The 57671-nt window shown below is 62.7% G+C and carries 47 protein-coding genes and 6 tRNA genes; 31 read left to right on the top strand and 22 right to left on the bottom strand.

Annotated features, from left to right (window positions below; all coding sequences use genetic code 11):
• Window positions 1-33: 33 nt before the first annotated feature.
• Both IEX85_RS18955 and ansA read left to right on the top strand, forming a co-directional pair.
• Window positions 34-657, top strand: a complete 624-nt coding sequence (locus tag IEX85_RS18955; RefSeq protein ID WP_188862196.1) for a hypothetical protein — start codon at window positions 34-36, stop codon at window positions 655-657.
• Window positions 658-692: 35 nt separating this feature from the next.
• Window positions 693-1706 (top strand): asparaginase, encoded by a 1014-nt coding sequence (gene ansA, locus IEX85_RS18950; protein ID WP_188862195.1) that lies wholly within the window; start codon window positions 693-695, stop codon window positions 1704-1706.
• A 170-nt stretch (window positions 1707-1876) separates the two neighbouring features.
• Here ansA and IEX85_RS18945 read toward each other — a convergent pair whose 3' ends face one another.
• On the bottom strand, window positions 1877-2395 hold the full coding sequence (locus tag IEX85_RS18945) for an MOSC domain-containing protein (RefSeq protein WP_188862194.1): 519 nt from the start codon (window positions 2393-2395) through the stop codon (window positions 1877-1879).
• A 151-nt stretch (window positions 2396-2546) separates the two neighbouring features.
• Here IEX85_RS18945 and IEX85_RS18940 point away from each other — a divergent pair, with 151 nt between their 5' ends.
• Window positions 2547-4256, top strand: coding sequence for a potassium/proton antiporter (locus IEX85_RS18940; protein ID WP_188862193.1), 1710 nt, complete (start codon window positions 2547-2549; stop codon window positions 4254-4256).
• A gap of 152 nt (window positions 4257-4408) precedes the next feature.
• Here IEX85_RS18940 and IEX85_RS18935 read toward each other — a convergent pair whose 3' ends face one another.
• The 7 genes from IEX85_RS18935 to hemA form a co-directional block, all read right to left on the bottom strand.
• A complete protein-coding gene (locus tag IEX85_RS18935) occupies window positions 4409-4762 on the bottom strand; it encodes a RidA family protein (RefSeq protein ID WP_188862192.1) in 354 nt (117 codons plus the stop codon).
• Window positions 4763-4972: 210 nt separating this feature from the next.
• Complete coding sequence (locus IEX85_RS18930; RefSeq protein ID WP_188862191.1) at window positions 4973-5383, bottom strand: CoA-binding protein; 411 nt, start codon at window positions 5381-5383, stop codon at window positions 4973-4975.
• Between the two features lie 72 nt (window positions 5384-5455).
• Window positions 5456-6208 carry a molybdopterin-synthase adenylyltransferase MoeB gene (locus tag IEX85_RS18925; RefSeq protein ID WP_188862190.1) on the bottom strand — a complete coding sequence of 251 codons (753 nt, stop codon included), beginning with the start codon at window positions 6206-6208 and terminating at the stop codon, window positions 5456-5458.
• Window positions 6195-6317 (bottom strand): hypothetical protein, encoded by a 123-nt coding sequence (locus IEX85_RS24150; RefSeq protein ID WP_268238100.1) that lies wholly within the window; start codon window positions 6315-6317, stop codon window positions 6195-6197. The genes IEX85_RS18925 and IEX85_RS24150 overlap by 14 nt, the downstream gene beginning before the upstream one ends.
• Entirely contained in the window at window positions 6304-7164 is an 861-nt protein-coding gene (prmC, locus tag IEX85_RS18920; RefSeq protein WP_188862189.1) for a peptide chain release factor N(5)-glutamine methyltransferase, read from the bottom strand. The genes IEX85_RS24150 and prmC overlap by 14 nt, the downstream gene beginning before the upstream one ends.
• 5 nt (window positions 7165-7169) lie before the next feature.
• Entirely contained in the window at window positions 7170-8258 is a 1089-nt protein-coding gene (gene prfA, locus IEX85_RS18915) for a peptide chain release factor 1 (RefSeq protein ID WP_188862188.1), read from the bottom strand.
• 64 nt (window positions 8259-8322) lie between these two features.
• Window positions 8323-9594, bottom strand: coding sequence for a glutamyl-tRNA reductase (hemA, locus tag IEX85_RS18910; RefSeq protein ID WP_188862187.1), 1272 nt, complete (start codon window positions 9592-9594; stop codon window positions 8323-8325).
• Window positions 9595-9749: 155 nt separating this feature from the next.
• On the opposite strand from hemA, the gene IEX85_RS18905 reads away from it, so the two are divergent.
• The 12 genes from IEX85_RS18905 (at window position 9750) to IEX85_RS18850 (ending at window position 18610) form a co-directional block, all read left to right on the top strand.
• Complete coding sequence (locus tag IEX85_RS18905) at window positions 9750-11453, top strand: tetratricopeptide repeat protein (protein ID WP_188862186.1); 1704 nt, start codon at window positions 9750-9752, stop codon at window positions 11451-11453.
• A complete protein-coding gene (lolB, locus tag IEX85_RS18900; protein ID WP_188862185.1) occupies window positions 11453-12067 on the top strand; it encodes a lipoprotein insertase outer membrane protein LolB in 615 nt (204 codons plus the stop codon). The genes IEX85_RS18905 and lolB overlap by 1 nt, the downstream gene beginning before the upstream one ends.
• An 84-nt stretch (window positions 12068-12151) precedes the next feature.
• Window positions 12152-12226, top strand: a tRNA-Gln gene (locus IEX85_RS18895).
• Window positions 12227-12293: 67 nt separating this feature from the next.
• Window positions 12294-13235 carry a ribose-phosphate pyrophosphokinase gene (locus tag IEX85_RS18890; RefSeq protein ID WP_188862184.1) on the top strand — a complete coding sequence of 314 codons (942 nt, stop codon included), beginning with the start codon at window positions 12294-12296 and terminating at the stop codon, window positions 13233-13235.
• Between the two features lie 128 nt (window positions 13236-13363).
• A complete protein-coding gene (locus tag IEX85_RS18885) occupies window positions 13364-13963 on the top strand; it encodes a 50S ribosomal protein L25/general stress protein Ctc (RefSeq protein ID WP_188862183.1) in 600 nt (199 codons plus the stop codon).
• Between the two features lie 22 nt (window positions 13964-13985).
• A complete protein-coding gene (gene pth, locus IEX85_RS18880) occupies window positions 13986-14573 on the top strand; it encodes an aminoacyl-tRNA hydrolase (protein ID WP_188862182.1) in 588 nt (195 codons plus the stop codon).
• Window positions 14574-14590: 17 nt separating this feature from the next.
• A complete protein-coding gene (ychF, locus tag IEX85_RS18875; protein WP_188862181.1) occupies window positions 14591-15682 on the top strand; it encodes a redox-regulated ATPase YchF in 1092 nt (363 codons plus the stop codon).
• Window positions 15683-15880: 198 nt separating this feature from the next.
• Window positions 15881-15957: transfer RNA gene (locus IEX85_RS18870), tRNA-Met, on the top strand.
• A 35-nt stretch (window positions 15958-15992) separates the two neighbouring features.
• Window positions 15993-16067, top strand: a tRNA-Gln gene (locus IEX85_RS18865).
• Window positions 16068-16086: 19 nt separating this feature from the next.
• Window positions 16087-16163, top strand: a tRNA-Met gene (locus IEX85_RS18860).
• An 18-nt stretch (window positions 16164-16181) separates the two neighbouring features.
• Window positions 16182-16256: transfer RNA gene (locus IEX85_RS18855), tRNA-Gln, on the top strand.
• 221 nt (window positions 16257-16477) lie between these two features.
• Window positions 16478-18610: an EAL domain-containing response regulator gene (locus IEX85_RS18850; protein WP_188862180.1), complete on the top strand. Its 2133-nt coding sequence runs from the start codon at window positions 16478-16480 to the stop codon at window positions 18608-18610.
• A gap of 489 nt (window positions 18611-19099) precedes the next feature.
• On the opposite strand, the gene serB is transcribed toward IEX85_RS18850, so the two are convergent.
• Window positions 19100-20320: a phosphoserine phosphatase SerB gene (gene serB / locus IEX85_RS18845; protein WP_308425664.1), complete on the bottom strand. Its 1221-nt coding sequence runs from the start codon at window positions 20318-20320 to the stop codon at window positions 19100-19102.
• A 118-nt stretch (window positions 20321-20438) separates the two neighbouring features.
• Here serB and IEX85_RS18840 point away from each other — a divergent pair, with 118 nt between their 5' ends.
• A complete protein-coding gene (locus IEX85_RS18840) occupies window positions 20439-21776 on the top strand; it encodes a bifunctional DedA family/phosphatase PAP2 family protein (RefSeq protein ID WP_188862179.1) in 1338 nt (445 codons plus the stop codon).
• Between the two features lie 97 nt (window positions 21777-21873).
• Here the strand turns inward: IEX85_RS18840 and rnr are convergent, their stop codons facing one another.
• The 6 genes from rnr to queA all read right to left on the bottom strand — a co-directional run bounded on the left by rnr (window position 21874) and on the right by queA (window position 29954).
• Complete coding sequence (gene rnr / locus IEX85_RS18835) at window positions 21874-24255, bottom strand: ribonuclease R (protein WP_188862178.1); 2382 nt, start codon at window positions 24253-24255, stop codon at window positions 21874-21876.
• A gap of 189 nt (window positions 24256-24444) precedes the next feature.
• Complete coding sequence (secF, locus tag IEX85_RS18830; RefSeq protein ID WP_188862177.1) at window positions 24445-25368, bottom strand: protein translocase subunit SecF; 924 nt, start codon at window positions 25366-25368, stop codon at window positions 24445-24447.
• An 11-nt stretch (window positions 25369-25379) separates the two neighbouring features.
• Complete coding sequence (gene secD / locus IEX85_RS18825; protein WP_188862176.1) at window positions 25380-27236, bottom strand: protein translocase subunit SecD; 1857 nt, start codon at window positions 27234-27236, stop codon at window positions 25380-25382.
• A 165-nt stretch (window positions 27237-27401) separates the two neighbouring features.
• Entirely contained in the window at window positions 27402-27734 is a 333-nt protein-coding gene (gene yajC, locus IEX85_RS18820; RefSeq protein ID WP_188862175.1) for a preprotein translocase subunit YajC, read from the bottom strand.
• Between the two features lie 49 nt (window positions 27735-27783).
• On the bottom strand, window positions 27784-28905 hold the full coding sequence (gene tgt / locus IEX85_RS18815) for a tRNA guanosine(34) transglycosylase Tgt (RefSeq protein ID WP_188862309.1): 1122 nt from the start codon (window positions 28903-28905) through the stop codon (window positions 27784-27786).
• A 14-nt stretch (window positions 28906-28919) separates the two neighbouring features.
• Window positions 28920-29954: a tRNA preQ1(34) S-adenosylmethionine ribosyltransferase-isomerase QueA gene (queA, locus tag IEX85_RS18810; protein WP_188862174.1), complete on the bottom strand. Its 1035-nt coding sequence runs from the start codon at window positions 29952-29954 to the stop codon at window positions 28920-28922.
• A 126-nt stretch (window positions 29955-30080) separates the two neighbouring features.
• Between queA and IEX85_RS18805 the strand changes: the two genes are divergently transcribed.
• Window positions 30081-30167, top strand: a tRNA-Leu gene (locus tag IEX85_RS18805).
• Between the two features lie 104 nt (window positions 30168-30271).
• Here the strand turns inward: IEX85_RS18805 and IEX85_RS18800 are convergent.
• Window positions 30272-31183: a LysR family transcriptional regulator gene (locus tag IEX85_RS18800; RefSeq protein WP_188862173.1), complete on the bottom strand. Its 912-nt coding sequence runs from the start codon at window positions 31181-31183 to the stop codon at window positions 30272-30274.
• Window positions 31184-31298: 115 nt separating this feature from the next.
• Here IEX85_RS18800 and IEX85_RS18795 point away from each other — a divergent pair, with 115 nt between their 5' ends.
• The 3 genes from IEX85_RS18795 (at window position 31299) to IEX85_RS18785 (ending at window position 35873) form a co-directional block, all read left to right on the top strand.
• Window positions 31299-32300 carry a TAXI family TRAP transporter solute-binding subunit gene (locus tag IEX85_RS18795; RefSeq protein ID WP_188862172.1) on the top strand — a complete coding sequence of 334 codons (1002 nt, stop codon included), beginning with the start codon at window positions 31299-31301 and terminating at the stop codon, window positions 32298-32300.
• A gap of 95 nt (window positions 32301-32395) precedes the next feature.
• On the top strand, window positions 32396-34303 hold the full coding sequence (locus tag IEX85_RS18790; RefSeq protein ID WP_188862171.1) for a TRAP transporter permease: 1908 nt from the start codon (window positions 32396-32398) through the stop codon (window positions 34301-34303).
• A gap of 1 nt (window position 34304) precedes the next feature.
• Window positions 34305-35873, top strand: a complete 1569-nt coding sequence (locus tag IEX85_RS18785; RefSeq protein WP_188862170.1) for a sulfatase family protein — start codon at window positions 34305-34307, stop codon at window positions 35871-35873.
• 213 nt (window positions 35874-36086) lie between these two features.
• Here IEX85_RS18785 and IEX85_RS18780 read toward each other — a convergent pair whose 3' ends face one another.
• Window positions 36087-36779 (bottom strand): GntR family transcriptional regulator, encoded by a 693-nt coding sequence (locus tag IEX85_RS18780; protein ID WP_308425669.1) that lies wholly within the window; start codon window positions 36777-36779, stop codon window positions 36087-36089.
• A gap of 345 nt (window positions 36780-37124) precedes the next feature.
• On the opposite strand from IEX85_RS18780, the gene IEX85_RS18775 reads away from it, so the two are divergent.
• From IEX85_RS18775 to IEX85_RS18735, 9 genes are all read left to right on the top strand, one after another.
• Complete coding sequence (locus IEX85_RS18775) at window positions 37125-38177, top strand: Rieske 2Fe-2S domain-containing protein (RefSeq protein ID WP_188862168.1); 1053 nt, start codon at window positions 37125-37127, stop codon at window positions 38175-38177.
• A gap of 20 nt (window positions 38178-38197) precedes the next feature.
• The gene (locus tag IEX85_RS18770) at window positions 38198-39151 is read left to right on the top strand and encodes a PDR/VanB family oxidoreductase (RefSeq protein WP_188862167.1); all 954 of its coding nucleotides are present in this window, start codon (window positions 38198-38200) and stop codon (window positions 39149-39151) included.
• A gap of 61 nt (window positions 39152-39212) precedes the next feature.
• On the top strand, window positions 39213-40226 hold the full coding sequence (locus tag IEX85_RS18765; RefSeq protein ID WP_188862166.1) for a TRAP transporter substrate-binding protein: 1014 nt from the start codon (window positions 39213-39215) through the stop codon (window positions 40224-40226).
• Window positions 40227-40681: 455 nt separating this feature from the next.
• Entirely contained in the window at window positions 40682-41692 is a 1011-nt protein-coding gene (dctP, locus tag IEX85_RS18760) for a TRAP transporter substrate-binding protein DctP (protein ID WP_188862165.1), read from the top strand.
• The gene (locus IEX85_RS18755; protein ID WP_188862164.1) at window positions 41692-42216 is read left to right on the top strand and encodes a TRAP transporter small permease subunit; all 525 of its coding nucleotides are present in this window, start codon (window positions 41692-41694) and stop codon (window positions 42214-42216) included. Before dctP ends, IEX85_RS18755 begins: the two co-directional genes overlap by 1 nt.
• A 50-nt stretch (window positions 42217-42266) precedes the next feature.
• A complete protein-coding gene (locus IEX85_RS18750; protein ID WP_229722012.1) occupies window positions 42267-43592 on the top strand; it encodes a TRAP transporter large permease in 1326 nt (441 codons plus the stop codon).
• A gap of 268 nt (window positions 43593-43860) precedes the next feature.
• Window positions 43861-45948 carry a TonB-dependent receptor plug domain-containing protein gene (locus tag IEX85_RS18745; RefSeq protein WP_188862163.1) on the top strand — a complete coding sequence of 696 codons (2088 nt, stop codon included), beginning with the start codon at window positions 43861-43863 and terminating at the stop codon, window positions 45946-45948.
• Window positions 45949-45978: 30 nt separating this feature from the next.
• Complete coding sequence (locus IEX85_RS18740) at window positions 45979-46920, top strand: ABC transporter substrate-binding protein (RefSeq protein WP_188862162.1); 942 nt, start codon at window positions 45979-45981, stop codon at window positions 46918-46920.
• Window positions 46917-49571 (top strand): response regulator, encoded by a 2655-nt coding sequence (locus IEX85_RS18735; protein ID WP_188862161.1) that lies wholly within the window; start codon window positions 46917-46919, stop codon window positions 49569-49571. Before IEX85_RS18740 ends, IEX85_RS18735 begins: the two co-directional genes overlap by 4 nt.
• Here IEX85_RS18735 and IEX85_RS18730 read toward each other — a convergent pair.
• From IEX85_RS18730 to IEX85_RS18710, 5 genes are all read right to left on the bottom strand, one after another.
• On the bottom strand, window positions 49568-49942 hold the full coding sequence (locus IEX85_RS18730) for a hypothetical protein (protein WP_188862160.1): 375 nt from the start codon (window positions 49940-49942) through the stop codon (window positions 49568-49570). The genes IEX85_RS18735 and IEX85_RS18730 overlap by 4 nt on opposite strands.
• Window positions 49943-49968: 26 nt before the next feature.
• The gene (locus IEX85_RS18725) at window positions 49969-50460 is read right to left on the bottom strand and encodes a DUF2489 domain-containing protein (protein ID WP_188862159.1); all 492 of its coding nucleotides are present in this window, start codon (window positions 50458-50460) and stop codon (window positions 49969-49971) included.
• 84 nt (window positions 50461-50544) lie between these two features.
• Window positions 50545-51342: a TIGR01458 family HAD-type hydrolase gene (locus tag IEX85_RS18720; RefSeq protein WP_229722011.1), complete on the bottom strand. Its 798-nt coding sequence runs from the start codon at window positions 51340-51342 to the stop codon at window positions 50545-50547.
• 63 nt (window positions 51343-51405) lie between these two features.
• Entirely contained in the window at window positions 51406-52047 is a 642-nt protein-coding gene (locus IEX85_RS18715; RefSeq protein WP_188862158.1) for a response regulator transcription factor, read from the bottom strand.
• Complete coding sequence (locus tag IEX85_RS18710; RefSeq protein ID WP_188862157.1) at window positions 52040-53509, bottom strand: sensor histidine kinase; 1470 nt, start codon at window positions 53507-53509, stop codon at window positions 52040-52042. Before IEX85_RS18710 ends, IEX85_RS18715 begins: the two co-directional genes overlap by 8 nt.
• Window positions 53510-53663: 154 nt before the next feature.
• On the opposite strand from IEX85_RS18710, the gene IEX85_RS18705 reads away from it, so the two are divergent.
• Both IEX85_RS18705 and IEX85_RS18700 read left to right on the top strand, forming a co-directional pair.
• A complete protein-coding gene (locus IEX85_RS18705; RefSeq protein ID WP_188862156.1) occupies window positions 53664-55289 on the top strand; it encodes an acyl-CoA synthetase in 1626 nt (541 codons plus the stop codon).
• Between the two features lie 66 nt (window positions 55290-55355).
• Window positions 55356-56741, top strand: coding sequence for a solute carrier family 23 protein (locus tag IEX85_RS18700; RefSeq protein ID WP_188862155.1), 1386 nt, complete (start codon window positions 55356-55358; stop codon window positions 56739-56741).
• Window positions 56742-57671: the final 930 nt, after the last annotated feature.

The following is a 57671-nucleotide window of genomic DNA, read 5'->3' as shown; positions in this document are numbered from 1 at the left end:
CGCGGGGGCTTTCATCGACCGGGAAACCTTCTCATGCTCAATCCGTTCCGGGACAGCCGACCGGAAAAACTGCTCAAGGCGCTCGAACAGAACGATGAGGCCGCGCTCGTCAAAGTTGTTGCCAAAACCGACGCCGAATTTCTCGGCCGCCCGCTGCGCGATGGCTATACTGCCGCGGAACTGGCCATTCGTGCGGGCCGGCCGAAACTGCTGGCGCAGCTGCTGGCCGCCGGCGCCGACGCCAACGGCAGCGGACGCGATGGCCGCAGCCTGCTGTACTGTGCGCTGCAGCAGCCCGAAGCCAGCCTTGCGCTGCTCGACGCGCTGCTGCTGTCCGGAGCCGACCCGAACAGTCCGGCCCCCGAAGAACCGCCGGCCCTGCACCTCTGTTTCGACCAGTGCCCGCCCCATCGGCTTATGCTGCACCTGAGCCGCCTGCTGCAGGCCGGCGCCGATATCGACGCCAGGGCCCCGGACGGTCTCTCGCTGATCGAGCGTGCAATACTCACGCAGCGACGGGAGCTGATACACTTTGTCATTCACTCAGGGTGCGCCTTTCCCGAACGGGCGCCCGGTTCGATCGACGCAGACACCTGGGACTATGCCCTCAGGTGCCGTCAGGACTACCGGATCCGGCAGCAGTTTCTCGCCCCCTGAACGGTCCTCGCCGGCAGCGACCCTGGAGAAAGTGTATGAAATCCAACGTTCTGATCATCCATACCGGCGGCACCATCGGCATGCATCCGTCGGATCAGGGATACGTACCGGTACCCGGCTTCGAGGCGCTGCTGCGCGAGCGTCTGATCGGCCAGGCGCAACAGAACCTGCCCCGCTTCGACCTGCTCGAGTTCGAGCACCTGATCGACAGTTCCAATATCCAGCCATCGGACTGGACCCGCATCGGCCACACCCTGATCGATCACTACGGCCAGTATGACGGTTTCGTGATTCTCCATGGCACCGACACCATGGCCTACACCGCTTCCATGCTGTCATTCATGCTGCAGGGGCTCGACAAGCCGGTCATACTCACCGGTTCCCAGATCCCGCTGATCGAGCCACGCAACGATGCGCTGGACAACCTGATCACCGCACTGATCCTGGCGGGCAACTACCGGATACCGGAGGTGGGGCTGTATTTCAACGGCCGCCTGTTGCGGGGAAATCGAGCCTGCAAACTGCGCGCCTCAGGCTTCGACGCCTTCGATTCCCCCAACTGCCCCTGGCTGGGGCAGGTCGGCATTCATATCGAGCTGCAGGACCACCTGCTACTGGAACGGGACTCACCGCGCTTCAAGGTACCGGAGTTCAACCCCGAGGCGGTGTCACTGCTGCATCTGTATCCGGGAATGCCAGGCTCCATCGCCGCCGGACTGCTGCAGAATCCTGCCCTGAAGGGGCTGCTGATCCGCAGCTTCGGCGTCGGCAACCCGCCGGATCGTAATCGCGAACTGATGGACGCCCTGGCCGACGCCGAACGGCGCGGCATCGTCGTCGTCAACCTGACCCAGTGCCTTCAGGGACGGGTCAGTCAGGGCGCCTATGCCACCGGCGCCACCCTGAACCGCCTGGGCGTGGTCGCTGGCGGCGACCTGACCGTTGAAGCCGCCTTCACCAAACTGCACTTTCTGATTGCCATCGGCTTGACCGCCGAACAGATCCGGTCGCAGATGCAAGCCCCGATTTGTGGCGAGCAGAGTGCGTAGGATGGGTCAAGCGATGCGGTGGTACGCTTTTTCCGCCACCTCGTTATTCGGGCATCGCGGACCCATCATATCGATCGCAGTACAGATCGATTGGTATCGGTCGGCACAGAGTCATCCCGGACCTGGGTTCTTGGCGCGATTCGCCTCTTCGCTCAAGGCGCCCTACGCGGTCATTGAAGAGGTTGGGTATCAACGCCTTCATGATCCTCTAGCGCGATAACCCGGTCACCAACCCGGATCGCCCCGCCCTCGACCACCCGGGCGCAGAGCCCGCCAATGCCTCGCATGGCATTGAAGCCTCCGGGCCCGAGCGCCTTTTCCATCCGCGAGCAGGGGTGACACTGTCCGGCTCCCGCCAGTACCACTTCGCCGATGCGAAAGCGCCGGCCGCTCAGCGCCTGCAGGCTGATGCCGCTGACCAGCAGATTGCGCCGCAGCAGACGCGGGTCGATGAATTCGACATGCAGCAGCGAGGCCAGCACTCCGAGCATTTCGGCCTGGAACAGCGTTACCTGGCGCTTGCTGTCGAGCCTTCCGGAAAAGCGGTCGCCGACAATACCCTGCCCCGGTACCACCTCGGCCTGCGGCAGACTCAGCATTGCCTCGTCGCGGGCCGGGCGCACCAGTATCTGTTCGAGACGGCCCTGCTGCGGCAGCGTCGCCAGCAGCTTTGCCATATTGCCCCGCATCGGCTTCCCTCCCCGTTGCCGCCAGGCGGCACCACCGTATAATAAAGTTTCGCTCCCACCCGCCGCGCCTCGAGAAAAGAACAAGACACAGGGGCTGTTGACGTCTGTGGACCCGTCCAGCCGACGCAACTTCAACTCAAGGATAGAACGCATGACCTCCCTGTTCCTGCTCGTCGGAGCCCTGATGCTGATGCTCAGCATCCTGCTCAGTCCGCTGTCCAACCGTGTCGGCATGCCGGTGCTGTTGCTGTTTCTCGGCGTCGGCATGCTCGCGGGCGAAGACGGCATCGGTCATATCCAGTTCGACGATTTCGAAACCGCCTTTCTGGTCGGCAACCTGGCGCTGGCGGTCATCCTGCTGGACGGCGGCATGCGCACCCGCGGCGAAACCTTCAGGGTCGGCCTGCGCCCTGCACTGCTGCTGGCCACCATCGGTGTGCTGGTGACCGCACTGATCACGGGGCTGGCGGCGATGCTGATCTTCGACCTGCCGCTGATCGACGCGCTGCTGGCCGGCACCATCGTCTCGTCCACCGACGCCGCAGCGGTCTTCGCGCTGCTGCAGGGGCGTGGCCTAAACCTCAACGCCCGTGTCGGCGCCACGCTCGAGATCGAATCCGGCAGCAACGATCCGATGGCAATCTTCCTCACGCTGGTGCTGATCGAGCTGATCACCCTGGGCGAGGCCGCCTCGCTCTGGTCTGCCCCCTTGATGCTGATTCAGCAGTTTGGCATCGGGGTACTGTGCGGCTGGCTTGGCGGACGCCTGCTGGTCTTCCTGATCAACCGCGTCGATCTGGTGACGGCGCTGTACCCGCTGCTGGTGACCGCATCCGGGCTGGTGATCTTCGCCGGTACCAACGCCCTTGGCGGCAGCGGTTTCCTGGCGATCTATCTGGCCGGTGTCCTGCTCGGCAACCATCGCGTACGCATGATGCCCGCCATCCTGCAGGTGCACGACGGCCTCGCCTGGCTGGCCCAGCTGTGCCTGTTCCTGATACTGGGCCTGCTGGTCGATCCGTCCGAACTGCTGGTCATCGCGCCGGCCGGCCTGCTGCTGGCCGCGGTGCTGATTCTGCTGGCGCGTCCGATGGCGACCTTCGGAACCCTGTGGCCATTCAGGTTCAACCTGCGCGAGACAAGCTTTATCGCCTGGACCGGCCTGCGCGGCGCCGTGCCCATCGTGCTGGCGCTGTTCCCGGTCATGGCCGGGATCGAACAGGCACCGCTGCTGTTCAATATCGCCTTCGTCATCGTACTGGTATCGCTGGTGATACAGGGCACCAGCCTGGCACCGGTCGCCCGCCTGCTGAAGCTGGAGGTGCCGGGCCACGAAGAGGCACACCGTCGCATCCCGATCGATGTGCCGGCGGTCGGCGAGCACGAGCTGCTGCTGTTCCGGCTGCAGGGAGAGCGCTGGACGCGGCCGGCTCCGCTGGGCGGCCTGCGTCTGCCTCCGGACAGCGGCATCGCGGCAGTATTTCGCGACGGTAGCTACCTGCCACCGCTGGCGGAGACCTGCCTGCAGGATGGCGACCTGATCGCGGTCGTCGGCCGGCCGGACCAGATCGACACCCTGGGGCACCAGTTCAACGCCCCCCATGGTCCTAAACACCTGGCGGAAATGGCGTTCTTTGGCGAGTTCGTCCTCAACGGCGAGGCGCTGCTGTCCGACGTCGAGCAGGCGTATGGCATCCGCATCGGCGAGGAAGACAAGCAGCAGACGCTGTCCGCCTGCATTGCCCGTCACCAGCACGGGCACCCGGTGGTCGGCGACAGCCTGATGCTGGGCCCGGTCACCCTGGTGGTGAAGGAGATCGAAGGCGACAGCGTCACCCGGGTGGGCCTGAAGCTGCATTGATTTTACGGGTTACGGGTTACGGGTTACGGGTTACGGGTTACGGGTTACGGGCGATTGTCACGCGTAACCCGTAACACGTCACGACTCCCCGTGCTCCCCAAAAACAACGAAGGCGCCCGTTGGCGCCTTCGTTGGGAAAAACATCCCGCCCCTTACTTCTTCACTGCCGCGGTCACGGAAACCTCGACCAGCAGCTCGGGGCGCGCCATCCGCGCTTCGACGCAGGCACGGGCCGGCGCATGACCTTCGGGAACCCAGGCATCCCAGACGGCGTTCATGGCGGCGAAGTCCTTCATATCGCGGATGTAGACGGTCGCCGACAGGATGTGTTCGCGGTCGCTGCCGGCCTGCTCCAGCAGTCGGTCGACCTTGGCCAGCATGGTGCGGGTCTGCTCGGCAATGTCGGCGTTGGCGTCTTCGGCCACCTGGCCACAGAGGTAGACGGTGTCGTTGTGGATAACGATCCGGCTCATGCGCTGGCCGGTTTCCATGCGGGTAATGCTCATATCGGGAATCCTGTAAGCTGTCGTGGAGTGGTCCGCGATCAGGGCGACGACCGGCAAGGCCTGCGCCGCTGCCGTTCCACCCTCGGGTCTGAAGTCGTCAGGCTGTATATTTTAATGGCACCAACGACAACGACCAGGAAAATATTCTCAAAATACCGCCAGCCCCCAGAAAATTAACCTGAATTTTCAGGCCTGACAGCAAAGCCTCCTTCACAGCCCCAGGCGCGGGATTTCCAGTGCCGGGCAGCGATCCATCACCACACCCATGCCGGCGCCCATCGCCCGCTCGGCCGCCGGCTCGTTGATCACGCCCAGCTGCATCCATACGGCCTTGGCATGGGCCTCGATGGCGGCATCGACGGCATCGCCGGCATCGACCGAGTTGCGGAAAATATCCACCAGGTCGATCGGTTCCTCGATCTCCGAAAGCGAAGCGCGCACGGCCTGACCATGAATGGTACCGCCGGCTTCGTTGGGGTTAACCGGGATCACGCGATAGCCCTTGGCCAGCAGATATCCCATCACCTGATGGCTGGCCCGGTGCGGCCGCGGGCTCGCCCCCACCAGCGCGATGGTTTTGCTGTTCACCAGAATATCGCGAATGATCTTGTCGTCACTCAAAACTTTTCTCCCATCGGGCCGGCGCCGGTCGCCTGGCTCGCAATGACGTCGGAGCGTCTCGTTGTTTTTAACTCACCCAACCTGACTACAGACCGAACATTGGGGGTCTTTTTTCAGTTTCAAGGTCCGCCAGTCCATGCTGTGGGCATCCAGCAACTGCAACCGCCCCACCAGCGGACGGCCGATATTCGCCAGCACCTTGAGCGCTTCCATCGCCTGCACCGAGCCGATGATGCCGACCAGCGGCGACAACACCCCGGACTCGGAGCACGTCAGCCCCTCTTCCTCGCCTTCGCGGTACAGACACTGGTAGCAGGGCGAGTCGGGCTGGCGGGGATCGTACACCGCCACCTGGCCCTCCAGGCGAATAGCGGCACCGGAAACCAGCGGCCGCCCGTGGCGGAAGCAGGCCCGGTTGATGGCGAAGCGGGTAGCGAAGTTGTCGCAGCAGTCGACCACCAGATCGACGGTCTCGACCAGCTCCTCCAGCCGCTGCGGCGAGAGCCGCTCGCACAGGGTTTGGATCGCGATATCGGGATTTAGTGCCGCCAGGGTTTCCCGCGCCGATTCCACCTTGGGTCTGCCGATGCGGCCGCTGTGGTGGACGATCTGACGCTGCAGGTTGCTGAGATCGACGTCGTCGTCGTCCACCAGCACCAGCGAACCGACACCGGCGGCCGCCAGATACATGGCGACCGGACTGCCCAGCCCACCGAGACCGACGATCAGCACCCGGGCATTCAGCCAGGCCTCCTGGCCCTCGATTTCCACTTCAGGCAGCATAATCTGCCGGCTGTAGCGCAGTAACTGTTCATCGCTGAGCATTGAGACCCTCCCCGGCAACCCTGGAAAAACGGCGGCCGATTTCCACTTCCACTATCCGGCAGAGCCCGATCTGCCGGCTGTAACGCAGTAACTGTTCATCGCTGAGCATTATCGTTCTCCTCGTCCGCTACCCCCGGCCAGCGCCCGAGCGTGACCCTGTCCCTGCCCCCCAGGTCTGTGGCCGTCCCGACAGCCTCGTAACCCAGACCCGCCAGCAGTTCGCGCACCGCTGCGCCCTGGTCGTACCCGTGCTCGAACAGCAGCCAGCCGCCCGACACCAGGTAGTCGCGGGCGCCATTGGCGATCAGGTCGATATCGGCAAGCCCCCGATTCCCGGCGACCAGTGCGCTGCGGGGCTCGAAGCGCACGTCGCCCTCATCCAGATGCGGGTCGGCCGGATCGATGTAGGGTGGATTGCTGACAATCATCGAAAAGCGCCCATCGAGCGGCTCGAACCAGCTGCCGCAGACGAAGCGGACGTTGTCGATGCCAAGGCGCAGACGGTTGCGCTCGGCCAGCGTCACCGCCTCCGTCACGCGGTCGCAGCCGGTGACCTGCCAGCGGGGCCTCTCACTGGCCAGCGCCAGTGCAATGGCGCCGGTGCCGGTGCCGAGGTCCGCCACCGCGTATTCGCCGTCCGGCAGACGCGCCAGCGCCTGCTCCACCAGCGTTTCGGTATCGGGACGGGGAATCAGCGTCGCCGGGCTGACTTCGAGCTCCAGCGTCCAGAAGCCGCGCCGGCCTGTCAGATGCGCGACCGGCTCGCCGGCCCGGCGCCGCGCCAGCAACGCCTCGAAGGCTTCCGACTCGCCCGCGTCCAGCTCCCGTTCCGGGTGCATGAAGAGGTAGGTGCGGCCGCAGCCCAGCAGATGGCACAGCAGCAGTTCGACGTCGAGCCGCGGGCTGTCGCTGGCGGTCAGCAACGCTGCGCGCGCCAGCGCCTGAGCAATGGTCATGGCGGTTACTGCTCGTCGGACAGGGCGCCCAGCTGCTCGGTCTGATATTCCACCAGCAGCGGGTCTATCACAGCGCCCAGTTCGCCGCCCATCACTTCCTGCAGCTTGTAAAGCGTCAGGTTGATGCGATGGTCGGTGACCCGTCCCTGGGGAAAGTTGTAGGTGCGGATGCGCTCCGAGCGATCGCCACTGCCAACCAGGCTCTTGCGGGTGCTGGCCATCTGTGCGGCCTGGCGCTCCTGCTCCGCCGACTGCAGGCGCGCCGCCAGCAGCGACATGGCCTTGGCGCGGTTTTTGTGTTGCGAGCGTTCGTCCTGGCACTCCACCACCACACCGGTGGGGATGTGGGTAATGCGAATCGCCGAATCGGTCTTGTTGACGTGCTGCCCGCCGGCACCGGAGGCCCGGAAGGTATCGACGCGAAGGTCGGCCTTGTTGATGGCGATCTCGGCGGTCTCGTCCATCTCGGGCATCACCGCCACGGTGCACGCCGAGGTATGGATGCGTCCCTGGGACTCGGTTTCAGGCACCCGCTGCACGCGGTGTGCGCCGGACTCGAACTTCAGTCGCGAATAGACATCCTGCCCCACCACCCGGGTGATGATTTCCTTGAAGCCGCCGTGCTCACCCTCGCTGGCGCTGATCACCTCGATACGCCAGCCCTGCTGTTCGGCGTAGCGGGAGTACATGCGGAACAGGTCGCCGGCGAAGATCGCCGCCTCGTCGCCGCCAGTGCCGGCGCGCACTTCGAGAAAGACGTTGCGGGCGTCATTGGGATCCTTGGGCAGCAGCAGGATCTGCAGCTCCGCTTCCAGCTGCTCGATGCGCGCCCGGGCGCCGTCGATCTCGTCACGCGCCATTTCGCGCATCTCGGGATCGTTGTCCTCGAGCATCAGTTCGGCTTCGGCCAGGTCGTCGAGCGCGCCGCGATAGGCGTTGAAGCTCTCCACCACCGGCTCGAGCTCGGCGTACTCGCGGGACAGATCGCGGAAGCGGTTCTGATCGGCGATGATTTCGGCGTCGCTCAACAGCGCCGCCACTTCCTCGTAGCGGTCGCCAAGCCGCTCCAGTTTCTGTCGGATTGAAGCTTTCATGGATGGGTATCCAGCGAATTCGGTTTGCCGGCGGGGACGCAGTGCACCCCCGTCGCGGCCATGATCATGAGTCCTGCCCCGGATTATCCGAGAGCTGAAAGAGTTCCTGCGCCAGTTGCAGCAGGTCGGTGCGGCCGTCGGCGCTGGCCTTGCGCAGCTGGATCGTCGGCGTATGCAGTACCTTGTTGGTCAGACGGTTGGCCAGCAACTGCAGTACCTCTTCCGCCGGTTTGCCCCGGCGCAGCTGCTTCAGCGCCTGCTGCAGCGCTTCGTCGCGATGCACCTCGGTGCGCGTGCGCAGGGCGGTCAGGGTATCGACGGCCTCCAGCTCGCGCAGCTGGCGCATGAACGCGCTGGCACCGCTCTCGATGATCGCCTCGGCCTCCAGCGCCGCCATTTCGCGGGAACGCTGATTTTCCTCGATCACTTCCTGCAGGTCGTCGACGCTGTAGAGGTACACGTCGTCCAGCTCCCCGACCTGGGGCTCGATGTCCCGCGGCACCGCAATGTCGACCATGAAGATCGGCTTGTGCTTGCGTTTTTTCAGCGCCCGCTCGACCGCGCCCTTGCCGAGTATCGGCAGCTGGCTGGCGGTCGAGGCGATCACGATATCGCTCTGCGCCAGCGCGTCGGGAATCTCGCCCAGCAGAATGGCGTCGGCACCGACCGATTCGGCCAGCGACCGCCCCCGGCTCAGGGTGCGGTTGGCCACGGTCATGGACCTGACGCCGGCCTGCTTGAGGTGACGGGCCACCAGTTCGATGGTTTCGCCGGCGCCGATCAGCAGCGCCCGGCTCTTGCCCAGATCCGAGAAAATATGCTGCGCCAGACTGACCGCGGCGTATGCCACCGACACCGGATTCTGGCCGATCGAGGTATCGGTGCGCACCTGCTTGGCGACGGCGAACGTCTGCTGGAACAGGCGACCGAGCTCGGCGCCGACCAGACCGTGCTCCTGCGACAGCGCGAAGGCGGATTTGAGCTGACCGAGTATCTGCGGTTCGCCGAGCACCAGCGAGTCCAGCCCGCTGGCGACCCGCATCATGTGCTGCGCGGCGTCGTTGTCCCAATACATGTAGGAGCAGGACTGCAGCACCTTGGGGTCGAGCCGGTGGTACTGACCCAGCCACTCGAGCAGTGCCCGCGAGCCTTCCAGGTCGGTCGAGCAATAGAGCTCCGTGCGGTTGCAGGTCGACAGAATCGCCATCTCCCGCAGTTTGACCGAGACGCGCGCACGCTCCAGGGCATCGACCAGCTGCTCCGGCGTAAAAGCCACCTTTTCGCGCACATCCAGCGGCGCGGTCTTGTGGTTGATCCCAAGCGCCAGTAGAGCCATTTAAAAGTCGCACAACCTCTACGGAAATATTCAGGCGCGTAATCATACACCTTCTTGGCGCCAAACAGAAAACGCATCAGGTGCTGTGCATGACAGCCCCCCTCGGCCTGCTCTATAGTGACCGGAATGATCCAAGGGAGCTGAACCTTTCGCCCATGAACAAGACTCTGTTCGGCACATTGCTGGGAACGCTGCTTATTGCCGGCTGCAGTTCGCAACCCGCGCCAACCGAAAATATCGCCGATATCCCGCTTGAGCCCGTAACGCAGGTGCCGGGCGAGTTCAACCGCGAATCCCTCTACCAACTGCTGCGGGCCGAGTTGTCGGGCCAGCGCCGCCAGTTCGACGAGGCGCTGGAGATCTATCTCGAACAGGCCCGTATCACCCGGGATCCGGCCGTGGCCGAGCGCGCCACACGGATCGCCCAGTATCTCCAGCGCCCGGACGAAATGCTGCAGGCCGCCCGGCTGTGGACAGAAGCCGATCCGGACAACCCCGAACCCTATCAGCTCGCGGCCAGCCTGATGCTGCACCAGGGCGACTACCAGGCCGCGCTGCCGCTGATGGAGCAGGCGATGGCGGCCGACAGCCGCCAGGCCCTGGCGCTGCTCAGCAGTCAGTCCGACAGCATGAGCCCCGAAGTCCTGGATGCCTACATCGCCATGATCAGCCGCCTGCTGGCGCGCAACCCGGACGACGTCAACCTGCTGCTGACCCGTGCCCAGCTGCTCAAGCAGCTGGACCGCAGCGACGCCGCGCTGGCCGATTTCGACCGGGTGCTGGCACTGGAGCCGGACAACCTCGACGCCGTGATGCTCAAAGCCGAGCTGCTGCGTCTCAACGATCGCAGCCGCGAAGCCCTGCGCCTGATCCGGCCGTTCCAGCAACGCTTCGGAGACAACCGCCAGCTGCAGGTGCTGCACGTGCAGCTGCTGTTCGAGAGCGATGCCGGCCGGCAGGCGGTGCTCGCGGCCCAGGATCTGACCCGACGTTTTCCCGACGACCATCAGCTGCACTATTACCTCGCCCTGCTGATGCTGGAAAACGACCGGCTGGTAGACAGTCGCGAAGCGCTCGAAGCCCTGCTGGAAGTCGAGCCGGACAACACCGCGCCCTACTTCTATCTCGGCTACATCGCCCAGACCCGTGGCGAGAAGGAGAAGGCGATCGGCTACTTCGGCCAGGTCGAGGAAGGGCCCAACCTGTTCCAGTCCTTCGCCCGCACGCTGAACATGCTCGACCGCGACGAGGACTTCGCCCGCGTCGCCATCATTCTCGAAGAAGGTCGCGCCCGCTTCCCGGAACTGGCGACCCGTCTTTACACCTTGCAGGCCGAGTGGCTCAACCTGCACGGCCATCGCGAAGAAGCCGTTGCGCTGCTGGACGCCGCCATCGAAGCCGAGGGCGACGAAGTGGCGCTGCTATATACCCGCGCCATGCTGATCGAGCCCGACAACTTCGAGCAGATGGAAAGCGATCTGCGCCAGGTACTGGAGATCGAGCCCGACAATGCCAGCGCCCTGAATGCGCTTGGCTATACCCTGACGGTCCATACCCAACGCTATAACGAAGCCCTCGACCTGATCGAGCAGGCGCTGGCGCTGAAACCGGACGATCCGGCCATCCTCGATTCCATGGGCTGGGTGCTGTTCAAGCTCGGGCGTCTCGACGAAGCCATCGACTATCTGCAGCGCGCCTACGAAAACTTCCCCGAACCCGAGGTTGCCAGCCACCTGATCCGTGCCTACTGGGCCGACAACCAGCGCAACCGCGCCCGCGAGTTGCTGGAACTGCACCTGAGCGAGGATCCGCAGAACGAGCACCTGCGCGAAGCGGTCGAGTATATCGGAGGCAAATGATGCGCCGCCTGCTTTTACTGTGCCTGACCCTGACACTGGCCGGCTGCGGCGCCTTCAAGGCGCAGCCGCCGCTGCCCGCGACGGGCAGCTGGGAGGATTACCAGCAACGCGTGGCGGCGCTGCAGCAGTGGTCTCTGGACGGCAAGGTCGGCATTCGCACCGCCGACGACAGCCACTCGGCGCGTCTGCAGTGGCAGCAACAGCCGGGCGACTACCGGATTCTGATCAGCGGTCCGCTGGGCCAGGGCGGCGCCCGCATCGACGGTAACGACCAGGGGGTGATCATCGACGTGGCCGGCGAGGGACGCTTCAGCGCCCAAAGCCCCGAGGAGCTGTTGCAGCAACTGCTGGGCTGGAGCTTCCCGGTCCGTCAGGCCAACTACTGGGTGCGGGGGCTGCCGGCCCCCGGACTTTCCTATACCCCCACCTTTCTGGAAAATCGGCTCGCATCCCTTGAACAGGGCGGCTGGATCATCCATTATTCCGCCTACGCGAAGGACGGCGGACCGGGCCTGCCCCTGCGAATCAGGCTGCAGCGGTCGGATCTGACCATCATGGTCGTCATCAAGGAGTGGGAGCTGCCCGCTGCATCGAATACCCAAACAACGTTTTGAGCGTTTTCAGGGTTGACCTCGAGAAGCAGTTTGAGCAGAATATGCGCCTTCTTTCGGGAGGCAAACCTCCAAAAGGAGAGATACTGGGGTATCGCCAAGCGGTAAGGCACTGGATTCTGATTCCAGCATGCGGAGGTTCGAATCCTCCTACCCCAGCCATTTACCCATGACTTACTCCCTGTCAGATACGAATCCCAACTCCGCAACTACCGAGAAGGTGCTCTCCGTGTCTAGAATGATGGTCTTCACGGGCAATGCAAACCCGGAACTGGCCCAGAAAGTCGTCGAGCGCCTCGACATCCCGATGGGCAAGGCACACGTCGGCCGCTTCAGCGACGGTGAAGTCAGCGTCGAGATCCAGGAAAATGTCCGCGGCAAGGATGTCTTCATCATCCAGTCGACCTGCGCTCCGACCAACGACAACCTGATGGAGTTGATCGTACTGGCAGACGCCCTGCGTCGCGCCTCGGCTACCCGTATTACCGCGGTTGTACCCTACTTCGGCTACGCCCGCCAGGATCGCCGCCCGCGTTCGGCCCGCGTCGCCATCAGCGCCCGCGTCGTCGCCGACATGATTTCCGCTGTCGGTATCGACCGCGTCCTGACCGTCGACCTGCACGCCGACCAGATTCAGGGCTTTTTCGACACTCCGGTGGACAACGTATACGGCTCCCCGGTGCTGCTCGACGACATCATCGACCAGCAGTACGAAAACGTCATGGTGGTATCCCCGGACGTTGGCGGCGTGGTACGTGCCCGTGCCGTGGCCAAGCAGCTCGACTGCGATCTGGCGATCATCGACAAGCGCCGCGAGCGCGCCAACGAATCCCAGGTCATGAACATCATCGGTGACGTCGAAGGCCGCACCTGCATCCTGGTCGACGACATGACCGACACCGCCGGCACCCTGTGCAAGGCAGCCAAGGCCCTGAAGGACAATGGCGCCGCCCGCGTATACGCCTACGCCACCCACCCGGTGCTGTCGGGACCGGCGATAGAGAACATCAACGGCAGCGTGCTGGACGAGCTGGTTGTCACCGACACCATCCCGCTGTCCGAGGCGGCCCAGGCCTGCCCGAAGATCCGCCAGCTGACCCTGGCGCCGATGCTGGCAGAGGCGGTGCGCCGCGTCTGCAACGAAGAATCCATCAGCGCGATGTTCCGCTAAGCCGGAACCGTGCCTGGACTGCGCCGTTGCCGAGACCGGTGACGGCAACGCTCCCGCGAGGAGCAAACTGATGCTGCAAGGCCTTGGTCGCGAGGCGTTGCAGCTTTTATTTATTGAAGGAAACATCCATGAGCAACTTTGTAATCGAAGCAGTATCCCGCGAGGACCAGGGCAAAGGTGCGAGCCGCCGCCTGCGTGCTGCGCGCCAGATCCCGGGCATCATCTACGGCGGCGCCGAAGACAAGAACCCGGTATCTATCGCCGTCTCCGCCAACGAGCTGTACAAGCAGCTGGACGACCAGTCGTTCTTCTCGTCTATCCTGACGCTGAAACTTAACGGCGAAGAGCAGAAGGTCATCATCCGTGACCTGCAGCGCCACCCGTCCAAGCCGCTGGTTCTGCACGCTGACTTCCAGCGCGTCTCCGACGACAGCAAGATCCGCATCACCGTGCCGCTGCAGTTCGTCAACTTCGAAAAGTCCGCCGCCTCCAAGGCCGCTGCCAAGTTCGCAGTCGAGAAGAACACCGCCGAGATCCTCTGCCGTGCCGACCAGCTGCCGGAAGGCCTGAGCGTCGACCTGAGCAACGCCGAAGCCGGCCAGGTACTGCACCTGTCCGACATCAGCCTGCCGGAAGGCGTCGAGATCGTCGCACTGCGTCGCGGCGAAGACCACGACCAGGGCATCGGCTACGTCTACGCTCCGCGTGGCGCCAAAGCCGGCAAGTAAGGCTTTAGCCTGAGGCGCCGGCATGAATGACAGGATCCAATTGATCGTCGGGCTCGGAAATCCGGGCGACAAGTATCATCAGACCCGTCACAATGCCGGCGCCGAATTCGTCGAGCTGCTTGCAGCTCGACACAACTGCAAGCTGGTACCGGAACGCAAGTTCCAGGGCCATTACGGCAAGATTCTGCTGCACGGCCAGCCGGTTCATCTGCTGATCCCCCATACCTTCATGAACCTCAGCGGTCAGGCCGTCGCGGCCCTCGCTGGCTTCTACAAGATTCCCCCCGAAGCTATTCTGGTCGCCCACGACGAGCTCGACCTGCCCCCTGGCGTTGCGCGCCTCAAGCGCGGCGGCGGACACGGCGGTCACAACGGCCTGCGCGACATCATCTCCCGGCTGGGGAACGACAAGAATTTCTACCGTCTGCGATTAGGAATCGGCCATCCCGGCCACAGCAGTCAGGTTGCCGCCTTCGTGCTGAAAAAAGCGCCGTCCGCCGAGCGCGACAAGACGCTCGCTGCCACCGACGAAGCGCTGCGCTACCTGGATGCCGCCGTCGCCGGCGAATGGGCCCGTGCAATGAACGGGCTGCATACTTTCCAAGCTTAATCGACAGGACCACCATCATGGGTTTCAAATGCGGTATCGTCGGCCTGCCCAACGTGGGCAAGTCCACCCTGTTCAACGCCCTGACCAAGGCGGGCATTGACGCCGAGAACTTCCCCTTCTGCACCATCGAGCCGAACGCCGGCGTGGTGCCGATGCCGGATCCGCGCCTCGACGCCCTGGCCGAGATCGTCAAGCCCGAGCGCGTGATTGCAACCACCATGGAGTTCGTCGATATCGCGGGCCTGGTGGCCGGCGCCTCCAAGGGCGAGGGCCTGGGCAACAAGTTCCTCGCCAACATCCGCGAGACCGACGCCATCGCCCACGTGGTGCGCTGCTTCGAGGACGAGAACGTCATCCACGTCGCCAACCGCATCCACCCGCTCGAAGACATCGAAACCATCAACCTCGAGCTGGCGATGGCCGACCTCGACTCGGTCGAGAAGCAGCTGCAGCGCGTCGTCCGTACCGCCAAGGGCGGCGACAAGGATGCCATCCGCGCCAAGGCGCTGCTGGAAAAGCTGCTGCCGCACCTCGAAGAGGGGCAGCCGGTCCGCGCGCTGGAACTCGATGACGACGAGCGCAAGCTGGTGCGCAGCTTCCACCTGCTGACCACCAAGCCGACGCTGTACATCGCCAACGTCGCCGAAGACGGCTTCGAGGACAACCCTTACCTGGACCAGGTCCGCGAACTGGCGGCCGCCGAAGGCGCCGAAGTGGTCGCGATCTGCAACAAGCTGGAATCGGAGATCGTCGAGCTCGACGACGAAGAGCGCCAGGAGTTCCTGCAGGACCTGGGCATGGAAGAACCGGGCCTCGACCGTGTCATCCGCGCCGGCTACAACCTGCTGGGCCTGCAGACCTACTTCACCGCCGGCGTCAAGGAAGTGCGCGCCTGGACCGTCAAGGTCGGCGCGACCGCACCCCAGGCCGCGGGCGTTATCCACACCGACTTCGAAAAGGGCTTCATCCGCGCCGAAGTGGTCAGCTACGATGACTTCATCGCCTACAAGGGCGAACAGGGCGCCAAGGAAGCCGGCAAGTGGCGCCTCGAAGGCAAGGATTACATCGTCAAGGACGGCGACGTGGTGCACTTCCGCTTCAACGTCTGATTCATGCGGAGCGGTCTCCTACAGGGCAGGAATTGCCGTAGGAGCCCGTGCTGCGGGCGAGCTCCTGGCGCTTGTGGTGCGCCGTGCTTCGCCTGGCAGCGCCCTACGCAAACCGAGAGCCCGAAAAACGATTTTTTTCGCCCAAGCTGTTGACAGCAAAGCGAAAACAGAGAATAATTCGCGACCTCGACAGGGCAAGGCAATGTAGCTCAGTTGGTTAGAGCAACGCATTCATAATGCGTGGGTCGCAGGTTCGAGTCCCGCCATTGCCACCATTTCTGAACAGGAATAGCAGCCAGGTCGATATTGCAGGGGTATCGCCAAGCGGTAAGGCAACGGGTTTTGATCCCGTCATGCGGAGGTTCGAATCCTCCTACCCCTGCCATCTTCTGCAAGAAAGCAGTGGCAATGTAGCTCAGTTGGTTAGAGCAACGCATTCATAATGCGTGGGTCGCAGGTTCGAGTCCCGCCATTGCCACCATTCTGCTTTCGACATTGTTGGGGTATCGCCAAGCGGTAAGGCACTGGATTCTGATTCCAGCATGCGGAGGTTCGAATCCTCCTACCCCAGCCACTTCCCCCGAAAGCACAATCGATCAGTCAGCCAAGCGCCGCAGGGCACCATGAGTGCAACGAATCGTGCCGATCCTCCCCGGTTACATCGGCCTGCTCCGCGGACCCTTCCAGCCAGCCGAATGACTGATCCGATACGTCGGGCGTCCTGACAGCCATTTGCAAAACCGCTACACTTGAGCAACACCCGGTCCATGGATAGACGGTTTCTGGATACTCGAAATGTCCGACGCGAATCAGCTCAGCAGTACCGGCGACAACGCCCTGGCAGACGTCGACAGCGGCGAGCGCCGCCGTTTGCGCAAGAACGTCCACATCCTCTTTCTGGGCCTGGGCCCACAGGACACCGATCCCATCATCTCGCTGCTGCGCGCCGCCCGCCTCGCGCCGCGCGGCCGCCAGATCGAACAGGAACGCGATTTCCTCGAGGCCCTGAGCGAGCGCTCCTGGGATCTGGTGATCTGCTCCCCCAACGAGGGCGAACTCAAGAACAGCCGTGTGCTGCATCACCTGATACGCCTGGACAAGGACATTCCGGTTGTTCTGCTGACCGATGACAGCGACTGCAGTCGCTCGGTGCGCGGACTGAAAGACGGCATGCGGGCGGTGGTCAGCAAGCAGGACAACGAACTGCTGTTGCTGACGCTGCAGCAGGAGCTGGAAGGGCTGGAGACACGCCGGCAGCTGCGCCTGGCGGAATCGCGTCTCAGCGACGCCGAGCGCCGCTGCCAGGAGCTGATGGAGGTCTCCAGCCACGGTATCGCCTGCCTCGACGGCGAACGACTGGTCTACGTCAATCCCTGCTTCTGCCACCTCTTCGGCCACGAGGACAACCGCGCCCTGATCAACCAGCCGTTCGAGCAACTGGTGATTGCCGAAGACAGGGAAGAGCTCAGCGAACAGCTGCGCGCGTTCAAGGACGCGCGTCGCAAGGACATGCTGATGCAGGTCTCAGGCGAGCGCGCCGATGGCAGCAGCTTCGTCGCCAATCTCGAAATGGAAGAGGCGCGCTACAACGGCCAGCCCTGCATCCTGCTGATGATTCGCCCGGACCGCCAGTTCCGGGAGCTGCAACAGACCGCTCAGCAGGACCTGGTGACAGGGCTCTACAACCGCCAGTTTCTCGAACACAGCCTCGAGGAGGTCATTCAGCATGCGCTGGACGGCGGCCACGACTGCAACCTGCTCTACATCAGCATCGACCAGTACAACATCATCCGCTCGGAGATCGGCTTCGAGGGCTGCGACCAGGTTGCCCGGGACATTGCCGACCTGCTGCGCAAGCTCATCAACCGGGCGCACCTGATCGCCCGCCCCAGCGACGATATCTTCATCGTCATCTTCCGCGATCCCAGCCCTGACAAGTCGGTGAAACTGGCACGCAGGATCTGCGAGGCGGTGGCCGACAACAGCAGCATGGTCAACAACACCCTGCTGCAGGTCACCTGCTCGATCGGTATCACCACGATCAACGACAACTCGCCGCGACCCGAAGAGCTGGTCTCCCGCGCACGTCTGGCGGCCGAAAGCCTGCGCAACCGCCAGGGTGGCGGCAACGGCGTCAAGCTCTACACTGTCGAGACGCAGAAGGCCAACGACGGCAAGACCGCCAAGATGCTGCGCGAGGCCGTCGAGGCGGAGCGCTTCCGCCTGCTGTTCCAGCCGGTGGTGGCGCTGCACCAGGAAACGGACATCAACCACTACGAAGTTCTGCTGCGGCTGCTGGATCCGGATAACCGGGAAATATCGCCGAACATCTTCCTCGCCACCGTCGACCATGCCGATCTCAGCATTCAGATGGACCGCTGGGTCATCATGGAAAGCCTGCGCCAGCTGCGCACCGAGCTGGAACAGGGCAAGCGCAACCGCCTCTTCATCAGCATCACCGGCAGCACGCTGAAGGACAAGGACCTGGTAAGCTGGCTGTCGGAAACCCTGCGGGAGTTCCGCCTGCCGGCGGACCGCATCGTGTTTCAGCTCAGCGAAACCGACGTCTCGTCACAGCTTCCCGCCGCCACCGAGTTCGCCCGGGCGGTCAAGGAGCTGCACTGCCATATCTGCATCAAGCACTTCGGTACCTCCACCAGCTACAAGGAGGTGATCAAGGCGATCCCGGCGGACTACATCAAGATCGACGGCTCCTACGTACAGGACCTGGCCAACGGCCACGCTCACGACAAGAGCTTCAGGCGCATGGTGGAGCAACTCAACGCCATGGACCGCGTCACGGTCGCCCCACTGGTCGAGGGTACCAAGGTGATGAGCAAACTCTGGAAATCCGGCGTCAACTTCATCCAGGGCTACTATCTGCAGCCCCCGCGCGAACGCATGGATTACGACTTTTTCGAGCATTGAGTGGGGCGTGAGGCGTGAGGCGTGAGGCGTGAGGCGTGAGGCGTGAGGCGTGACAGGCTAAGCCTCACGGGTGACGCGTCCACTTCGGTGACGGGTGACGGGTGACGGGTGACGGGTGACGGGTGACGGGTGACGGGTGACGGGTGACGGGTGACGGGTGACGGGTGACGGGTGACGGGTAGGATGGGTCAAGCGATGCAGGGGCACAAGGATCACGTTGCCTCCCATTCCGGGCATCGCGGACCCATCATATCGATCGTATTGCAGATCGATTGATCCCGGCGGGCACTGAAGTCGGGATGTGCGCCAACGACGCCCCATGATGCGCGAGTGAACGATCCTTTCAGCCCGCCGCCGACGGAAACCAAGACGCCTGCGGCGCCTGTGACGGGTTACGCCGCCTACAAAAGCCCACAGTACCGGACAGGCCGTGCCGGGGCGGCTATCCCATCCTACGCCTCGAGTCACGCGTAACCCTCAGCCTCAGCCTCACACAACCGTATCGCGGTCGCGGAAGCCGATCAGGTAGAGGATACCGTCGAGGCCCAGCGTCGAGATCGAGTGGTCGGCGCTCTGGCGCACCAGTGGCTTGGCGCGGAAGGCGATCCCGAGGCCCGCGGTCCCGAGCATCGGCAGGTCGTTGGCGCCATCGCCGACGGCGATGGTCTGCTCCAGACGCACGCCCTCGCGTTCGGCGATTTCGCGCAGCAGCTCGGCCTTGCGCTGACCGTTGACGATGGTGCCGGTCACTTCGCCGGTCACCTTGCCGTCCTCGATATCGAGCTCATTGGCGTAAACGTAGTCGAAGCCGAGTTTTTGCTGCAGCCGGCGGGCAAAGTAGGTAAAGCCGCCGGAGAGAATCGCGGTCTTGAAACCCAGCGCCTTGAGGTTCGATACCAGCGCTTCCGCCCCTTCGGTCAGAGGCAGCCGTTCGGCGATGCGCTCCAGTACCGAGGCGTCGAGTCCTTTCAACAGCGCCACACGTCGGCGGAAGCTTTCGTCGAAGTCGATTTCACCACGCATCGCGGACTCGGTGATGGCGACGACCTGATCGCCGACCCCGGCCTCCTTCGCCAGCTCGTCGATAACCTCGGCCTCGATCAGCGTCGAGTCCATATCGAACACCACCAGCCGGCGGTTACGGCGATACACATCGTCCTCCTGGAACGCGATGTCGACGTCCAGCTCGCTGGCGGCATGCAGGAACTCCTCGCGCAGCGCACGGTTGTCACGCGGCACTCCGCGCACCGAGAACTCGACGCAGGCCTTGGTATGCGCGTCGACCCCCGACTGCTGTAGCGAGATGCGGCCCGAGAGCCGGTTTATGCTGTCGATATTGAGACCGTGCCCGGCGGCGATTGCGGCGACCCGGGCGATATGCTCGGAAGTGATGCGTCGCGCCAGCAGGGTGATGATATGCCGCGACTTGCCCTGTTCCGTCACCCAGGACTCGTAGGCGTCCTCCTCCACAGGCTCGAAGCGCACGGTCATCTGCAGCTCGTGCGCCTTGAACAGCAGATCCCGCAGTACCGGCGATGATTCTGACTCCTTCGGTACCTCGATCAGCATGCCCAGCGACAGGGTGTCGTGGATGACCGCCTGACCGATATCGAGGATATTGATCCTGTACCTGGCCAGGATGGCACTCATTGCGGAGGTAACACCCGGCTTGTCATGGCCGGACAGGGTCATCAGGATAATTTCTTTCACGGCGGGTCCCTTCTGTTCGCCCTCGGAGGCGCGGAAGTCTGCGGATTGGTTCGGCGGATTATATCAAGGCGTAATACAATTACCCATCGGCGACATCCGATGGCAAGGACGACTCAGCATGGATCTGGCACAGCTATCACTACCCGCGTTAATGCTCGTCACGGCAGCACTTGCACTGTGCGAGTCGCTGGCGTTTGTCGGCGTGCTGGTACCCGGCGTCGCGCTGCTGTTCGCCGTCGCCCTCGCCGCCGGTGAGCAGGGACAGCCTCTGCTGCCAATACTGATCGCGGCTTTCGCCGGTGCCGTCGTCGGTGACGGCCTGAGCTTTCTCCTCGGCCGCCATGCCGAGGACTGGCTGCAGCGACACTGGCCGCTCAACGCCCACCCCGGCTGGCACCGCCGCGGGGCCGCCTTCTTTCAGCGCTACGGCCTGCTCAGCATCGTACTGGGCCGCTTTATCGGACCGGTACGACCGGTGGTACCCTTTATCGCCGGCACCTTCGACATGCCGGCAATGCGCTTCTTCACCGTCAACATCCTTTCCGCGCTGGCCTGGGCACCGGCGTACATCGTACCGGGCTTTCTGGTCGGCCGCTCCGCGGACGACCTGCTGGGGCACTGGCATGCGCTCTTCTATCCGGGGCTCGGCCTGGTACTGGTGATACTGGCAATGACGGTGCTTCACCAGCATCTGCAGCCGGGACAGCCACTGGCACGCTGGGGATCCGAACGCCTGGGGCTGAAACCGGAGCGGCTAGCCGCTCTGATGCTGTTGGCCGGCAGCGCTCTCGCACTCTGCGCCCTGGCGCTGATTCAGATGCAGGGCTGGGCCCAGGACTGGAACCGGCACCTGCAGGGACTGATACTGCTGGGCCCCGATGCCGGCGCCCTGGGATTCTGGCTGCAGGTCACCGCTTTTGGCAGTACCGCGATCCTGTTGCCGGCAGCCGTGCTGCTGGGCTTCGGGCTGAAGTGGCTGCGACGCTCCGCCGATGGCTGGCGCCTGCTGTTGCTGCTGGGTCTGACCGCAGGACTCAACAGTCTGCTGAAGTGGCTGTTTCAGGTGGCACGCCCTGAAACCGGCGTCGAGGTTGCCGGCTGGAGCTTTCCCAGCGGACACAGCAGCGCCAGTTCAGCCTTCTTCGCGATGCTGGCGGTGCTGCTCGCGACCGGGCACGGGGTTGCCGTGCGCAGAGCCAGCTACCTGCTGGCGCTGATGCCGATTCTGCTGATCGGTCTGTCGCGCATCGTCATCGGCGCCCACTGGCCACTCGACGTCATCGCAGGCTGGATCGAGGGATTGATGGCCGCGGCCATGCTGAGGCTCTGGCTGTTGCGCCCGGAACGCGGACGCACCCCGCTGAATGCAAAGGACGCCACGACCATTCTGGCGGCGCTGATAGTTCTTGCGGGGGCACTGTCGGCGGGCTATCACGCACTGGGGCCCGCGGGATAAACGCCGGAACGGCGACAAGACACCGGAGATGATGGCTCCGCGATGCCCCGACCAGGTCGTAACCCGGTGTATCGTGCAGAGCATCGCTTGGCCCATCCTACCTGCGTTTGCGGCCGCCTTTCTTGCGTTTGGCATTGGCTTTGTCGACTTCGCCCTCGGCAAGCTGCTGGCGCACGCTTTTGGGTTTCTTCGCCGAACGCACCTTCTCCACCATCTCGAAATCGATCTTGCGCTCGTCGAGATCGACCCGCATCACGCGAACCCGCACCTGGTCCCCGAGCTTGAAGGTCTTGCGGGTACGCTCACCGACCAGGCGCTGCTTGGCCGCATCGAAATGATAGTAGTCCGACGGCAGCGCGGTGATGTGGATAAGTCCTTCGACATACACCGAGGTCAGTTCGACGAAAACGCCGAAGCCGGTAACCGCCGAGATGACGCCGTCGAACTCGCCGCCCACCTCACTCTGCATGTACTCGCACTTGAGCCAGGACATGACATCGCGGGTGGCGTCGTCGGCGCGACGCTCGGTCATCGAGCAGTGTTCGCCCAGCTGCAGCATCTGCTCCAGCGAGTACTGGTAGCAGAACGCCGGATTGGAGACGAAGCCGTCGGGGCGCAGGATCGTTTTGCTGGAGCGGAACACCGACTTGAGACGGTTCAGCAGTCCGCGGTCGCTCTCGGCGTGAATGGCGGCGCGGATCGCACGATGCACCAGCAGGTCGGGATAGCGCCGGATGGGCGAGGTGAAATGGGTGTAGGCCTGATACGCCAGACCGAAGTGGCCATTGTTCTCCGGGCTGTAAACCGCCTGCCGCATCGAGCGCAGCATCATGGTCTGAATGACGTGCCGGTCCGCCCGGTTCTCGATCTGCTCCGCCAGCTTCTGGTAATCGCCCGGCTCCGGCTTGTCACCGCCGCCGAGGTTGAGCCCGAGTTCGCCGAGGTAGGCGCGCAGGTTCTGCAGTTTCTCGGCCTTGGGGCCCTCGTGGATGCGGTACAGCGCCGGTACCTTGACCTTGTCGAGAAAGCGCGCGGTGGCGACGTTGGCGCACAGCATGCATTCCTCGATCAGCTTGTGGGCATCGTTACGCTCCACCGGAACGATATTGTCGATCTTGCGCTGATCCGAGAACAGGATACGGGTTTCGGTGGTTTCGAAATCGATGGCGCCACGCGCCTCCCTCGCCTTGCGCAGCGCGAAATAGAGGCCGTGCAGGTCCTCGAGGTGCGGCACCACGGCGGCGTATTCCTTGCGCAGCGAGCGGCCCTCCGGGCTCTTGGGCTGCATCAGCATGCTGCCGACCTTGTTGTAGGTGAGGCGCGCGTGCGACTGGATCACCGCCTCGTAGAAGCGATAACCCGACAGTTTGCCGCTGCTGCTGATGGTCATTTCGCAGACCATCGCCAGCCGGTCGACATTGGGGTTGAGCGAGCAGAGGCCGTTGGACAGCAGCTCCGGCAGCATCGGCACGACGAATTCGGGGAAATAGACCGAGTTGCCACGCAAATAGGCTTCGTTGTCGAGCCCCGTCCCCGGACGCACGTACCAGGATACGTCGGCGATCGCGACCCAGAGCCGCCAGCCGCCACTGCGCTTGCGCTCGGCGTATACCGCATCGTCGAAATCCTTGGCATCCTCGCCGTCGATGGTGACCAGCGGCAGTTTGCGCAGGTCGACGCGGTTGCGCTTGGCGCTTTCCTCGACCTCCGGCGACAGGCCTCCGATCTCCTGGCGCACGGTATCGGGCCATTCGTTCGGAATCTCGTAGTTGTGGATCGCGACCTTGATTTCCATGCCCGGCGCCATGTGGTCGCCCAGCACCTCGATGACCCGCCCCTGCGGCATCTGGCGTTTGCCCGGCTGCTGCATCAGCTCGACCACCACCAGCTGGCCGTCACGGTAGCGGACATTGCTGCCCGGGTCCGGCGCCACCATGATGTCCTGGGTGATGCGCTGGTTCTCCGGGATCAGATAACCGAAGTCACCCTGTGACTTGTAACGCCCGACCAGGGTTCGCGTACCGCGCTCGAGCACCTCGATGATCTTGCCTTCGCGGCGCCCCCGGTAGTCGACGCTGACCTCCTGCACCAGTACGCGGTCGCCGTCGAACACCTGGCGCATCTGGCGCGGACTGATGAAGAAGTCGTCGCCGCCGGCATCCGGGGTGACGAAGCCGAAGCCGTCACGGTGGCCGATCACCCGACCGGGGATCAGGTCCATCTTCTTGATAATGCCGTACTCGTTGCGACGGTTGCTGATCAGCTGGCCATCGCGGCACATGGCTTTGAGGCGGCGCGAAACGCCCTCCAGGCTGTCTTCATCCTTGATGCCGAGCTCCTTGCACAGGCGCCCGTGACTGATCGGCGCGCCCCACTCCTGCAGGAACTCCAGGATAAAGTCCCGGCTCGGCACCGGGTTGTCATATTTCTCCGCCTCGGCAGATGCCTGGGGGTCGCGCTTGGTCCAGTCTTTACTCATTGATTTTCCAGCGGGTTCCATTTTACTGAAACATAATAGATGGGATTGGCGGGTGTCGCCTGCATTATACGGGTGACGCGTTACACGTGACGGGTGACGCGAATGGCGGTTTAGAATGCTTAAACTGTAACGCGTAACGCTTATCGATCACAAAATAAAGCCGGCTGAACAGCCGGCTTTTGACAATATTTACGGCATATCGTCGACCGCGTCGTCCTCTTTGGGCGGCGGGATCAGATCCTCGCGGCTGACGCCCATCATCAGCATGATGTTGGCGGCCACGTATATCGAGGAGTAGGTACCCACGGCGATACCGACCAGCAGCGCCAGTGCGAAACCGTGAATGATCTCGCCGCCGAAGATCGCCAGTGCCAGCACCACCAGCAAGGTGGTGGCGGACGTCATCAGCGTACGGCTCAGGGTCTGGGTCAGCGACAGATTGACGATATCCACAGGCTCGCCGGTACGTACCAGTCGAAAGTTCTCGCGGATACGGTCGAACACCACGATGGTGTCGTTGAGCGAGTAACCGATCACCGCCAGTACCGCTGCCAGCACCGTCAGGTCGAACTCGATGCCGAACACCGAGAAAAACCCGAGGGTAATGGTGACGTCATGGGCCAGCGCCAGCACCGCGCCAATCGAGAACTTGAACTGGAAGCGGAAGGCGATGTACACCATGATCATGAACAGCGCCAGCAGCATGCCGAGGCCGCCCTGCTCGCGCAGTTCCTCGCCCACCTGAGCACCGACGTACTCGCTGCGGCGCAGTTCGAGCTGCTGGGTTTCGGTTTCCTGCAACGTCGCCAGCACATGGTCGCCGAGCTTCGGATCGTGGGTCTCCGCCAGGCGGATCAGCACGTCGGTGGGGGCGCCAAAGTTCTGCACCACCACGTCCTCGTACCCCGCTGCGTTAAGGCTGGAGCGGATCTTGCTCAGATCCGCCTCGCGCTCATAGCCGACCTCGACCAGGCTGCCGCCGGTGAAGTCGAGGCCAAGCTCGAGCCCGCGGGTCGCCAGGGAGCCCAGCGACACCAGCAGCAGCAGCGCCGAAATCGCCAGCGCGACCTTGCCCAGGCGCATGAAGTTGAGCACTTTTTCCTGCTTTGCCATTTTCTAACTCCTCAGATCGCCAGACGGTTGAGCTTGCGCCCGCCGTAACAGAGGTTGACCAGTGCCCGGGTCACCATGATGGCGGTGAACATCGAGGTGACAATACCGACCGACAGGGTCACGGCGAAGCCCTTGACCGGGCCCGTACCCATGGCGAACAGGATCAGCGCCGCGATCAGAGTGGTGATGTTGGCGTCGAGTATGGTGGTGAAGGCGCGGCCGAAACCGGCACTGATGGCCGACTGGGCCGGCATGCCGTTTTTCAGCTCCTCCCGTATGCGCGAGAAGATCAGCACGTTGGCGTCCACCGCCATACCCACCGTCAGTACGATACCGGCGATACCCGGCAGCGTCAGGGTCGCCGAGAGCAGTGACATCACCGCCACCAGCAGCACCAGGTTGAGCGTCAGCGCGACGTTGGCCAGCAGACCGAAGACACGGTAGTACAGCACCATGAACACCAGCACCAGAGCAAAGCCGATCTTCACCGACATCACGCCCAGCGCGATGTTCTCGGCACCCAGGCTTGGGCCTATGCTGCGCTCCTCGACGAAGTAGATCGGTGCCGCCAGGGCGCCGGCGCGCAGCAGCAGCGCCAGTTCCGACGATTCGGTCGAACTTTCGAGGCCGGTAATGCGGAACTGCGAGCCCAGCACCGACTGAATTGTGGCCAGTGAAATGATCCGCTTCTCGACGTAGGGAATGCGCCGCTCCTGCTGAACGCCGTCGACGGTCTCGGTCAGGGTGCGGCTCTTGTGCTCGACGAACAGCACCGCCATGCGCCGCTGTACCGCGTTGCGGGTCACGCGTCCCATCATCTGTCCGCCCTTGGCGTCGAGCGTGATCGACACCTGCGGCATGCCGTTCTCGTCGAAGGCGGCCTGGGCGTTGGCAACGCTGGAACCGGTGATGATGATGTCACGTTCGAGCGTGGCCTTGCGTCCCGGCTGGCTGCGGAACTCGTAGGTTTCGGTACTGCCCGCCGCTGCGTTCGGCGTCGCCTCGAGACGGAACTCCAGGTTCGCGGTCTTGCCGATAATACGCTTGGCGGCGGCGGCGTCCTGGACGCCCGGCAGCTGCACCACGATACGGTTGCGTCCCTGACGCTGCACCAGCGGTTCGGCAACGCCGAGTTCGTTGACCCTGTTGCGCAGCGTGGTGAGGTTCTGCTTGACGGCGTAATCCTCGATCTCGGCGATGCTCTGCTCGGTCAGATTGATCAGAATGTAGTAATCGCCGTTCTGCTCGTCGGTGGTCACCAGGAATTCCTGATATTCCCGTCTCAGCAACGCAAGGGCCTCGTCACGCACCGCCTCGTCGGCGAACTTGACCTCCAGGCTACCGTCGGCACGGTGGTCCACCAGGCGGTAGCGCAACCGTTCCTGCCGCAGCTTGGTCTTGATTTCGGAAACGTAGACGTCGAGACGCTGAGCCACCGCCTGCACGGTGTCCACTTCCAGCAGGAAGTGCACCCCGCCGCGCAGGTCGAGACCCAGCTTCATCGGGCCCGCTCCCAGTGCGGTCAGCCAGTCCGGCGTCGTCGGCGCCAGGTTCATCGCCACCACGTACTGCTCGCCGAGCAGATTCGCGATCACGGGCTTGGCCCGCAGCTGCGACTCGCCGTCGGCGAAGCGGATCAGGCCATTGCCGCCCTCGTCCAGTTCGACGCCCTTGTTGGGAATGCCTTCGCGCTCCAGAGCGGCAGACACTCGCTCGAGCAGCGGCTCATCGACCTGGTAGGCCTCGCGGGTACCGGACAGCTGAATGGCGTAGTCGTCGGGGTAGATGTTGGGGGCTGCGTATAGCAGGCCGAGCGCCAGCAGCAGCAGAATCAGAAGGTTTTTCCAAAGCGGATAGCGGTTGAGCATAGGGTGCCCTGTTCTGTCATCGCAGCCGGGGCGCCTGCGCGTCCACGGCCCTGGATCCGGCAGGATACAAATCGACCCTGCTCCTGCACATCCCTGTGCCCGCAGGATAAATACGTCCTGTACCAAAAACGCCACTGGGACAGTGGCGTTTTACGTCAGCCGGGGTCAGATGCTTTTGATCGTGCCCTTGGGCAGAGCGGCGGCCACATGCGCCTTCTGGAAGTTGAGCTGGGTGCCTTCGCACACTTCCAGAACCACGTAGTCGTCCGAAACCTTGATCACCTTGCCGATGATGCCGCCGGCGGTGAGCACTTCGTCGCCCTTGGTCAGGCTGTTGATCAGATTCTTGTGATCCTTGGCGCGTTTCGCCTGCGGACGCCACATGAAGAAATAGAAGATCAGACCGAAGCCGACCAGGAACAGGATGTTGAAGATACCCGGATCCATGGCGCCGGCGGCCGGCTCTGCGGCATGGGCTGAAGAAATCAGAAAGCTCATGTGGCTTTACTCCTTGGTGTTTGAAGGCTTTTAACTTGAAAACTCTATCTTAAATGGAGGCAAGCGGCGGTGTTTCAAGGCCCCGCTTGGCATAAAAATCGTCGACAAAGGCCGACAATTTACCCTGTTCAATTGCCTCGCGCAAACCGGCCATCAGCACCTGGTAGTAGTGCAGATTGTGGAGGGTGTTGAGCTGCGAACTCAGAATCTCGTTGCACTTGTCGAGATGGTGCAGGTAGGCGCGACTGAAGTTGCGGCAGGTATAGCAGTCGCAGCCTTCGTCCAGCGGCCGGGTATCGGTCTTGTTGGCGGCGTTGCGGATCTTGACGATGCCGGTATCGGTAAAGAGGAAACCGTTACGGGCATTGCGCGTCGGCATCACGCAGTCGAACATGTCGACGCCGCGGCGCACGCCCTCGACCAGGTCCTCGGGCCGGCCCACCCCCATCAGATAGCGCGGCTTGTCCGCCGGCATTTTCCAGGCCAGATGATCGAGAATCCGCACCATGTCCTCCTTGGGCTCGCCCACCGAGAGACCGCCGATGGCATAGCCGTCGAAGCCGATTTCGGTCAGGCCCTCGAGGGACTCGTCGCGCAGGTGCTCGTACATGCCCCCCTGGACGATACCGAACAGCGCCGACGGACTGTCGCCATGGGCGTCCTTGGAGCGCTTCGCCCAGCGCAGCGACAACCGCATCGAGGTGGCCGCCTCCGGCTCGGATGCAGGATAAGGCGTGCACTCGTCGAAGATCATCACGATGTCGGAGCCGAGCTCGCGCTGCACCTCCATCGACCGTTCCGGATCGATGAACACCTTGCTGCCATCGACCGGCGAGCGGAAGGAGACCCCCTGCTCGGTGATCTTGCGCATCTTGCCGAGGCTGAATACCTGAAAGCCGCCGGAGTCGGTCAGGATCGGCCCCTGCCACTGCATGAAGTCATGCAGATCGCCGTGCAGGCGGATGATCTCGGTGCCCGGGCGCAGCATCAGGTGAAACGTATTGCCGAGAATGATCTGGGCGCCGGTGGCCTCGACATCCCGGGGCAGCATGCCCTTGACGGTGCCGTAGGTGCCCACCGGCATGAACGCCGGGGTCTCCACGGTGCCGCGGGGGAAGGACAGCCGGCCGCGACGGGCCTTGCCGTCCTCGCCGAGCTTCTCGAAGGTCATGAAACAGTTGCGGCTCACTTGGCCTCCTGGCGGGTCAGAAACATGGCATCACCGTAGCTGAAGAAGCGGTAGCGCTCGGTCACCGCTTCGCGATAGGCGCGCTGGATATGGTCGAAACCGGCGAAGGCGCTGACCAGCATCAACAGCGTCGATTCAGGCAGGTGAAAATTGGTGATCAGGGCATCGACCTGACGGTAACGGTAGCCCGGATAGATGAAAATATCGGTATCACCGCTGTAGGGACGGATCTCGCCGTCACGGCTGGCGCTCTCGAGGCAGCGCACGCTGGTGGTGCCGACCGCGACCACCCGACCGCCGCGGGCCCGGGTTTCGCGCACCGCATCGCAGGTCTCCTGACCCACTTCTATATACTCGGCGTGCATGCGGTGCTCCTCGACCTGATCGACCTTGACCGGCTGGAAGGTGCCGGCGCCGACATGCAGCGTGACGAAAGTCTGGCGAATGCCCTTTTCCGCGAGCCTGGCCAGCAGCGCCTCATCGAAATGCAGCCCCGCGGTGGGCGCGGCCACCGCCCCCGGCTTGCGGTTGTAGACGGTCTGGTAGCGTTCGCGGTCCGACAGCTGGTCGTCCCGCTTCATGTACGGCGGTAGCGGCATGTGACCGAACTCCTCGAGCACCTCGACCAGGTGACGGTCGGTGGCGAACTCGAGCTCGAACAGATTGTCGCGGCGGCCGCTGACGCAGGCTTCGACGCCCCCTTCGAGGTGCAGCGTCGTGCCCGGCTTCGGTGCCCTGCTGGCGCGCACGTGAGCGAGCGCCCGCTGACCGTCCAGCACCCGTTCTATCAACACTTCTACCTTGCCACCCGAGGCTTTTTCGCCAAACAGCCGCGCCGGAATCACCCGCGTATCGTTGAATACCAGCAAATCGCCGGGCTCGAGCAGTTCGAGGATGTCACTGAATTGTCGGTGCTCGATGGCGCCGCTGTTGCCGTCGAGACACAGCAGACGGCTGGCCGAGCGCTGCTCCAGCGGAAAACGCGCAATCAGCTCTTCCGGCAGCTCGAAACTGAAATCTTTTACCTGCATTTGGACTCTTGCAAGAGGTTGACGGGAAGGGCCGGGATTGTAACCGAAAACGGCTTTTTTTTCAGTCATCGCGGAACAGCACGATTGACGCTGTCACAGAGCCACTTATAATACGGTCTCGCTTTTGCCAGTGTGGTGAAATTGGTAGACACAGGGGATTCAAAATCCCCCGGGGTAAAACCCGTGCCGGTTCGAGTCCGGCCACTGGTACCATTGATGCTTTCGAATCAGGCCCCTGTGCCTCGACCTGGTTCCCTCCCCTCTTAATACCCGACTTCAAGCGACGAAAACGCCACCCAGGGTCAGTCCTGACACATTCAGTAGCTGCCGATGGCGGTCCTGTCGAGGTTCTGGAAGTAACGCTTCAGGCTCCCGGCGATGTCCTGCACGTCGGGCCGCTCGAGATTGCGCTCGGGAAACCAGAGGGCGATGTCGTGCCGCGGCATCGGCGTATCGACGTTCAGCACGTGATCATCACCGAGACGCTCCGAAAGCATGGTGAGGCGGTACGGCAGGGTCACCAGCACATCGCTGCGCTGCAGCATGGATATCACCATATCGATACCGCCGGTAAAGAGCATCCGGGCGGGGCCGCTGAAGCGGCTCATGTCGAGGGAGTCGAAAATCCCGGACCTGGCGCCCGAGGCAATCCAGGGCAGCGACTTCAGCGCCTCGGCTGCAACAACTGCCTTGCTGCCGTACAGCGGCGACCTGGCGCCGACGAAGACCCGCAGCTCGTCATGGAAGATAACCTCGCGCGTCAGGTTATTCTGGATCGCATCGGTATTGACCGGGGTCAGCGCCAGCTCCAGCTCGCCCGCATTCAGCTGCTGGATAAGGGTCGCCGCTGTTGCGGTGACGAAATGAATAACGGAGTTCGAGCTATCCGAGACCAGGTCGAAGAAATCATGGATGGCGCCGAGCGCGATCAGCGATCCGACGCCGACACGGACCTCCCCGCCCAGTCCCTGCTTCCACTGTTCGATCAGCCTGTCGGTGTGTTCGGCGTAATCGTCGATGCGCTGGCCGACCTCGGCCAGACGGGTGCCGATTTCCGTCGGGCGCACGCCGCTCGAGGTACGCACCAGTACCGGTCCGCCCACCCGATTCTCTATCGTCTGGATCGCGCGGGTCAGCGTGGGCTGCGTAACGTTGAGGCGCTCGGCGGCACGGCTGAGCGAGCCGTATCGGACAATCACCGACAGTTGTTTGAGCAGTCGCGGATCCATCTATAAATTTTTGTATAGCCGTGGCCTAAATTGGAATTTCCTTTATAGCCCTATCCAGTTCTATGATCAACGTACCGATTCGCATCCAATAAGAAACGACAAGAGGATCTGCACAATGCGCTATCTCCGCAACACCCTTGCCGCCGGTATCCTGTCCATTGCCACCTTTACAGCCCAGGCAGAGTCTCTGGGGTTCGAAGGGGGCGGCTCCGCCTCTCTGACCGGCATCGTGCCGCAGTCGATGGCGCCCTACGCCGCCAAGGAGGACGTCGACCTGCAGGTCGTGCTGGGACAGTCGCTGACCAAGTCGGTGATGAAGGTGGCCGCCGGCAGACTGGACCTTGCCGTTGCCCCGCCGCCCGCCATCACGGCCATGAAAGCCGGTGCCGGCCCGTACAAGGGCAGCCCCGAGCAGGCGAAAAAGCTGTCCGGCAACCTGCGTGCACTGTTCGGCTTCTCCGCCAGCGCCATTCACGCCATCGTCTGGGCCGATTCCGGCATCGAGAGCTGGAAGGACCTCAGGGGCAAGCGTGTCTTTATCGGTCCGCCGGCGGGCTCCGCCGCAGGCCAGTCCGCCGGCCTGATCGAGCAGGCCTCCGGCGGACTGGTGGCCGGCACCGACTACGAAGGCATCAAGCTGCCCTGGGGCGCAGCGCTTCAGGGGTTCCAGGACGGCCAGTTCGACGTCTATATGGGCTTCTATCCGATCGGCTCCCAGGCACTCAACGAGCTCAGCCTGCAGCGCCCGATCCGCATTCTGTCGGTGAACGACGAGGTCATAAAGTCCCCTGGCTGGACAGAGTTTCAACGCCAGCAGGTCACCGGCCTTGCAACCATTCCGGCCAACACCTACTCCGGACAGGCCAATGCCGACCAGGCGATCACAACAGGCACAACCCTGATGATGGTGGTCACCAATGCCAAGTTGAACGACGACACCGCCTATAAGCTCACCAAGGCGTTCTGGAACAACATCGACGCGATGAAGCAGGCCAACGCTCTGATGAAACAGGTGGATCCGTCCCAGCCCTTTACCGGGGTGAACGTACCCCTGCATCCGGGCGCGGCTCGCTACTACCAGGAACAGGGAATCGAGATTCCCGCCGACCTGATGTAACCAACCGGATTTAGCAGACCCTTCGCACGTTCGGACGCACCGGCCGGCAGCCACCAGCTGCCGGCCAGATCCCACCTCAGCTTTCGGGTTCCACCATGCAATCTACTCACTACTCTCGCTTCAGCTTTCTGGTCGGGCTGGTGATCGCGCTGATTGGTCTTGGCAATGTACTGCCGACCTTCGACGTACTGCCGCGCATCGGCCCCTTCGCGATCGAATGGTATCGGCCGCTGTTTTTCCTGCTCTGCGTTTTGGCCTTCCTGAGCCACCGTCTGATCAAGCATCACCGCCCGCTCGACCTGCTGCTGTTCGCGGTCGTGGCGCTGGCGACGGCCTTTGTCTGCTGGGACAGCTATCACATTGGCCAGGTCCTGGTGAATGAGATTTACTTCTTCGGTCCGCGGGAAGGCATCATTGCCGCCTTCGCCGCGGCGCTGACGATCTTCATCTGCTGGCAGCAATGGGGCGCACCGATTGCGATTCTCGGCATGTTCGCCGCGCTTTATCTCGCCACCGGCCAGTACTGGCCCGGCGTCTTCGCAACCATTCCGTCCGATATCAGCGAGACGCTGGCCGCCAACCTCTGGTACAGCGCCGATCAGGGTATTCTCGGCTCGATCATGGGGATCGTCCTGACCACGGTACTGCCGTTCATCATTCTGGGCGCCGTTCTGGAAGGCGCCGGAGCCGGCAGCTCCATGATTCGTATCGCCTTTTACTCCATGCGCCGCTTCCGCGGTGGCCCGGCATACGCCGCCATTACCGCCTCAGCACTGTTCGGCACCGTCTCCGGCAGCGCCGTCGCCAACGTCGTCGGAACCGGCGTGGTCACCATTCCGATGATCCGGCGCCGGGGCTTTTCGGCCAATTTCGCCGGCGCAGTGGAAGCGGCGGCCTCGACCGGCGGCCAGATCCTGCCCCCCATCATGGGCGCGGCGGCACTGGTAATGGCCGATATCGTCGGCGTCAGCTACCTCAGCGTCATTACCGCAGTGATCGTGCCGGCGCTGGCCTACTACGTCAGCCTGTTCATGTCGGTCTATTTCGAGGCCCAGCGCCTCAACATCACGGCCACCGACGATGAACCTGTCGAGAAGCCGGAAACCCAGGACTGGATGAACCTGATACTGGTGTTCGGCCCGATCTTTCTCATCGTCTGGCTGCTGGTCAGCGGCATGTCGCCGGCCGGCGCCTCGATTTCGGCAATCCTGCTGCTGTTCCCGCTGAGCCTGATCAACCCGGAGATCCGCAGGAAACCGGCCAAGCTGATCGGCGCCCTGTCGTCCGGCGGCCATACCGTGGCGCAGCTGATCATCGCGATCTCGATCGTCGGGATTGTCGTGGCGACGCTGGAAGCCACCGGCATTCCGTCCAAGCTGGCGGTACTGCTGACCGAGGCGGCAAGCACCTCGCTGCTGATGGCCCTGATCATCGCCGCCATCGGCTGCGTGGTACTGGGTATGGGCATGCCCACCCTGCCGGCCTATATCGCCATCATCAGTGTCATGGGCATCACCCTGCAGCAGCTGGGTCTGGACCTGCTGACCGCGCACATGTTCGTGTTCTTCTTCGGGGTGGCGTCCGTCATCACGCCCCCGGTGGCCATAGCGGCCTATGCCGCCGCCTCCATTTCCCAGGGCAAGCCGATCGGAACCGCGATCGAAAGCTCGCGTATCGGCGCGATGATCTTCCTGATCCCGTTCGCCTTCGCGCTGGATCCGGCGCTGCTGCTCGGCGCCGCATCCGACGCCCCGCTGGATCCGGTGCACTTGGTGATTTCCATCAGCAGCCTGCTGGCCGCCATCTACCTGGCCGCCAGTGCACTGATCGGTTTCGACCGCTGCGAGCTGGGTATTCCCGAGCGGCTGGTCCTGTTCGCGCTGGCGCTGGCGTTGCTGTCACCCTTCGTCGTCGCCAAGCTGGTGGCCCTGGTGATCGGCGGCCTGCTGGTGGCGCGACGCGTTCTGGCATCCAGGTCAACCCCGGCGATCAAGGAGGTATAACATGAGCCGCAAACCCAATTTCGTGCTGATCGTTTCCGACCAGCAGCGTGCCGACTGGCTGGGATGTTACGGACATCCGGTCCTGAACACGCCCAATATCGACAAGCTCGCGGCCCAGGGTATTCGTTTCGATGAATTCCACACGGCATCACCGGTATGCATGCCCAACCGCGCAAGCATTCTCACCGGGCGCTACCCCAGCGTCCACGGCTTGCGCTACAACGGCTGCGCGCTTTCGAGTCGCGCCAACACCTTCGTCGAAGTGCTCAGCGCCTCGGGCTACCAGACGGCGGCGATCGGCAAGAGCCATCTGCAGCCGTTCACGTCCAACGACGCGCCTTTCGGCGACGCCCTGGCGAAAAAGTACCAGGGCCCGATCGCCGAGGCCTGGAAAGACGACTTCAAGCCCTACGTGCATGAGGAGCCAAGCCAGTACGAGTCGGACGAGCGCTACGCCTTCCCGACCCCCTATTACGGCTTCGAGCATGTCGATATGGTAACGGACCACGGCGACAGGGCCGGCGGTCACTACCTGCAGTGGCTGCGCCATCAGACACCGGACTGGGAGCGCATGCGCGACCCGAAGGAGCAGTTCGAACACGACTATACCTGCCCTCAGGCGAAGAAGACCAAGATGCCCGAGGAGCTCTACCCGACCCGTTACATCGAGAACCAGGCGGTGGAGTGGATCAACGAACAGGCGGACCCGGAGCAACCCTTCTTTCTGTTCGTCTCCTTCCCGGACCCTCATCATCCGTTCAACCCGCCCGGGAAATACTGGGACCGTTACCAGCCCGGGCAGTTCGAGCTGGACGTCAGGGCCGAGGACCTCAAGATACCGGTCCCGCTGGTTGAGTTCGCGCGCCAGCGGCTGGCCAAAGGCGAATACCCGGACACTCCCCAGGAAGCCTTCGCCGCCACCGAGCAGCACTGCAAGGAGGCCATGGCGCTGACCGGCGGCATGATCGACATGATCGACGACGCCGTGGGCAGCATCACCGCAGCGCTCAGAGCACGGGGGCTCGATGACAACACCGTGATCATCTATACCGCCGACCACGGGGATTATCTGGGCGACGCCAACATGCTGCTCAAGGGGCCCTGGATGCGCAAATCCATTCACCGCGTACCCTTTATCTGGCGCGACCCCGAGGCAACGGCCGGACAGGTGACCGATCATCTTGGCAGCGCCATCGATATCGGCCCGACCATCATGGCCCGCGCCGGCATCGACCCCTACTTCGGCATTCAGGGGCGCGACCTGCTGGCCGACATCGAAGCGGGAGAAGGCCGCTCGCAACTGCTGATAGAACACAACGACAATGTACCGCGCATGGGACTGAAACGCGCCTCGCGCAGCCGCACGCTGTACAGCCACGACTGGCGCCTGACGCTGTATCCGGGCGAGGACTGGGGGGAGCTGTACGACACCAAGGCGGACCCACTGCACCTGCACAACCTGTGGTTCGACCCGGCCTACAACCGCAAGAAAGGCGAACTGATGGAACAGCTGGCGCTGGAGATCACCGCGACCATGGACGAAAGCCCCCGCGCCATTCGCAGGGCCTGAACCCCGACCTGCCACCCCGACGGGCCCGGACAGCAGTACCGGGCCCGGCTATACTACGCCTCCTTTTTTGATTCATCGCGCTTAAGCGGGACAACGTAAATTCTAGGATGGGTGGAGCGACGCCTCACTAAGGCGTACCCGTCACTGATGCGGCCAGAGCGTCGTGCAACCCATCTTGGGGGGGGAAGAACCTTTGTGCGACCCCTGAGCCGTTTACTCCACTCCGATCACGTGACGTTCGGCCGTTTGCTCCATCCGGCCGGCAAAGGTTTCGGCGTAACGCAGCGTCGCCTGGGCATGCTCGCGCATGATGCCCTCGGCTCTTGCGCCCTGACGGTGATCGATAGCGTCGAAAGCGGCGTGATGCTGCAGATGGGCGAAGTTGAACCGCCGGTACTCAGCAGCGAGATTGTTGCGGTCCACAGTCAGCGAACTGACCGTGGCGAACGGCAGATGCTCGTTACGACTCAGGGCCGACTCGATCGCCGGATTGCCACTGGCCTCGATGATCAGGGCGTGAAAGCGCTTGTTCAGGTCATGGTAGGCTTCCAGGTCTTCCTCGTTGACGTAACCCTTTGCGAACAGGCCGTCACCCTCGGCCAGACACTGCAGCAGCCCGTCGCGCTGTACAGGCGTCAGCCCGCGTTCCGCCGCCTGGCGCGCGGCCAGCCCCTCCAGCACGCCACGCACTTCAACGGCACCGCCGATCTCCTCGGGCGTCACTTCCCGCACCCGGTACCCGCGCCGCTCGAGCTTGGTCAGCAAGCCTTCCTGCTCCAGCGCCCGGAAAGCGATACGCACCGGCGTACGGGACACCCCGAGCCGCTCCGCCGTCGGAATTTCGGCCAGCCTCTCGCCCGCGGGCAGCTCACCGGAGATGATCATCTGTCGCAGTGTGCTCAACACACGCTGTCCCGCTTTGCTCATAGCCAACCTCAAGCCCTGTGGGCTGCAAAAACGTCAGAATTGAATTCCTATGAAGTATAACACTTTGGATCCAATTTCTTTCAACAGGTCCTTCGACTGTACAAACATCTTCAGTCTTGAGTAGCGCACCTGTACTCCCTGCTGCTGAAACGGGCTCAAAACGGCTAAAAACACCATCAGAACGCCTGCTTATAACCATATATAGCCAATCTAATAATTCTTATAACAACAAAATGGATCCAATTTCACACAAAAAACTTGATGCATATCAATTTAGACATTAAATTGGATCCAAAATAAAACACCCCCCCAGAGGAGCCTGAAATGTTTCTGAAAAACACCTGGTACGTCGGCTGCACCCCGAACGAATTCGCCGACAAGCCGCTGGGTCGCCAGATCTGCGGCGAGAAGATGGTTTTCTACCGTGGCCCCGAAGGCCGCGTTGCAGCCGTCGAAGACTTCTGTCCGCACCGCGGCGCCCCCCTCTCCCTGGGCTATGTCGAAGACGGTCTGCTGGTCTGTGGTTATCACGGCCTGAAAATGGGCAGTGACGGCAAGACCGCCGAAATGCCCGGCCAGCGAGTTCGCGGCTTTCCGTGCATCAAGAACTTCCCGGCGGTGGAGCGCTACGGCTTCGTCTGGGTCTGGCCCGGCGATGCAGCCCTGGCCGATCCCGAGCTGATTCCGGTACCGGAGTGGGCCGACAACCCGGACTGGGCCTACGGTGGCGGCCTCTACCATATCAACTGCGACTACCGCCTGATGATCGACAACCTCATGGACCTGACCCACGAGACCTACGTTCACTCCACCAGCATCGGCCAGCCCGAGATCGACGAGGCGCCGGTCGCCACCGAGGTGAACGGCGACGAGGTGATCACCAGCCGCTATATGGAAAACATCACGGCGCCGCCGTTCTGGCGCATGGCCCTGAAGGCCAATAACCTGGCCGACGACGTTCCTGTCGACCGCTGGCAGATCTGCCGCTTCACGCCGCCGAGCCACGTCATGATCGAAGTCGGTGTCGCCCATGCAGGTCATGGTGGCTACGACGCCCCGGACGAGCACAAGGCCGCCAGCACGGTGGTGGACTTCATCACCCCCGAAACCGAAACCAGCCACTGGTATTTCTGGGGCATGGCGCGCAAATTCAAGCCGCAGGACACCAACCTCACGGCTCAGATCCGCGAAGGCCAGGGCAAAATCTTCGGCGAAGACCTGGACATGCTGGAACAACAACAGCAGAACCTGCTTGACTACCCGGAGCGCAAGCTGCTGAAACTGAATATCGATGCCGGTGGCGTTCAGTCACGCCGCATCCTGGACCGGCTCCTCAAGGCGGAGCAGGAACAGAACGAAGCCGCCAGCGGCAACTGAACCCGGACAGGAGAGCGACCATGATCGAAGTCGAAGTTATTTCCAAGACCCTCGACGCCGAGGACATCTTCCGGTTCGAACTGGCCCGTCCGGACGGCGCCGCACTGCCGGTATTCGGAGCAGGTGCCCATATCGACGTCCACCTGCCCAACGGCCTGGTACGCCAGTATTCGCTGTGCAACCACCCCGAGGAGAGCCATCGCTATGAGATCGGCGTACTGAAGGACCCCGCCTCGCGCGGTGGCTCCCAGGCCATGCACGAGCAGGTGCAGGCCGGCGACCGGCTGCAGATCAGCGAACCGCGCAATCACTTTCCGCTGGCCCACGAGGCCAAGCGCAGCCTGCTGTTCGCCGGCGGCATCGGCGTCACACCGATTCTCTGCATGGCCGAGCGGCTGGCCCACGGCGGCGGCGAGTTCGACATGCACTACTGCACCCGCTCCGAGAGCCGCACGGCTTTCCGCCAGCGCATCGCCACAAGCGAGTTCGCCGAGCGGGTACAGTTCCATTTCGACGACGGCGACGAGGCACAGAAGCTGGATGCGGCCAGTCTGCTGGCCAACCCGGAAGCCGGCACCCATATCTATGTCTGCGGTCCCAAGGGGTTCATGGACCACGTGCTGGAAACCGCCGAGCGCCTCGGCTGGCCGGCGGAACAGGTACACCGCGAATACTTCGCCGCGGCGCCGATCAATCACGACGCCGATGCCGCCTTCGAGATCCAGCTCAGCAGCAGCGGCCAGGTACTCGAAGTTCCGGCAGACAAGAGCGCGCTGCAGGTGCTGCTGGAGCAGGATATCGACATTCCCTATTCCTGCGAAGACGGCGTCTGCGGCACCTGCCTGACCCGGGTACTGGAGGGGGAGCCGGATCACCGCGATCTGTTCATGGAGCCCGCCGAGCACGCGGCGAACGACCAGTTCACCCCCTGCTGCTCGAGATCCAAGAGCAAACGACTGGTACTGGATATCTGAACGGCAAGACACACAAACCGCACAGCCAACCCGATACCAATAACAAAAAGGAATCGATGCCATGAACCTGAAGAAGTGGGCCGCAGCGGCCATAACAGGCTACGCCCTGAGCGCCATGCCGGCCCTTGCCGCCGACGTCACCCTGCGTTTTGCCCACCCCTGGCCCGGCAACTCCGATATCGCCAAGGGACTCGAAGCCTGGGGCGACTCGCTGCAGGTGGCATCCGATAATCGCATCGAGGTCGAATTCTATCCGGCCCAGACCCTGACCAAGGCGGCCAAGGGCTACGATGCGGTCGTCGGCCAGATCGCCGATGTCGCCGCCACAGTGCAGGGCTATACCGCCAACCGCTTTCCGCTGACCCAGGTTATCGAACTGCCGGGATTGGTCGACAACGCCGCGCAGGGCTCCTGTGTGCTGCAGAAACTCTACGACGAGGGCGACATCGCCGGCGAGTATGAAGACAGCCACGTACTCTTCGTCTGGACCAACGGCCCCGGCCATCTGCACCTGAACGGCAAATCGGTACGCACGCCCGAGGATATCTCGGGCCTGCGCATCCGCCGGCCGACCACGGTGGTCGGACAACTGCTCGAAAACCTCGGTGCCCAGCCGGTCGGCATGCCCGCTCCCGACGCCTACACCGCACTGCAGCGCGGCGTGATCGATGGCGTCGCCATTTCCTGGGACGGCGCCATGGTATTCCGCCTCAACGAAGTGGCGGACCATCATACCGAGCTCAACCTCTACTCGCTGAGCTTCGTCGTGACGATGAACAAGGGGGTCTACGAGCGCCTGCCGGACGACCTGAAAGCGATCGTGGATCAGCACTCGGGGGAAAAATGGTCGCAGCACATGGCCAGGATCTTCGACGACCTGGATCAGCAGTCGCTGCAGAACGTCAAGGAACGGGGCGACGAGGTCATCGAGCTCGACAGTGCTATCCAGGCCGCCTGGCAGCCTGCGCTCGAGCAGGTAACCGAAAGCTACCTGGAGGAGCAGGAAGGTCTGGGGCTGCCAGCCCGTGAGGTCTACGGCAAGGCCCGGACACTGAGCGAATCCTGCAGGGCCTGAAGCCGTCGCGGCGAAACCCCGAATCCGGCGGTGTCGCCCTCGCCTCCCGGCGACGCTTCACCTCCGGTCAGAGCGCTGCCACAGCGCTCTGGCGCCATGCCGCCCCGGCATGACGATAACCGCGAAGCCCCACCTCTCGAAGAAAAAACGCGCTGAACCAAGCGTTCCTCGACACTGCCAGGGCAGCCGCCTGTCGCCGCCCCGCCGGCACCGCACGACCGCTGGGCGAGAGCCCGCCTACCTCATTTCAGAAATCATTTCCCTGCCTCAGATCAATAACCCGCGCCGGGCCCGATACTGGCTTTTTCCCGCTAAGCATCTACTTTTTGGTTAGTTCATCGCGATGTCGCTAGGTGATACGCAAACGTCGCAGCGCCATATAGCGGCCAATCAGATTACAACGAACAATGGGCTGTCGTGCCAGCGACCACAACCTGAATGGGAACTTCCTGAACATGAAAAGACGCGATCTGATCAAATCCGCAGCCGCAGGACTTGCCGCCGCCCCGCTCGCTCTGAGCGCCACCACCGCCAAGGCGGCCACCAGCCTGCGCATGCAGACCTACTGGGGCAAGGAAGCCAACGAGATTTTCGATGCCTTCACCGACGACGTGAAGACAGCGTCCAACGACGAGCTGCGCATCCGTCGCTACACCGGCAGCTCCCTGGTCCCCGACGCGGAAATGTTCCAGGCCGTCGGCAAGGGCACCATCGACATGTGTCAGGGTTACGCCGGCTACTGGCCGGGGCAGCTGGACATCGCGTCCATCGAAGCCGGTCTTCCGGGCGCCTGGACCAACTACGACGAAGCCATGTACATCATGGATACCAAGGGTCTGATCGGCCTGATCCGCGAGGCCTACGCCGAGCACAATGTGCACTACCTCGGCCCGATCATGGGTGGTCCCTTCGACCTGCTGACCAAGCAGCCGGTGAAAAGCCTGGACGACCTCAAGACCATGAAGATCCGCGCCACCCCCAGTGTCGCGAAGATTCTCGAGCAGTTCGATATCCCGACCGTATTCCTGCCTGGCTCCGAGCTCTATGTCGGCCTGAGCACCGGTACCATCGACGGTGTCATCTACGCCGGCACCAACGAGTACCTGTCGATGAAGCTGTACGAGGCCGCCAAGTACTACACCTCTCTGAACATGGTCAGCCCGGGCTACACCGACCAGATCCTGGTCAACCTGGAAAAGTGGAACTCTCTGACCGAGGAGCAGCGCAAGTGCATCGAGCTGGGCTACGAGAAGCACGCGACCAAGATGCACACCTGGATGGTCAGCGGCTCCATCGACGCTTCCACCACCGGCCACTTCGAGATGAGCGCCCTGCCGGCCGAAGACTCGGCGCGCCTGCGCAAGGCGGCCGATGTGATCTGGGAAGAGGAAGCGGCGAAATCCGAGCGGAACAAGAAGGCCATCGAGATTCTCCGTGAAGCCGCCAAGGCAACAGGGAGAGCCTGATGTCGGGGATATCTCGCCTGCTTAGTGCAATCGACGGGATATCCGAATTCATTGGCAAGGCCGTCTCCTGGATGTGCCTTGCCATGATCGGAGTTCTGCTCTACGAGATCGGCGCTCGCTACTTCTTTCTGAGCCCGACATCCTGGGCGCACGAAAGCACCACCATGCTCTACGGCACCTTCTGCATCCTGGCCGGCGCCTATACCCACAGACACCAGGCCCATGTCCGCAGTGAGGTCATTTATCACGTTCTGAGAACGCGCACGCGCGCCATTCTCGACGTGATTACCGGGGTGGTCGTAATCGCGGTATTCGCCGTGTTCTTTTACGCCGCCTGCGAATTCGCTCTCGAATCCTGGCAAAACAACGAAATGTCGTCGAAGAGTACCTGGGGACCTCCTGTCTATCCGTTCAAGACCATGCTGCCGCTCGGAGTCGGTCTGGTGCTGCTGCAGAGCATCGCTCACTGGATCCGGGACCTGCTGGTGGCGTTCAACCTGACACCCGGCAACGACGCCGCCTGAGGGCGACCGGCGCTTTTTACCAACGACAAGACATACCATAGGAAACCAAGGTGTCGGAACTCGATCCGCTATACGTAACCATAGGCATGTTCGGGGCCATGTTCATCATGCTGCTGGCAGGCGCCCCGCTGGCCTGGTCGCTGCTCAGCGTCGGCGTGGTGTTCGCCTATTCCCTCTGGGGGACCGGCGGCCTGGAGCTGCTGACCATCAGCTCCTTCGACGCGATGGACAACTTCCTGCTGGTCGCGCTGCCGATGTTCATCTTCATGGGCCTGATGCTGGAACGATCCGGTATCACCGACGACCTGTTCGAGATGATGAACAAGCTGATGGGCCAGATCCCCGGAGGTCTGGGCATCGGTACCGTCATCATCTGCGCCCTGATCGCCGCCATGGCCGGCGTGTCCGGTGCGGCTACCGTAAGCCTCGGTGTCATTGCGCTGCCCTCGATGCTCAAGCGCGGTTACGACAAGAAACTGGTCACCGGTACCATCATGGCCGGCGGCGCCCTGGGCTTCCTGATACCACCCAGCGTCCTGATGATCCTCTACGCCTTCCTGGCGCGGGAGTCCGTGGGCAAGCTGTTCGCCGCAGGCCTGGTCCCCGGCCTGATGCTGGCCGGCATCTACATTCTCTATATTCTGATTCGCAGTCGCATCAACCCGTCGCTGGCACCGCCGATGCCGATGGAACAGCGTATCTCCGGCATCGAGAAACTGAAATCGCTGAAGGCCCTGATACTGCCCGGCGCACTGATCACCACAGTGCTCTACTGCATCATCGCCGGCGTCACTGCGCCGTCTGAAGCCTCCGCCATCGGCGCTTTCGGCTCGATTGTCTGCGCCGCGATCTACCGCACCCTGACCTGGAAAATGCTCAGGGACGTACTGCTGAGCACCACCCGACTGATGGGCATGCTGATCTGGATCACCATTGCCGCCATTTTCTTCAGCAAGGTGTACATCGGCCTCGACGCCGGCTTCCTGTTGCAGGACATCATCGATGACGCGGAGCTGTCGCCGATGTGGGTCATCATCATGATGCTCGCCTGCTACTTCGTGCTGGGCATGTTCCTCGACGATTTCGCCATCGTCTTCATCACGGTGCCGCTGTTCGTGCCTATCGTCGAGTCGCTGGGCTTCGATACCGTCTGGTTCGCGGTGCTGTTCATCGTCAGCATGCAGTCGGCCTACCTGACGCCACCCTTTGGCTACAACCTCTTCTACATGCGATCGGTGGCCCCGCCCGAAATCACCATCTACGATCTCTACAAGGCAGCGATCCCCTTCATCCTGCTGCAAACCATAGGCCTCGGCCTTTTGATCGCGTTCCCACAAATCGCGCTCTGGCTGCCGGGCGTCCTGTACGGCCCCTGACCGGGGCTCTTCCGGGGCTCTTCCGGTCCTATCCCGGGCAACGGGGCCTTCCGGCCCCGTTTGTCGTTTCTCGCCACGCCGGCCATAACCCAGCACCTGTGTCTGAAGCGGCATTTATGCTAGCTTAACCAAAGACTTTATACCGGTTACACCATGCTGGACTGGATCTTCTCCACCAACGGCTTCATTGTCGAAGCGATCCTGATGACTGTGCTGATCGTCTACGTCGGCACCCGGGTCTGAAACCGTAGGACGGTAAACTCCACAGATGAGAAAGCGCAAGACTGCCCTGCCCCTCGCGGCGACGCTGACAGTGGGCCTGCTCAACTGGCCCGACGCCCTGGCTGACGACCTCAGCCTGGCCATTCTGAGCGAAACCGATTTCTACTCCGCGATACCCGAAATCGTCTCCGCCACACGGATGCCGCAGAAGCTGACCGACGCCCCGGCCTCGATCAGTATCATCGATCGCGAGATGATTCGTGCCTCGGGCGCCGTCTACGTAACCGACCTGTTTCGCCTGGTACCGGGTTTCCAGAGCTATCGCGTCAACAGCAACAAGTTCGGCGTCACCTACCATGGCGTCAGCGACGACTTCCCGCGCCGGCTCGAGGTACTGGTCGATGGCCGCTCCGTCTATCTGCCGATGCTGTCGACCGTCGACTGGAACTCGCTCGGCATCAGTCTCGACGATATCGACCGCATCGAGGTGGTGCGTGGATCGAACGTGCCGGCCTACGGCTCCAACGCCTTTCTCGGCGCCATCAACATCGTTACCCGATCGCCATACAGCGAGACCGGCGCCTCGTTGCAGGTGACCGGAGGCTCGCAGGATACCCGGCGTGTCGAGGGGCGCTTCAGCACACCGCTGGGGGCGACCCAGACGCGTATTTCCGCCGGATACGACCGTAACGACGGCAGCGATCTGTGGCACGATGGCGCCCGCTCGAACTATCTGAACATCAGCAGCGGCCTGACGCCCACCCTCGCCGACACCCTGCTGTTCGAGGCAGGATTCAGCGACGGCTATGCCGATCGCGGGGACCTCGACCGCCTTGACAAACCGGTGGTGCCACGCGACCACCAGGCCAATTACCAGTATCTGCGCTGGAATCATCTGCTGAATCTGGACAATGAACTGCAGCTGAGTTTCTATCACAACCGGCTCGAACTGACGGTGCCGAAACCGACCGCCGCCGACCTGGTCCGTTACGAAGATATACCGTCACTCGAACTGGCCGAAGCATTGCTGGCGACAAACCCCGATTTCCGCCTCGATGGGGAAGAGGGCGAAACCGATACCTACGATATCGAGCTGCAACAGACCATTGGCCTGCCGCTGCTCGACAGCAAGCTGCTGTGGGGAATGGGCTACCGCTACGAACAGGCCGAGAGCGGCACCCTGCTGAACGGTCAGGGACGGATCAGCGAGGAGCGAGGACGCCTGTTCGGCAACCTGGAGTTGCGCCCTGCGGAACGCGTGACACTGAACCTCGGCGCGATGCTGGAAAACAGCAGCACCAGTGGCAGTGACGCCAAGGCGTCGCCCCGCGCCGCCATCAACTACCGCCTTGACGATGAATCCTCTATTCGACTGGCCTACAGCGACGCCTATCGCATGCCGTCGCTGCTCGACAAGAATGTCCAGTACACCTTTTATCTTCCGGATGGCTCGGTGCTCGATTACGACAGCGCTCCCAACAGCGAGATCGGCCCCGAGCATATTGAAACCTGGGAGCTGGGCTACTACCGGGCATTTTCGCGCCTGAGCGGCCACGTCGATCTGCGGCTGTTCCACGAGAAAGTCGACAACGGCATTGCCAGCTACTGGGTGGCCATGCCGCAGGACCCGGCGGACGGCCGGGTTCGACTGCAGGACAACACCACTCGCTGGCGCAACAGCGGCGCCGAAGCGCAGCTGAAACTGCGTTTCAGCAATAGCGTCTGGGCGCTGCTAAATTACAGCTACACCAATACCACCGACTTCGTGCGGGACGACGGCCCCGAAAAAGGCGGGATCAACAGAGACCTCGACCCCCAGACACCGCTGCACACCGCGTCGTTTTTATTGAATATCGATCTGCCCAGACAGTGGCAGTTCAGCCTGGCGCACTATTATGTTGACGAAGTCGAGTGGGAAGAAGGCGCCACCTTGCGCACGCAAGAGAACTCAGGGGAGTCGAGCGAGTACAACCGGACGGACCTGCGTGTCGCTAAGCGCCTGCAGTTGGGGTCAGCAAGTACGCTGGAGGCCGCACTGATCATGCAGAACCTGCTCGGCAACGAATATCTCGATTTTTATCAATACAACATCTTCGATCGACGGAGCTATCTGCAGTTGACGCTGACGTTCTGATTTCGAAGCGGGAACCCAGGGATTGGCAGCATGCAGGGACTAAGCAACACAGGCGGTGACCGCCCTGCGCGACTGGGCCGCTGTCTGCTTTTGCTGCTGATGCTCTTCACCCACCCGGCCAGTAGCGATCCGCTGGTACTGCTGAGCGAAGACAGCCCCATCTACCAAAAGGTGGGGAACGCCATCCGCAGCGCCTTCGGAGAGCCACTCGAACAACTCGAAGCGACCAAGCTGTCACCGCAGCGCGACCTGGGCGACGCGATTACCGTCGCCATCGGCTCCCGTGCCTGCGAACAGCAACTCGAACACCCCCTGCCCCCCCGCTCCCTGATCTGCGCCTTTATCCCCCGCGCGACCTTTGCCTCTCTTACCGAGCACTTTGGCGCATCGGAACTGGTGCGCCAGCAGCGCCTGAGCGCCATCTATCTGGACCAGCCCCTGGAGCGGCAGATACGGCTGGCCCGGCTTCTGGTACCACAGGCCCGCAGCATCGGCGCCATGTTCGGCCCGGTATCCGTGGCTGAACGCGAGCGCTTTGTCAGCGCCGCCGAGGCCGAGCAGTTAATGCCGGTAACGCTGACATTGAGCGCCAGCGACAATCCGATCGAGCAGTTGCAACCGATCGTGCGTCAAAGCGACGTCTTCCTCGCCCTGCCGGATCGGGCCCTGTTCAACCGCTCGACCGCGAAGTGGCTGCTTTACGCCACCCTGCAGCAACAGATTCCGGTGATCGGCTTCTCCCGCACCTACGTCGAAGCCGGCGCGCTGGCAGCGGTCTATACCAGCCCGGAACAGCTTGGCCAGCAGGCCGGGGAACTGCTGCTTGCGCTCACGCGCGCAGAGCCGCTTCCGCCATCGACTTTCCCGAAGTACTTCAGCGTATCGACCAACCCGGTCGTGGCCCGCAACCTGGCGCTGCCGTTGCCGGATCAGGCAACACTGGAGCGGCAACTGGCGGAGGATGAGCCATGATCAACCGACTCCGCCCGCTGGCGATCCGGCAACGGGTGCTGATGATCTCGCTGCTGCCGCTGGTAATATTCGCGCTGATCCTGGGTGGCTATTTCATCAGTACCCGCATCGACGATACCCAGCGCGCGCTGATCGAGCGCGGCGAATCGATCACCCGCCTGCTCGCCTCCGCCTCGGAATTCGGCCTTATGGTGGGCAACCACGAAGTTCTGCGCAATCTGGCGAACGGCATCAGCCAGGAGCCGGACGTCGCCGACGTGCTATTTCTCGACAGCCGGCTGGAACTCATTCTGCGTACCCGCGAATTCAAACTGCAGCTGAATCCCCAGGGCCCCTACGCCTACGAATACGACAACCAGTGGTACTTCATGCAGGCTGTGCGCATCACCGGCATCTCCTTTCAGGACGTGCCCGAGTTTCCGGAAGAAGAGCCGCAGCTCGACACCATCGGCTATGTCGTGGTCATCCTGTCCAAGGAGCAGACACAGGCTCGCCAGCGCAGCATACTGCTCGGCGGTCTGCTGCTGACGCTGGGAAGCTTTCTGGTCACCTCGATTCTGGCGCGCCGCTTCGGCCAGCGCATCACCCACCCGATACAGGGACTGAGCCGGGTCGTCGAACGCCTGCAGGAAGGTCACCTCGATACCCGCGCGGAAACCACCCTGACCGGCGAGTTGCGCACACTGGCGCGGGGTATCAACCGCATGGCGGCACGCATCCAGGAATCCAATCAGATCATGGAAAGCCGTGTCGACCTGGCGACTCGCCGTTTGCGGGCGACCCTCAGTCACCTGGAAACCCAGAACCAGGAACTGGAACAGGCGCGGCGCAAAGCCGACGCGGCCAATCGCGCCAAGGACGACTTTCTCGCGCGCATGAGTCACGAGCTGCGCACGCCCATGACCTCTGTGCTCGGCTTCGCGCGTCTACTCGACCAATCAGCCGCAACCGACGAGCAGCGCGAGTACACCCGCATCATCAATCAGACGTCGACGCTTCTGCTGACACTGATAGACGATATTCTCGACCTCTCCAAGCTCGAGTCCGATGCCATCAAGCTAGAACGGATACCCTTCGTGCTGGAGGACGTGCTGCTCGACGTGCTGGAGATGCAGGCACCGGTGGCCCACGCCAAGGGGCTGGAACTGATACTGCGACTGCATCCCGCGACGCCGCAAACACTGATTGGCGACCCGACGCGACTGCGCCAGATCATCACCAACCTGGTATCCAACGCCATTAAATTCACCGAATACGGCCAGGTACAGATCTTCGCCGAAGCGGTACTGAGCAACGAGGAGTACTGCCAGCTGAGCCTGCGCGTCAGTGACAGCGGCATCGGCATTCCCTCCGACCAGATCCAGGAACTTTTCCAGGCATTTACCCAGGCCGATACGTCCATCACCCGACGCTTCGGCGGATCCGGACTGGGACTGGTCATCACCCGCAAGCTCACCGAACTGATGGGCGGCACCATAGAGCTGAGCAGCGAGGTCGCCACGGGAACCGACGCCTGTCTGTCGATCCCCTTCCCGTATCGGCTTGCCACCGAGGCGCCATCGCCCCCGCTGACCGACGTCGGCACCATCCTGCTCTACGATCCCCACCCGCTGATGCGCGACTCGGTCCTGAGTCTGCTGCAGCGGCGTCAGCTGCGGGTCGACCTGGCGGAGAATTTCGCCGACTTCTGCCAGCGCGCCGGCCAGTATCCGCTGCTGATATGGGGTCAGCGCCCCTGCGCAGACGCTCAGCTGCCGAAAGCCGCTACACGGCAACTGCGCCAGCATTTCAACGGACGCCTGCTGGTGCTCTGCTCCAGCACCGTCAGCGAGAAGCCGGACGATGCCAACACCCTGATTCTGCACAAGCCCGTGCGGCGCAAACGACTGTACGAGGCCCTGTCGCAACAGCGGGCCGAACCACGCACCGACGTGGCCTCCCCCCGCTTGGTGAGTGACTGCGACCTTCTGATCGCCGAGGACAATGATTTCAACCGACTGCTGATCAGCCGCATTCTGGAACAGGCGGGTATCAGTCCGCGTCAGGCACGCAGCGGACTGGAAGTGCTGGCGGAAGTGGAACGACAGTTGCCCGATCTCATACTTATGGATGTGCACATGCCGGACATGGATGGCATAGAAGCGACCCGGCGTATCCGCCGCCAGTACCCGTGCCTGCCGATCATCGCGCTCACCGCCAATGTCGTCAAACACGAACACCAGGCCCTCATCGACGCCGGAATCTCCCGAATCATGTTAAAGCCCATCGACGAGGGCAAGCTGCTGAATACGGTACAGAGACTCTGTCAACGCAACCTCGAACAGGCCAGAATGCTGGAGGGCAGAAGCCAGCTGGAACGCCTCGAGATCAGCCCGGAGCTGCTTGGAAGCGAACTGAAAAAGCAACTGCAGGGCTGCCTTGAGGGCTTTGCAAGCCACGACCGCCAGCGTATGCGGCACCATGCTCATCAGCTGCTCGGAATCGCCGGAGTCTATGAAATGCCTGAGCTGGAAGCCGTCACCGGCGAATTCCATCAGTTGATCGAAGCCGGCGATATCCGTGAACTCTGGCAGGCCCTGTGGCGGCTGCAGCGCCTGATCGAACACCAGGCCATACCGGAGATGACGGGCGTAGGTGAGCAGCCGACCTAGAACTTGCGGTAAACCGGTTCCCGTTCGATCAACTGCCGCAGGTCCGCCAGGATCGCCGCCATCCGTTCGCGCCCGTCGCGGTCGAACAGATAACCGTCCAACCCTTCCCCCGCGGCGGCTTCGTCGTCATCGCCTTCCTGCAGGGTCAGGCAACGCAGCCTGATCGCTTCGAGTTCGGGGTCGTGGTGCATCGGCAGGCCGATAAAGAGATCCCAGCGCTCGCGCGTCGTGGAACCCTCGAGAACGCCCTGCAGCAACGCAAGCACCTCCTGGCGGGAGGGCCTGTAGGTGGGGGAGCGCCCGAAATGCAGCGCCGCCGCCGTCAGGCACAGCACCAGCAGGGTAACGAAGAAGGCCGCGACGAATTCCATCGCTCAGTTCCCCGGGGCGGGCCGGCTCAATGCATTCGCTCCAGCGGATACCGGCTCAGCTTGTCCGCCGCCTGCAGCAGAGCCGTGCGGTTTTGCGCCTCGAGCGTATCCATTTCGCGCTGATAACGCCGCTGCTCGCGGCGTTCGAGTTTGCGCCAGGCCTCGAGATAGGGAATGTGGCGGGTCGCCAGATAATGCTGCTCGATGATCTCGAAATCGGGATCCCGGTGCATTTCGGGCTTGAGGTTGTCGAGCAGCACCTTGAGGCGGATGCAGCCCTCGGTCAGCGTCAGTCTCTCGTCTTCGGACATCGCCCGGGCGATAACGCGGATACTGTCGATGAGGTATGCACGCTGCTCCCTGGCCTTTTTCTGCGTTTCCTCGAGCTGCCGGCGCTCGTGCTCCTGCTGCTGCCGCTGCCGTTTCAGCACGCCCAGTTGACGCACGATATAAACCAGCAACGCCACTATCACCAGCAGGCCAAGACCGCTCAAACCATACAATACCGCATCACTCATGAATCTGTACCGCCACCGCCGCCTGTTGGAATATCGCGCCCATTATCCATATTCGACGCCCGAAACCCAGTCCGGTTGCCCGGATCAGCCACCGAACAACCCGGACATCAGCGTCGGCAGCTCGGCCACCGATCCGATCTCGCAATCCGGCACGATGCCCGAGGCCTCAACCAGATCCCGGCGATACTTGCCGGTATGCACCAGGATGCCGGCGAGCCCCGCCCGCTGGGCGCCGCCGATATCGCTCTCGATATCGTCTCCGACCAGCGCAACGTGCGGCGGTTCAATACCAAGCCCCGCGCAGGCTTTGCGGAAAAAGTCCGGCGCCGGTTTACCCACCACCGTCGCTTCGATCCCCGCCGCATATTCAAGGCCGGCGACAAACAGACCGAGATCAGGCTGCAGCCCCCTCCCGGTCTGCCAGTATCGGTTGCGATGCACGGCTATCAACTGCGCCCCCTGCTGCAGATACCCGAACAGGCGGTTGAGCAACGCGTAGTTCCAGTCCTCGCCGATGTCCCCGACCACGATCGCTTCCGGCCGCGACTCGTCGAGTTCGAAGCGATCGAAGTCCCGGCAGGCATCCTCGGCCAGTACCGGACAAATGCGCTGCACGCCATGGTCATCGAGCCACTGCACCGCAGCACTGATGGCGCTGAACACCGACCCTTCGGGCACCGGCAGCCCCCGGTCGAGCAACTGCTGCTGCAAACCGGCCAGCGAACGGGTCGAGGTATTGGTGATGTACCGGAACGGAATGTCCCGCTCGATAACAAGCTTCATCACCTCGATCGCCCCCGGCACCGGCGTCCCCTCGACGTAGAGTACACCGTCGAGATCGAATAACAGACCCTCGGCATCCACGACTTGCTCCTGCTTCATGCGCTAACGGCAACAGTATAGTGAATGGGGTCCGGGGACTTTGTGCGACGGCTCCGCGTCGCTTCAGCCGGCGGCACGCAAAGCCAGGGGATCCAGCAGCCCCGCAGCAATGGCGACGGCGGTCACATCCGGCAGGCGTTCGGCGCCGATTCGCTTCATCACCCGGGCCCGGTACAGGTCGATGGTCTTGACGCTGACATCGAGCTTTTCGGCGATTTCCCGGCTTGAATATCCCTGCGCCAGCGGCAGAAAGACATCCCGCTCCCGCGGTGTCAGCGTTTCTAGAACTGCCAGCTTGCCAGGGTCTGCCGCTGGCGATCTTGCGCCTTCGCGCTGCTGTGCCAGTGCCTGTTGTACGCTATCGAGCAGCATCTGTTCATTGAACGGTTTTTCGAGAAAGTCGAAGGCGCCGGACTTGAATGCCCGCACCACTATGGGCACATCGGCGTGGCCCGAGACGAAGATGACCGGCAGCCCCAAACCCTTCTTCTGCAGCTCTTCCTGCACATTGAGCCCCCCCAGTCCCGGCATCCGCACATCGAGAATCACGCAGCCGCGCTCCGGGGTTCCCAGCGCGTCGAGAAAGCGGCGCCCGTCACTGAACGCCTGCACAGTCAGGCCGACGGATTCCAGCAGCCACTGGGTGGACTCGAGCATACCGGGATCATCGTCCACCAGGTAGACGACAGTATTGGCGTCAGTCATCGGTTTCTCCGTTGTTCGATACGTTGACGAAGGGCGGCAGACGGCATACCAGCGTCAGGCCCCCGGTGTCGGCCGGGCACGCGTCAAGAAAGCCGCCAAACCCCTCGACGATCGAGCGACTCATCGACAATCCGAGACCCAGCCCCTGGGGCTTGCTGGTGTAGAAAGGCGTAAAGATCTGCCGAATTCCCGCCTCGTCCAGCCCGTTTCCCTGATCCGTGACTTGAAGCAGGATATCACCCGCCTCGTCTTCGCTGACCTGTACGCACAGGTGCGTGCGCGACTGGTCATCCGCCGCAGCCCTGGCCTCGAGAATGGCGTCGATGCCATTGCGTATCAGGTTGATCAGCACCTGCTCCAGCAGCACCGGATCGGCCTTGACCACCGGCGAGGTCGCCGGCAGGCGCTGCTCGATCACCACCGCGTTCTTCTCGGCATCCCAGTGGCACAGCCGCGCGACATTGGCGACCAGATCGTTAAGCTGTACAGGTCCGACACACTGCTGCCCCTTGCGCAGGAAGGCGCGCAGGCGCTTGATGACCTCGGCCGCCCGGTTGGCGTGGTGAATGATGCGCTGCAGACCTTCATCCACGCGATCGAGGCTGCCGCCCTCCTGCTGCGCCTGGCGCAGGTAGCGCTGGCTGGCGCTGGCAAAATTGACGATGCTGGCGAGCGGCTGATTCATTTCATGGGCGATACCGGATGCCAGCTCGCCGATGGTCGCCAGACGGGCACTGTGCGCCAGCTCATCGGCCAGTCGCCGGTTCTGCGCCTCCGACTCCACCCGGGCGGTGATATCCCGTGTCACGCTGACCACCTCGACCACATCGCCGGTGTAGGTTTCCCGAATCGCCCGGCTCGCGATTTCCAGCCAGCACTTGCGACCGTCGCGCCGGGTCACCTCGGTGGTCAGCGTTGCGTATCCCTGCTCGCGCAGAGCGAGGCTGGCCTCGGCCAGCTGCTGCGTGGTGGTGTCGCTGAACACGTCTTCAAGTCGCTTGCCACGCAACTCCTCCGGCCAGTAGCCGAGAACCCTGCGGGAGGCAGGGCTGGCATCGATGAAGCGACCGTCCGGGGAATGACGCGAGATCAGGTCGTTCGTATTTTCGATAATCAGCCGATAGAGCCGGTCGGAGGTTTTGGCCCGATCCAGCATCCGGATCTCTTCAGTGGCGACCCTGCCACGGGCCATCACCTGGCCTGTGTCCGTATCCGGTATGAAGGTCCAGAGCAGAATGCAATCCCCGGCCCGGCTCTCGACTCCGTCGATGGCGCGGCCCTGCTGCAGCGAGGCCCTCACCAGCGCTTCGAGGTTGGCCGGCAGCAGGGCCTCTGGCCCCTGCGGGGCGAAACGCGTCGCCAGACGCTCAGCCGACTGATTGGCCGTAATCAGCCGCGCCGGCAGGCTCAGGACAAGACAGGGCTGCGGGTCCAGATCCGGCAATTCAAAGCGGGTTGTCATCTCTGGCAGCACCGAAATATATATAGTATTAATACCATAAGACCTTGGAATACTTTCTAGATAATCTTCTATTCACTACTATTACAGCTCAGTGGATTATAGCGAGCCGTCAGGGCTTGCTCTAGAACAACAACAGTAACAGAGGACCCCGTCCATGAGCTCGATCTTCAATCAGGGCCTGGAGCCCGTTGCCGCCAACCATGCCGTACAGTCACCCATCGACTTCATCGAACGCACCGCCAGCGTATACCCCGAATACCCGGCGGTCATCCATGGCTCGCTGCGTTACAGCTGGCGTGACACCTACGAGCGCTGCCGCCGCCTGGCTTCGGCACTGGCTAACCGCGGCATCGGTCGCGGCGATACCGTCGCGGTCATGCTGCCGAATATCCCGGCCATGCTGGAAGCCCATTTCGGGGTGCCTATGATCGGTGCGGTGCTCAATACCCTGAACGTACGCCTGGACGCGGATGCCATCGCCTTTATGCTGGAACACGGCGAAGCCAAGGTCGTCATCGCCGACCGTGAATTCGGCGATGTGGTCAGGGGGGCCGTCGCACGCCTGCAGCACAAGCCGCTGGTTATCGACGTGGACGACCCCGAATACGGTGAAGGCACGGCGGTCAGCGACCTCGACTACGAGGCTTTCCTCAAGGAAGGTGACCCAGAGTTCTCCTGGAGCCTGCCGGAACACGAGTGGGATGCCATTTCCCTCAACTACACCTCGGGCACCACGGGGAACCCCAAAGGCGTGGTCTATCACCACCGCGGCGCCTATATCAACAGCCTGGGCAATCAGGCCGTCTGGTCCATCGGACAGCATCCGGTCTATCTCTGGACCCTGCCGATGTTTCACTGCAACGGCTGGTGCTTCCCCTGGACCATCACTGCGATGGCCGGCACCCACGTCTGCCTGCGCCGCGTGGACCCGGAAAGGATCCTGCAGCTGATTCGCGATCACCAGGTCACCCATATGTGCGGCGCGCCGATCGTGCTCAACGCCCTGCTCAACGTGCCCGATGCCGCCAAAGCCGCCATCGACCACCCCGTCAAATCCATGACCGCAGGCGCCGCGCCGCCGGCTCAGGTGATTGGCGCAATCGAGGAGATGGGCATAGAAGTCACCCACGTCTACGGTCTGACCGAGGTCTACGGGCCGGTGACGGTATCGGCCTGGAAGTCCGAATGGGACGAACTGCCGCTGCAGCAACGCGCCCGCCTCAAGGCCCGCCAGGGCGTGCGCTATCACACCCTCGCAGGCACCATGGTCGCAGACCCCAAGACACTGGAGCCGGTTCCGAAGGACGGCAAGACCATGGGGGAAATCTTTCTGCGCGGCAATACCGTGATGAAAGGCTACCTCAAGAACCCGAGCGCGACCGAAGAGGCCTTCCGCGGCGGCTGGTTCCACACCGGCGACCTCGCGGTCTGGCACGAGGACGGCTACATGGAAATCAAGGACCGTCTCAAGGACATCATCATCTCCGGCGGTGAAAACATCTCCACCATCGAGGTCGAGGATACCCTCTACCGGCATCCTGCCGTACTCGAAGCGGCCGTGGTGGCCCGCCCCGACGAGAAATGGGGTGAAACGCCCTGCGCCTTCGTCACCCTGAAGCAGAATGCCGGCGCCATTACCGAACAGGAACTGATCGCCTTCTGCCGCGAGCAGCTCGCCCACTTCAAGGCCCCGCGGACCCTGGTGTTCGCGGACCTGCCGAAAACGTCGACCGGCAAGATACAGAAGTTCGTGCTGCGCGACCGGGCACGCGAACTCTAACGCCCCCTTCATACAGCAAAAAAACAATTCAGGGCGCACGGACAGCCGTGCGCCAGGAGGCTACTTATGCAAATTTTTCGCAGAAAAGACGGCGGCGAACAGCCGTACTGGCCAGCGGGCCCATTCAAGATCCGACTGCCCTTCGTGCATTATCGCTGGGAAACGCCCGAGATGATCCAGGGACTGATCATGTTCGTGGTCGGGCTGGCGATGATTCCGCTGCTCGAAACCTACCTCGGCATGCCCTATGAAGCGGCCCTGGCGTTCACCTTTGTCGCCGGTATCGGCTACCTGCTGCCGGCCCTGCTGGGCGTACCCCTGGTACCCGGCTGGATCACCCCGGCCATACCGGTGGTAATCCTTTACCTCAAGGGATTCGAGCCCGGGCCGGAAGCGATCAAGGCGATGTTCGCGCTGCAGATCGAGGTCACCCTGATCTTCCTGCTGCTGGGTATAACCCGCCTCGGATCGAAGCTGGTCGATGTTATTCCCAACTCGCTGAAGTCGGGCATCATCATCGGCGCCGGCATCGCCGCGCTGATGGGCGAGCTGAAAGCCGGCGGACGGGTCGATGCAACACCGATATCACTGCTGATCGGCTCCATCATCAGCGCCTACATCCTGTTCTCGCTTTCATTCAAGAACATCGTCAACGAAAGCTCGCTGGCCAAGCGAATCGCCAACTTCGGCATGGTACCGGGCATGATTCTGGCCATGATTATCGGCTGGGCCAGCGGCGAATATGCCTTGCCGGCAATTGAATGGGGCATCACCAAGCCGGATTTCGGCCTGATGTTCGAATATCTGACCTTTACCGTGGGCTACCCCGACCTCGACATGTTCCTGCTGGCGATACCGACCGCACTGATCGCCTATGTCATCGCGTTCGGCGATATCATCGTCGGCTTTACCCTGGTCAAGCGCGTCGACCATCTGCGGCAGGACGAAAGCATCGAAGGCAGCGTCGACCGCGTCCATCTGGTGACCGCAATGCGCAACGCCCTGCATGCCTTCTTCGCCCCCTGGCCCGGTCTCGCCGGCCCACTCTGGACCGCCGCCCATGCCACCGTTGCCGAACGCTATGCCATGGGGCGCAAAGCCATGGATTCTATCTACAGCGGCGGCGGCACCTTCTGGGCCACGGGCATGATCGCGCTGTTCATTCTACCGCTGGTCACCCTGTTCAAACCGGTGCTGCCAATCGCCCTGTCGCTGACGCTGATCCTAACCGCCTATATCTGCATCATGGTGGGTATGGAGCAGCTGAAAAACCCGACCGAACGTGGCGTCGCCGGCATCGTTGCCGTGACTCTGGCAATGCCCGATCCGAAGTCGACCGTATACGCCGTCGTGATCGGCCTGGTGCTATACCTGCTGATTGAACGCCCGAAGCTGCTGGGCCGTCACCAGCCCGAAGACGAAGTCATCTTCGCCGATGAAAAAGAAAGTTAGGTAGCAGCCCGCGACACCCGACAAGCGCCAGTACAGAGCCCCCGCTCCGGCAACGGAGCGGGGGCTCTGTTGTTTTGTGGAATCGCAAACGTACGCCGCGGTCGTCAACACGCCCATAGGAACTGCGACTCCGCAGCGAACCCGGCGTGCAGATGGGGGGAGTCCTAAACCCTGTGTTTGTGGCGGGGAAGTGCCCGTCAGTTTGGGTACGTCACTCCTACGATTGATCGGCCGCCCCGTGTGGGCATCGTTGGCGCTTCAGGCTGCGCCCGAGCCGTCCCGCGAACGGGTACGCTGCGGTCGCCAACACACCCGTAGGAGCTGCGCCCCCGCAGCGAACCCGGCGTGCCGATGGCGATAATCTTTAACCTTGTGTTCATGCCCGTCAGTTTGGGTATGCCACTCCTACGGGCGGAAGGCGCCGTCAGGCCCCGCCGCTGCCTGAGGGCGGCAGTCTATCGGGTAGGATGGGTTAAGCCGCCATCGGCACCTGCCCCGGGGGCTGCACCCGGCATAGGGCGAACCCATCATATCGATCGCATCACAAATCGATGGGCTTCGCTTGGCACTGTGCCCAAAGCGAAAAACCCCGGCCTCATCGAGACCGGGGGTTTTCCTGAATAAATGCTTGGCGCCTCGCGCAAGCGCGAGCCGTCCCGCGGGCGATGCACGCCGCGGTCGCGATATCGGGCCGAAGCTTCGCTTCGTCTGTTAACCGATATCGCCCTACTCTACATGGGCAGGGCGGCCGCAAGCGGCGCTGTTCACATGCCCCACACTACCATCGGCGTTAAAGCGTTTCACTACTGAGCGCCGGCGGCGGATAAAGAGCGGATGGGATCAGGTGGTTCCACAGCTCTATGGTCAGCCATAGCAAAACGCTGTACGCCTGGGCAGCCAGATCAATCCGATCCGTCCGACCCACAACGA

The sequence above is a fragment of the Marinobacterium nitratireducens genome, assembly GCF_014645375.1.
Classification (GTDB): domain Bacteria; phylum Pseudomonadota; class Gammaproteobacteria; order Pseudomonadales; family Balneatricaceae; genus Marinobacterium_A; species Marinobacterium_A nitratireducens.
The sequence above is the reverse complement of the archived record's forward strand: the minus strand, read 5'-3'. Positions and strand labels throughout refer to the sequence as shown.

Bases quoted from the DNA above. Each gene is read 5' to 3' on its own strand.
- IEX85_RS18955 (WP_188862196.1), top strand. From the start codon at position 34: ATGCTCAATCCGTTCCGGGACAGCCGACCGGAAAAACTGCTCAAGGCG.
- ansA (WP_188862195.1), top strand. From the start codon at position 693: ATGAAATCCAACGTTCTGATCATCCATACCGGCGGCACCATCGGCATG.
- IEX85_RS18945 (WP_188862194.1), bottom strand. From the start codon at position 2,395: ATGCGGGGCAATATGGCAAAGCTGCTGGCGACGCTGCCGCAGCAGGGC.
- IEX85_RS18940 (WP_188862193.1), top strand. From the start codon at position 2,547: ATGACCTCCCTGTTCCTGCTCGTCGGAGCCCTGATGCTGATGCTCAGC.
- IEX85_RS18935 (WP_188862192.1), bottom strand. From the start codon at position 4,762: ATGAGCATTACCCGCATGGAAACCGGCCAGCGCATGAGCCGGATCGTT.
- IEX85_RS18925 (WP_188862190.1), bottom strand. From the start codon at position 6,208: ATGCTCAGCGATGAACAGTTACTGCGCTACAGCCGGCAGATTATGCTG.
- IEX85_RS24150 (WP_268238100.1), bottom strand. From the start codon at position 6,317: ATGCTCAGCGATGAACAGTTACTGCGTTACAGCCGGCAGATCGGGCTC.
- prmC (WP_188862189.1), bottom strand. From the start codon at position 7,164: ATGACCATTGCTCAGGCGCTGGCGCGCGCAGCGTTGCTGACCGCCAGC.
- prfA (WP_188862188.1), bottom strand. From the start codon at position 8,258: ATGAAAGCTTCAATCCGACAGAAACTGGAGCGGCTTGGCGACCGCTAC.
- hemA (WP_188862187.1), bottom strand. From the start codon at position 9,594: ATGGCTCTACTGGCGCTTGGGATCAACCACAAGACCGCGCCGCTGGAT.
- IEX85_RS18905 (WP_188862186.1), top strand. From the start codon at position 9,750: ATGAACAAGACTCTGTTCGGCACATTGCTGGGAACGCTGCTTATTGCC.
- lolB (WP_188862185.1), top strand. From the start codon at position 11,453: ATGCGCCGCCTGCTTTTACTGTGCCTGACCCTGACACTGGCCGGCTGC.
- IEX85_RS18885 (WP_188862183.1), top strand. From the start codon at position 13,364: ATGAGCAACTTTGTAATCGAAGCAGTATCCCGCGAGGACCAGGGCAAA.
- pth (WP_188862182.1), top strand. From the start codon at position 13,986: ATGAATGACAGGATCCAATTGATCGTCGGGCTCGGAAATCCGGGCGAC.
- ychF (WP_188862181.1), top strand. From the start codon at position 14,591: ATGGGTTTCAAATGCGGTATCGTCGGCCTGCCCAACGTGGGCAAGTCC.
- IEX85_RS18850 (WP_188862180.1), top strand. From the start codon at position 16,478: ATGTCCGACGCGAATCAGCTCAGCAGTACCGGCGACAACGCCCTGGCA.
- IEX85_RS18840 (WP_188862179.1), top strand. From the start codon at position 20,439: ATGGATCTGGCACAGCTATCACTACCCGCGTTAATGCTCGTCACGGCA.
- rnr (WP_188862178.1), bottom strand. From the start codon at position 24,255: ATGAGTAAAGACTGGACCAAGCGCGACCCCCAGGCATCTGCCGAGGCG.
- secF (WP_188862177.1), bottom strand. From the start codon at position 25,368: ATGGCAAAGCAGGAAAAAGTGCTCAACTTCATGCGCCTGGGCAAGGTC.
- secD (WP_188862176.1), bottom strand. From the start codon at position 27,236: ATGCTCAACCGCTATCCGCTTTGGAAAAACCTTCTGATTCTGCTGCTG.
- yajC (WP_188862175.1), bottom strand. From the start codon at position 27,734: ATGAGCTTTCTGATTTCTTCAGCCCATGCCGCAGAGCCGGCCGCCGGC.
- tgt (WP_188862309.1), bottom strand. From the start codon at position 28,905: ATGACCTTCGAGAAGCTCGGCGAGGACGGCAAGGCCCGTCGCGGCCGG.
- queA (WP_188862174.1), bottom strand. From the start codon at position 29,954: ATGCAGGTAAAAGATTTCAGTTTCGAGCTGCCGGAAGAGCTGATTGCG.
- IEX85_RS18800 (WP_188862173.1), bottom strand. From the start codon at position 31,183: ATGGATCCGCGACTGCTCAAACAACTGTCGGTGATTGTCCGATACGGC.
- IEX85_RS18795 (WP_188862172.1), top strand. From the start codon at position 31,299: ATGCGCTATCTCCGCAACACCCTTGCCGCCGGTATCCTGTCCATTGCC.
- IEX85_RS18790 (WP_188862171.1), top strand. From the start codon at position 32,396: ATGCAATCTACTCACTACTCTCGCTTCAGCTTTCTGGTCGGGCTGGTG.
- IEX85_RS18785 (WP_188862170.1), top strand. From the start codon at position 34,305: ATGAGCCGCAAACCCAATTTCGTGCTGATCGTTTCCGACCAGCAGCGT.
- IEX85_RS18775 (WP_188862168.1), top strand. From the start codon at position 37,125: ATGTTTCTGAAAAACACCTGGTACGTCGGCTGCACCCCGAACGAATTC.
- IEX85_RS18770 (WP_188862167.1), top strand. From the start codon at position 38,198: ATGATCGAAGTCGAAGTTATTTCCAAGACCCTCGACGCCGAGGACATC.
- IEX85_RS18765 (WP_188862166.1), top strand. From the start codon at position 39,213: ATGAACCTGAAGAAGTGGGCCGCAGCGGCCATAACAGGCTACGCCCTG.
- dctP (WP_188862165.1), top strand. From the start codon at position 40,682: ATGAAAAGACGCGATCTGATCAAATCCGCAGCCGCAGGACTTGCCGCC.
- IEX85_RS18755 (WP_188862164.1), top strand. From the start codon at position 41,692: ATGTCGGGGATATCTCGCCTGCTTAGTGCAATCGACGGGATATCCGAA.
- IEX85_RS18745 (WP_188862163.1), top strand. From the start codon at position 43,861: ATGAGAAAGCGCAAGACTGCCCTGCCCCTCGCGGCGACGCTGACAGTG.
- IEX85_RS18740 (WP_188862162.1), top strand. From the start codon at position 45,979: ATGCAGGGACTAAGCAACACAGGCGGTGACCGCCCTGCGCGACTGGGC.
- IEX85_RS18735 (WP_188862161.1), top strand. From the start codon at position 46,917: ATGATCAACCGACTCCGCCCGCTGGCGATCCGGCAACGGGTGCTGATG.
- IEX85_RS18730 (WP_188862160.1), bottom strand. From the start codon at position 49,942: ATGGAATTCGTCGCGGCCTTCTTCGTTACCCTGCTGGTGCTGTGCCTG.
- IEX85_RS18725 (WP_188862159.1), bottom strand. From the start codon at position 50,460: ATGAGTGATGCGGTATTGTATGGTTTGAGCGGTCTTGGCCTGCTGGTG.
- IEX85_RS18720 (WP_229722011.1), bottom strand. From the start codon at position 51,342: ATGAAGCAGGAGCAAGTCGTGGATGCCGAGGGTCTGTTATTCGATCTC.
- IEX85_RS18715 (WP_188862158.1), bottom strand. From the start codon at position 52,047: ATGACTGACGCCAATACTGTCGTCTACCTGGTGGACGATGATCCCGGT.
- IEX85_RS18710 (WP_188862157.1), bottom strand. From the start codon at position 53,509: ATGACAACCCGCTTTGAATTGCCGGATCTGGACCCGCAGCCCTGTCTT.
- IEX85_RS18705 (WP_188862156.1), top strand. From the start codon at position 53,664: ATGAGCTCGATCTTCAATCAGGGCCTGGAGCCCGTTGCCGCCAACCAT.
- IEX85_RS18700 (WP_188862155.1), top strand. From the start codon at position 55,356: ATGCAAATTTTTCGCAGAAAAGACGGCGGCGAACAGCCGTACTGGCCA.